Below are 57,671 nucleotides of genomic sequence, written 5' to 3'. Positions count from 1 at the left end.
CCGTCGATGAAGCGGTGACGGTGTTTGCCGAGCAGCCGGGGATTCGCCGTTCGCTGGAAGTGCTGCGCGACATTGGCCTGGGTTATCTGCGCCTTGGGCAACCGGCCACGGAACTGTCCGGCGGCGAAGCGCAGCGGATCAAACTCGCTACCGAGCTGCAGCGCAACCAGCGTGGTGCGACCTTGTATGTGCTGGACGAACCGACCACGGGATTGCATCCGCGCGATGTCGATCGGTTGCTGGAGCAACTGGATACGCTGGTGACGGCGGGGCACACGGTGATCGTGGTCGAACACGAAATGCGCGTCGTGGCGCAGAGTGACTGGGTGATCGACATCGGTCCTGGGGCGGGGGATCAGGGCGGCAGGATTGTCGTGGCGGGCACACCGCAGAAGGTTGCGGCGAGCAAGAAAAGCAAGACCGCGCCGTTTTTGGCTCGGGCTTTGAACCGATAGGTGTGTTGGCAGGGCTGACGTCTTCGTCGGAACGCCGCCCGGAGCAAGCTCGCTCCCACAGTGATTTTGTGTGTACGCCTATTCCGCGTACATCACTAAAACCTGTGGGAGCGAGCTTGCTCGCGAATGCGGTTGATCAGGCGCCGTCGAGGGTGCGGCGGACCTTGTCGAGCAGTTCGCTGATCTGGAAAGGTTTCACCAACATGTCCATGCCCGTGCCCAGAAACACCTGACGATTGATCGCCGTTTCGGCGTAACCGGTCATGAACAAAATCGGTAAACCTTCGCGCCAGCCGCGCGCAACATCCGCCAGTTCGCGCCCGCTCATGCGCGGCAGGCCGACGTCGGTCAGCAGCAGGTTGATTGACGGATCGTTCTGCAAACGCTCCAGCGCTGTTTCGATGTCCGCTGCCTGGGTGCAGCGATAACCGGCGTCTTCCAGCACTTCGGTGACGAACATCCGCACCGAGGCCATGTCCTCGACAATCAGCACATGCTCGCCAGTGCCTTGCGGATCGACCACCGGGGCGGGGATGTCGGCCCCGGTCGGGTCGGTGGTGGCCGGCAGCATGATCGTCACTTCGGTGCCGCGTCGCGCCACGCTGCGGATGTGCGCATCGCCGCCCGACTGACGGGCGAAACCATAGATCGTCGACAGGCCCAGCCCCGTGCCCTGGCCGAGCGGTTTGGTGGTGAAGAACGGGTCGAAGACCTTGTCGATGACGCTGTGCTCGATCCCCGTACCGTCATCGCGCACCGACAGCGCCACATAAGCCCCGTCAGCCAGATTCGGGTCGCCATGGGAATACGCCGCGTACGTGTTGACCCAGATATTGCCGCCAGAAGGCAGCGCATCGCGGGCGTTGATCACCAGGTTCAGCACGGCGCTTTCCAGTTGCACCGGGTCGACCAGCGCGATGGCGGGTTTGCTGGTCAGCTCAAGCTTGAGGGTGATGCGCTCGCCGATGGTGCGCATCAGCAACTCCTCCAGCGAGCGCACCTGCTCGTTGATGTCCACCGGGCGGGTGTCCAGTGGTTGCTGGCGGGCAAACGCCAGCAGGCGATGAGTGAGGGACGCCGCGCTCATCGCCGAATTCAGCGCCGCCTCGGTATAGAACTGCACTTTGTCCAGGCGCTCATCGGCGATGCGTTTTTGAATCAACTCAAGGCTGGTAATGATGCCGGTCAGCAGGTTGTTGAAGTCGTGGGCGATGCCGCCGGTGAGTTTGCCCAGTGCGTCCATTTTCTGCACCTGCAGCAACTGCGCTTCGGCGCGTACACGCTCGGCGACCTCCTTGGCCAGTTGCGTGGTGGTGTCATCGAGGCGTGCCAGATGCGAGCGCTCGCGATGACGATGCTCGGTGACGTCCTCGACGAATACCAGGCTCAACTCGGGTGTGCGGTATGGCGAAATCTGCCACTCGGTTTCGCGGATCTGGCCCTGCACGCGCATGTTCAGCGTGCCTTTCCAGCGCTCGCCATCGACCAGCCGCAGGCGCAGTTCATTGAGGATGGCGCTCTGCTCCTCGGCGAAGCATTCACGCAGGATTTGCGGGTCCTGATTGTCCAGAATCAGCTGTGCGAAGGCATGATTGCATTCATGCACCTTGAGACTCGCATCGAGCACCGCGATCGGTGCGGAAACATTGACGAAAATCTCGCGAAAGCGTGCCTCACTCTCGCGCAGGGCGTTTTCCGTGTCGCGCACCCGCAGCAACGTGCGCAGGGTCGCCAGCAGCACATCGGGGTCGACCGGGTGAATCAGATAGGCATCGGCGCCAGCGTCGAGGCCGGTGATGATGTCGCCAGTCTGGATCGACGCGGCGGACACATGGATCACCGGCAGCAGCGCGGTGCGGCTGTCGGCGCGCAAAATGCGCACGATGTCGAACCCGCTCATGTCCGGCAGATTGACGTCGAGGATCAGCGCATCGAGCGGCTCGCTCTCGATCAGCGCCAGGCCCTCGCTGCCGGTGCCGGCCTCCAGTACCTCATAACCATGGCGTTCCAGGCGTCGGCGCAGGGCATAGCGAGTGGCGACGTTGTCGTCGACGATCAACAGGCGGATGTCACGTTTCATCGACGTTCTCCAGAGCGATCGCCAGCGGAATGATCACGAAAAAGGTCGAGCCGACCCCCGGCGTGCTGTCCATTCCGACTTCACCGCCCAACAGGGCCGCAAAGCGTTTACACAGGGACAGGCCCAACCCGGTGCCGCGCAGGCGTTTCTGCAACGGCGAGTCGACCTGGGAAAAGTCTTCGAACAATGCGCCATGCAACTCGGCAGCGATACCGATACCGGTGTCGCTGACGGCAAAACGTACTTTGTCGATACCTTCGAGGCGCGCCGACACCCGCACTTCACCACGGGTGGTGAACTTCAGCGAATTGGAAATGAAGTTACGCAAGATCTGCGCGAGTTTCTTGTCATCGGTATACAGGCGCGGCAAGCCGCCGGGTTCTTCAAAGATCAGATCCACCGCGGTGGCATCGACAATCGGCCGAAACATCCCGCGCAGGGCGGAAAAGAGGTCGAACATGTCGAACCACGCCGGGGAAATGCTGATGCGTCCGGCCTCGATTTTTGCCAGATCGAGCAAGTCATCGACCATGTCGCTGAGTTCGCGGGCGGCGGTGCTGACGAATGCCACCTGCTTGTGCTGTTCCGGGCTGAGCGGGCCGTCGAGTTCGTCGGCGAGCAGGCTGTTGATGCTCAGGATCGAACCCAGTGGCGTGCGAAATTCATGGCTCATGTACGACAGAAAACGGCTTTTCAGGTCCGAAGCCTGGCGCAGCTCCTCAGCCTGTATGTCGAGTTCGGCGTACAGGGCCAGCACACCCTGATTGGTTTCATCGAGTTCTTCGCGCAGGGCTGCGGTTTCGCTCTGCAACTGTGCAATCAGCGCGGTCTGTTCGGCGCTGCTCAGAATCGGCGACTCAGCCATGGGCGGCCTCCAGGGCAACGACCAGCACCGTTACATCGTCACGCCCGCGACAGAAGTCGCGGTGCAGGACGCTGGCTATCACGGCAGGATGGCGGTGCACCAGACCGGGGTAGTCTTGAAGGTTCCAACGGGACTGCAAGCCGTCGCTGTACATGATCAATAGATGTCCGTTCACGTGAGCATAGTCAAAGGGCCGGGCTTTCCGGTATTGCACGCCCACGATACCCGGGTGCGAGGCCAGTCCGCGGGATTTTTCGGCGCTGATCAAACTGGCGCCGATGTTGCCGACGCCGGCAAAGGTCAGGCTGTCGCGCCTGCCGTCGAATTGCGTGAATGCGACGGCGCCACCACGGGTGCCGATCATGTCGCGGTGCATGTCTTCCATCAGCATCACCGGCTCGGCGAACGGCGTCAGGGCGAAGGTGTTGGCGCCAGCGCGGCCGGCGCGTTCGGCTTCTTCACCGTGGCCGAGACCGTCGATGATCAGCGCGCTGATATTGCCGTCTTCATAGGCCAGGTGCCAGACATCACCGCAAGCAGGATCGTTGTGCAATGAATGCTGACTGACACCAAAGCGCATGTCGGGCGCGCGATCGCTGCGCGGATACAGTCGCGCCAATAACACTGCGCCACGGCTATCGGCGTACACATCAAACACTTCGGTCTGGCGCGATACCGAGCCAAGGCCGATGCCTTGAGTACCGCCGGTAGAAAACCCGTCGGCGAGGCAGGCCTCCAGGTCAAAGCCCTGAGCACGGTCGATGGCGAGCATTTCAATGCCAAAACCATTGGCGCGCGGCAGCACCCGCAGGTGCATTTCACCGTGGCTGGCATGTTTGAGCACGTTACTCGCCAGCTCCGTGGCCACCAGTGCCACGCGTCCGGCATCGCGTTCATCGAAGCCGTGTTGCTCGGCCAGTTGCTGCGCGGTGCGCCGCGCGTGGCCGATCTGGCTGCTGTCTTCGATCGGCAACACTTGAGTCAGGCTTGCGCCGATATTCATGTCCATCGGGTAATCGTTATTCGAGTGCCTTTGCCAGGCTCGGTGTCCAGTTCGAACTCTTCCACCAGCCGCTTGGCGCCGGTCAGGCCCAGGCCCATGCCGCTGCCGGACGTCCAGCCGTCGGTCATCGCCAGTTTGATATCGGCAATGCCCGGGCCTTCATCGCGAAACGTCAAACGCAGCCCGACCTTGTGATCTTCATCGAGAATCTGCCAGTCCATGTCGCCGCCACCACCGTAAACCATGGTGTTGCGCGCCAGTTCGCTGACCGCCGTGACCATTTTGGTCAGGTCGATCAGACGCATGCCGCACTCCGTCGCCAACTTGCGCGCGGTCTGGCGGGCCAGCACCACGTCCTGCTCAATGTGGATGGGTTGAGTACCGCTACTGCGCACGGTCATTGTTGCAGTACTCGTTCCCGCAGCAGTTTCATCCCGCGCTCGACGTTCAGTGCGGTGCTGACGCCGGGCAGGGTCATGCCAAGTTCCACCAAGGTAATCGCCACTGCCGGTTGCATGCCCACCAGAACAGTTTCGGCGTCCATGATTTTCGACAGACCGGAAATCGTGCCGATCATCCGGCCGATGAACGAGTCGACCATGTCCAGCGCCGAAATGTCGATCAACACCCCGCGCGCCGAGGTTTTGCTGATGCGTTCGGACAAGTCGTCTTGCAGCGTGAGGGCGAGTTGGTCGTGCATGTCGACCTGAATGGTCACCAGCAGAAAGTCGCCCATTTGCAGAATCGGGATACGTTCCATGCTTAAACCGTCTTGACGAGGCTGACACCCAGACGGGTCAGGGCCAGTTTCAAAGCGTCAGCCAGATTGGCCTTGGTCACCACGCCTTGCAGGTCGAGGCCGAGGTGGACGATGGTTTGTGCGATTTGCGGGCGTACGCCGCTGATGATGCAGTCGGCGCCCATCAGGCGGATCGCGGTGACGGTTTTCAGCAAATGCTGGGCGACCAGGGTGTCGACGGTCGGCACGCCGGTGATGTCGATGATGGCGATTTCCGAACCGGTGTCGACGATGCGTTGCAGCAGCGATTCCATCACCACTTGGGTGCGTTGCGAGTCGAGGGTGCCGATCATCGGCAGCGCCAGCACGCCGTCCCACAGCTTGACCACCGGGGTCGACAGCTCCAGCAGTTCTTCTTGCTGGCGCTTGATCACCGCTTCACGGGATTTCTGGAAGGTACGGATGGTGTGCATGCCGAACGCGTCGAGCAGTTCGGAGATTTCCCAGAGCTGTTCGGCGAGCAGTGCCGGTTGTTCTTTGTAATGGTTCTGGAGCAGATTAAACAGTGGGCCTTTGAGGGCGAAAATGAAGCTGGCGGTTTGCTGCGAGTCCTGGCCAAGCAGGGCACGGCTGTGGGAGAGTTTTTCGAGGAACTGTCGGGTGCTTTCCCAGCCTGGTGCGGCAATGTTAGTGCCGTTGTCGCTCTCGATCCCGCTGACCACTAATTGCAGGAATTCTGTGGTCTGTTGCTGCAGATCGTGATCTTTCAGATTGCGCGTGGCGCCGCTGGCTTGCAGCCCATTGATCCATTCGCCCAGCAGTTGTGCCTGTTTGTTTTTCATCGCATCGAGTGTGCTGTTCTGCAGTGCTGCCATGTGCCTGTTGCTCCGTAGCGAATTGAGGGGTCAGCGTAAAAAATTGACCGGCGCGAACTCATCGACCTTGGCCGTTCAAAATAGTTGTTCGTTGTTGCGATGATATTTTTGATTTGGCGCAAGGTACGTCCCGATAACTCTAGTCGGCGGGGCCGGAAGCGGCGATGTTTTGAACGATGGCGTGGCGCAGGCTTCGAATCTTCAAGGCCCGACGGGTTTGTGTCGGGTTTGCTTTGACGAACGAGGTGGCCATGAACGAGCAGACGCAAAATCAACAGAACCCATCCGCCGAACCGATCAACCGCAACGATCCGGCCATCGACCCGCAGGTGCCGGGGCAGCCCGCGCCGACGCAACAGCAGGGCGATAAAGAGCAGGCGCAGAGTGCGGATCCGGCGGTGGACCAGAAGCAAAAACATACCGACAACGACAATGAATTCAGCCCGGGCTTTGAACCGCAGCCGGATCGGGCGGCGCCGGGCGAGGAGACGGATGCTGATATCGATACGGATGGCGGTTGATTTACGGCGGATATGATGAGGCCGCATGGATTGGATGCGGCCTTTTTTTTTCGCTTGGGTTTGGTGGTGTGGCTGAGATCGATCCCCCTCACCCCAGCCCTCTCCCCCAGGGGGGCGAGGGGGAAAGGGAGCAGATCGGGGGACGTTCAGAATTTGGGTTCGACTGAGGGGGCTCAGGTCGATGTAATTCGAACATCCACCACGGTCGGCTCCCTCTCCCTCCGGGAGAGGGCTGGGGTGAGGGTGTGGCTTTTATTTACTCGGATGCTTGGCCTGCAGCTCTTTGGCGGCAGCGAGATGTTTTTCCAGCGCCGGCAGCATTTTCTGCGCGAACGCCTTCAGCTCAGGCGCACCTTTAACCTTGTCATCCGTCACCGTATTCGCCTCTTTCTTGAACAATTCAATGGTCTCTTCGTGGGCCTTCACCTGATTATTGGCGTAAGCCGCGTCGAAAGACTCATCGCGCAAGTCGAGGATTTTTTCCTTGGCCTGTTTGACCAGTGTCGTGGTGTCCGGCACTTTGATGTCGTGGGCCTGGGCAATGCTCGCCAGTTCATCGTTGGCCTTGCCATGGTCGGTGATCATCATATTGGCGAACGCCTTGATATCAGCCGATTGGCTTTTTTCCAGGGCAAGTCGGCTGGTTTCGATTTCGGCGATGCCACCAGCAGCCGCGTTATCGACGAAATTATTATCGGTGGCCGCGAAGGCGCTGCCCATGCCTGTACTCAAAGCGACAGCCAGAAACAGATGACGCAGATTGAATCCGTCCATTGGTGTATCTCCACACAGTTTTTGTTGGGGTTAACCAATGGAGGCAACGCAGCGAAAAAAGGTTTTATCGCATTTGCGACAGGGCGACGAACGGGCACCGCTGGTCTGACAGGTGGTCGACAGAACCGTCCAACCGAGGCCATTCTGATAACTGGCCAGCGCAATCGGTCGCGTTGGCTGCCGATCAACTGACGGAGGTGTTCCATGCCGGTGACCCATGATCTGTTACAGGACTTGAAGCTTACGAAGGAAGAGATCCAGCAAAAACGCACCGCGGATCCACATCTGGACGCACTGATCAACAAGTATTCCCAGGCGGACGCCGACGTCGTCAAGGCCGAGACGGCGACCTCGGATGCGCCCAGCGATGACACGCTGAAAAAACTCAAAGAGAAGCGCTTGCAGGTCAAAGACAAGATCGTCGCGCAATTGCAGGCACAATCCTGACCGCCAGTCGCGCCACCGCCCCTCGGTGGTGAATTGACTGGAACGACAGCCACGACCGGCACCTCGAATGTTCAGAGTCTTCTTCTACCGACTCTTTGCGAGGTGCCTTATGAACGATCCCAAATTCCCCAGTGAAGAGCAGGGTGCATTCGACCCGGTTCCGACGCATCCAGAGCCCAACAGCCCTGCGCACACCACGGCCAATCCGCAAGAGCCGGATGAGGATCTGCCGGAAGACGAAGATCCGGACAAGTTCGATAAATCCAGCAACTGACAGACCGCCTTCGCGAGCAGGCTCGCTCCCACAGGGAACGCATTTCAAATGTGGGAGCGAGCCTGCTCGCGAAGACGCCAGTCCATGCAACACAAAAACATCAGGTTCATTTCAGGGCCGCCTCCAACGGCATCCGTGCCATATGCATCGCCTTCAAAGACCCGAAATACAACCACGGCCCATACTCACGCACCGTAGTAATCGGCGAGTAATTGCCACTGCTCGCATCCTGCAGATTGGCGATCACCTTGCCGTCCAGATCCAGCCCCAGGACGAAGCCGCGTTTCTCCACCGGTTTCGGCAGCACTGTCAGCGCCCGCACAATCATCTTGCGCACGAACGGATGCCCGGCAGTGCCATCGAGCAACGCGTTGCGCGGCGCGTACAACGCCACCCAGAAGCGATTGCTGCCATTGAACGCGAGGTTGTCCGGCAGCCCCGGCAAATTATCGATAAACAGATCATGCGTACCGGCCTTGGGCCCGCTCAGCCAATAGCGGCTGATGCGATAAGCGCCGGTTTCATTGACCAGCACATAGGCATCATCGGGGCCGAGCGTGACGCCATTGGCGAACTCCAGCTTGTCCAGTAGCACCACGGTTTTGCCGGTCTGGAAGTCATAGCGCAGCAAACGGCCGTCGCCGCCGTGTTCGATGATCGCCTCGCCGTCATGGCCGTAACCCCAACGGCTGGAGGCATCGCTGAAATAAGCGTAATGCCCGGACTTGTCGATCGCCACATCATCAGTGAAACCAAAGTCCAGCCCGTTGGCGGCGGTGGTCAGGGCAATCAGGCGGCCTTGCGCATCGAGCGACAGCAAGCCTTTGACACCATCGGCAATCACCAGCAAGCCGTTCGGATGGCGCGCCAGGCCCAGTGGCCGGCCGCCGGTGTCGGCCAGCACTTTGCGCTCCTTGCCGTCGAGGCTGGTGCGAATCAGGCGCCCGTCATGCAGGCCGGTGATCAGGTAATCCTGCTCCAGCAACAAGGCTTCGGGGCCTTCGATATCGCTCGGTCCGACCTGGGCCGTGGCCTTGAGTTTCTGGTTCTCGGCATAGATCCCGTCTGTCAGCGATGGCGCCGGCGGCGGCGTCCAGGCCAGCGGTTCAACCCGGGTCGGCATCAGCAACAAAAAGCCGATGACGAGGATGATCAGCAGCAGCACCACATGCCGCCGCTTCATGCGCTGGCCCTTGCCGAATTGAGGTATTGCGTGGCCATGTCGCGCAGCGCCAGCATCGACGCGGCGGATTCGCGATCAATGCGTCGTTTGAGCAGCAACTGGTTGGCGATACGCATGCCCAAACCCTCAAACCGGTAATCCAGCGTGCGCACAAATCGCGTTCCGCCACCCTCGGCCGAGCACTCGTAAGTCAGCAGCAGCGACAAGCCATGATCGCCCTGCGCCCGCGCACACCAGCGCCGGCCGGGCAGGTATTCAGTGACTTCCCAGCTCAAATGACCTTCACGGCCACCGGCGTGAATGTCCTCTTCGAAGTGCGCGCCGGCATGCAGCGGGCCTTGCGGGCCGTCGATCTTCAGCGATGACGGGTGCCACTCCGGCCAACGCTTGACGCTGGCGGCGTAGGCGAGCACGGCAACCGGCTCGCCGCTGATTTCAACGTGGTGCTGCATGCGGGTCATGGGCATTCTCGAATAGCTCAAAGGGGCGACTTCCGGTTCCCAGTAGAGGGTGCCGAACAGGTAATCCATCAGCGGCAGGACGATGTTGAAATTGCGTTCCTGCATCCGCTCGCGACGGTGATGCAGTTCGTGCAGACGGCGCATCTGACGAATCCACGGCAGGCGCGTCAGCAAGTTGTCGGGCGGCAGGTGTTCGCAGGCATGGAACACTTCATAAGTCAGGTAGCCAAGGACCATGCAGCCGCCGAACAGTCCGGCGACATTGCCGTTGAACTGCGCGACCAGCCACCACAGCGGCAGCGTGATGAGCAGCGTGTGCACGACGATCAGCCACGCTGGAAACAGGATCACCCGCCAGTCGCGGGCGCCGTCGTAGGTCATGTGGCCGGGGGTGAAAAAGCTGTGATGATCGCCGGCATGCCGGGCGTAAAACATCTTGGCGAAGGTCTTTTTGTGGTGGCCGAGATGGCGATGAACCATGTACACGCCGAAGTTGAAAAACAACAGGGTCAGCGGCACGGTCAGCCATTCCAGCCAACTGACGTGCTGAACGTTGCTCCAGAACGCGCCGATGGCCAGCACGCCGAACAACAGCACGAAGACGCCGTGCAACCACGGGTTGTAGCGTGGATGGATGGCTGCACGATAGCGGCCGCGGAATGCCTCGGTGGTTTGCCTCACTGCGTTCACCTGCGGGTATTGTTGTTATACCCGGCAGATTAGTCGATCCGGCCAGTTGTGCAGGCCGCACCTTGGTGTCACTTGCGCCATGATCCGGTGTAAAGCCGCCGGCCGTATTGAATAGGGCTAGCTCAACGGGTTCCAGCGCTGTGACCAGTCATCATCGGCCTGGATCACTTCGCGCAACAGATCGAAGGCGTGCTGCAGGGTCGCCGAGTCGCGGTCCCGCGAGTACACCAGATAGGTCGGGTAGCTGAATTCCGGGGCCTTGGTCACCGCTTCCAGCGCGCCGTTTTCCAGATAAGTGCGCACCACGCGCGTGCGGAAATAGCCACAGCCGCCGTGTTCGAGCATGTATTGCAGGGCCAGCGGACCGAGGTTGAAGCTCAGTGCGGCTTTGGCCTTTTCCGGCAGGGCAGCGTCATGCTGGCGGCGGAAGTCCGGGCCCCAGTCGATATAGACATAGGGATCCGGGCGGTCGGGGACGCGCACCAGAATCAGTTTTTCTTCCAGCACTTGCTCGACCTGCAAGCCCGGCCAATATTCCGGCTGATAGACCAATGCGGCGTCGAGCACGCCGAGTTCGAGTTGCCGCAACAGGTTTTCGCCGTCACGGATTTCCATGCGCAAGGCATGCCCGGGAATTTTCTCGCGCAACTCGGCGGCCCAACTGAGCATCAGCGGGTTGCACAGGCTGACTTCGCCACCGATGTGCAGCACGTTGTGATACCCCTCGGGCAACGGCAGGTCGCGGCGCGCGGCTTCCCAGGTCTGCACCAGTTGATTGGCGTAGACCACGAAGGCCTCGCCATTAGGAGTCAGTTTCGCCCCGGCACGGTTGCGCACGAACAGCGTACTGCCCAACTGACTTTCGAGTTTCTGCACCCGCGCGGTGATTGCCGTTTGCGTGACGAAGAGCTTCTGCGCAGCGGCGGCGAGGCTGCCGTGACGGACGATTTCGAGAAAGGTGCGAGCGAGGTCGATGTCCATGGGTGGGCCGGTGTTTGAGGTGTCGCATTGTAACGGCAAAAGCCCCTCACCCTAACCCTCTCCCAGAGGGAGAGGGGACTGACCGAGGTGTCTTGCGTCATGCATCGACCTGAAAGATCCAGTCGATTATGGATTCAGAGCAAGACCCTCAGGTCGATGTAGATCGCCAATATCCCCGGCTCGGTTCCCTCTCCTAGGGGAGAGGGCTAGGGTGAGGGGAAAGCCGTCACCGCACAATCAACCGGCCAACTCAACCGAACGCACCCGCGCCCAATCTTCGACCAACCGCGCCGGCGTGCCACACACCTTGCGCTTGTAGACAAAATGGCGGCATTTCTCGGCAAACTGACTGCGGTTGTAGAGCATGTCTTCCTGCATCTCCTGCAACTCGTTTTCGCGGCACTGCTGGATCAACACCTGATCAACCCGCGATTTGCGCTCGCGCAGCGCTGCGTAAGTCGGATCACTCAACACTGCATTGGCGCGTTGCAGCAACCACAGGGAAAATTCGTCCGGGCAGCGCGGGCCGATCTCCTGAAGCATGCCCAGTTGCCACGCCTGAATCGCACTCAGCGGCAGGCAGGCCTGAGTCAATTGCTCGGCCATGGCCGGGCCGACCGCGCGGGGCAGGCTGTACGTCCAGTATTCCGAGCCATACAAACCCATGCTCTTGTAGTGCGGATTGAGCACGACATCGGCGCGGGCGAAGACAATATCGGCGGCCAGGGCGAGCATCACGCCGCCGGCACCGGCATTGCCGGTGATGCCGCTGACCACCAGTTGCCGGGCGCTGAGCAGTTCGGCGCAGACATCGTCGATCGCCTGAATATTCGCCCAGGCTTCAGCGCCGGGATCCTGCGCCGCCTGGATCACATTCAAATGCACGCCATTGGAGAAACTGCCACGCCCGCCCTTGATCAACAGCACCTGAGTGTCGCGCGCCTTGGCCCAGCGCAACGCCTCGACCATCCGCTGGCATTGTTCGGTGCTCATCGCGCCGTTGTAGAACTCGAACGTCAACTCGCCGACCTGCCCCGACTCGCGATAGCGGAGCGGTTGATAGGCTTCGTCGCTGAACGGCTGTGTGGCGACTGACCACTCCAGCACGGGCACGTTGGCCAGTTGCCCGGCGAGCACATGCCGTGCCGGTTGCTTGAAGGTTTCTTCGCCGGGTTGCGGTTTGCGCCGCAGCGAACCGAGCCACACGCTCTGATCGCCCGCCGCCACCAGCACCGCATCGTCGTGGACCGCAAGGATCTCGCCGGGCATGCCCGAGCGTGCATCAAGGTGGGAGTCGTAAACGTAATACTGACCACCGGCCAGGCTCGCCAACACGCCGGGCTGACCATCCGCAGCATCGATGCAGCGTTTGATGAAGCGCGCGCAATCGTGCCAGGTAAAGCTGCGGTCGACCTGTTTCATGTTTGGCTGCAAGCGCCCACGCACGGCGGGGTCGGTGTAATCGAGCGCCGTCGGTACAAAGCCTTCGATGAATTTTTCCACCACTTCGCGGATGCACTGAATCGCCGCATCGCTGACGCGCCCGTTGTACAGCTCGGACTTGCGCAGGCCCGCAGGCAGGTTGAATTCGCAGGTGGCCCAAACGGGTCCGGCGTCCATTTCTTCGACGGCTTGCAGCGCGGTCACGCCCCAGCTCGGCAGTTCGTTGGTGATCGCCCAGTCAAGCGCACTGGCACCACGATCGCCGACGATGCCCGGATGAATGATCACCACCGGACGTTCGGCGTTGCTCCACAGCGCATGCGGGACGCGATCCTTGAGGAACGGGCAGATCACCAGATCTGCGCCGCTGTGTTCGATTTGTTCGCACACGGAAGCTTCGTCGGTGAACAGCACGACACTCGGTGAATGCCCGGCCTGACGCAAATCCAGCCAGGCCCGTTGGGTCAGGCCGTTGAACGCCGACGACAGCAGAATGATGTTGAGTGAACGCATGATTTTCTTCCTTGAAGGGGATCAGCCGCGGGCTCTCGGTGAGCCGTCCCTGGCTTTCGATGGAGGCGGCAGATTAATCAGTGGGCGTCGGCACACCAGTGATCAGGGTCAACGTTCTGTCAGCCAGTGTTTGCGCGGCGACGAGTCGTCTTATGCAAAATTGTTTGCTTGTGCTGATTTTTTATTCCTTCAAATGTACGCGACGCTATTGCACAGTCGCGCCTGATCAGAGCCGGACGATCCCGGCAGAACGATGGTTTTTCGCAGCGGGTGGGACCCGTTTCAGGGAGCAAGGCATGGGTGGGCATAACCCGCATTACCAGATCATTGGGCAAATGTTCCAAAAGGACTATCGCTGGCTGTGCGCCGCCGTCGGCCGCACGCTGGGTTGCCCGCACAGTGCGCAGGACATCGCTTCGGAAACATTTCTGCGGGTATTGGCCTTGCCGGACCCGACGGCCATTCGTGAGCCACGCGCGTTGTTGACCACCATCGCCCGGCGGCTGGTTTACGAAGGCTGGCGTCGCCAGGACCTGGAACGCGCCTATCTGGAAAGCCTGGCGCTGGCACCGGAACCGGTGCATCCGTCGCCGGAAGAGCGTGCGTTGGTGATTGAGGCCTTGCTGGCGGTCGATCGCTTGCTCAACGGCCTGTCGGCGAAAGCCAAGGCTGCATTTCTCTATCACCAACTCGACGGTCTGACGTACAGCGAGATTGGTGAGCGCCTCGGCGTCTCCACCAGTCGCGTGCAGCAATACATGGTCGAAGCGTTCAAGCGCTGCTATCAGGCGATGCAGGCATGAGGGCGGATGAGGCGGTGATCGACGAAGCGGCGCAATGGCTGGCGTTGCTGCAATCGGGCGAAGTCAGCCTGGCTGAACGGGCGGCGTTCGAGGCCTGGCGCGTGGCGGATCCACGCCACCAACAGATCATTGAGCAAATGGGCGGTGGTCTGAATCTGCTGCGCAATCCGACGTTGCGCGGGCTGCCGCGCAACAGTCTGCTGCACAGTTTGAATGCGCCTTCGAGCCGCCGGCGGTTTATCAGCGGCAGTTTGAGTGTGCTCGGTATCGCGCTGCTGGCGGGACTGCTCGGACGGCGTTTTGGCTGGTTGCCAGAGGCGGGAGAGTTGGCCACCGGCACCGGCGAGCGGCGTGATTTTGTGCTGGCCGATGGCAGTGCGCTGACACTGAATGCGCGCAGTCGCGTGGTGCCTTTCTTCGACAGCGATCAGCGGCTGCTGGCATTGCGCAGCGGCGAGTTGCTGGTGGACGTGGCCAAGGATCCGTCGCGGCCGTTTGTGGTCGAGACTGCGCACGGGCGCATGCGTGCGCTCGGCACGCGGTTTCTGGTGCGGCAAGGCGACGAGACTACGCGCCTGGTCATGCTTCATTCGCAGGTCGAAGTGGTCACCGCGAGCGGTGCGCGGCAAGTGGTGACGGCGGGGCAGAGCGCGCTGTTCAACGGCGCGGGCATGCTCTCGGTGGAGCGCAGCAAGGGCCACGAAAGTGCCTGGCTGCAAGGGCGGCTTGAGGTGCGTGACCGGCCGCTCAGCGAGGTCATCGACAGCCTGCGCACTTACCGCCGTGGCGTCTTGCACCTGAGCCCGGAGGTCGCCGGCTTACGCCTCAGCGGCCTCTATCCACTCGACGACAGTGACCGCACGTTGCAGTTGCTGGAACGCTCACTGCCAATCCGCGTCATCTGGCACAACCCCTACTGGGTCAGCGTCGAACCACGGCCAGTCCTGTAACGGCGGGTGTGTTGGTTATAGCGATATGACTTCTTGGACTAATCGTCGCCCTATAAAAAGCGCCGGCCCGCTGCTCATTCCCTGCAGACGCCTTCAACAGGGAAGCCCCCCGATGTTCTTACTCAAACAACAATTGCCTCGATTGACCCTCGCCGCTGCCTTGGTGACGGGCATTGCCCCCGCGACCGTTTTTGCCCAGGAACCTGCGGCGGTGGTGTTTACGTTCGATATCGCCAGTGGCGCGCTCGACGAGGTACTGCTGGACATCTCGCGGCAGACCGGTGTGCCGATTTCGTTCAGTCAGCAACTGGTGCAAGGCAAGCGCAGTACGGCCGTGCGCGGCGCGTTGGGCGGGCGTCAGGCGGTGGAGAAAGCGCTACTCGGCAGTGGGCTGCAAGTCGAGCAAAGTGCGCAGGGCTTGAGCGTTCGCGAGGCTGATGCGGTGGTGCCGACGCCCGCCAAAGTCAGCGCCGTGGCACCCGCCACCAGCGCCGATTACCGCATGGAAAAAGTCACCGTCACTGGCTCGCGCATTGCTCGCGCACAGAGCGATGGCGCCACGCCGGTCAACGTCATCACCCATGAGGAAATGGAAGCGCGTGGCTACAAGAACGTCTATGACGCCTTGGCCACGCAGACACAAAACACCGGCATGACCCAGGGCGAAGACTACGGCAACACCTGGCAGCCGGCGGCCAGTGCGCTCAACTTGCGCGGCCTCGGCCCCAACCACACGCTGGTGTTGATCAACGGCCGGCGCGTTGCCGATTACCCGACGCCGTACGACGGCAAAGTCAATTTCACCAACCTGGCGAACATTCCTTCGGCGGTCATCGAACGCATCGAAATCCTCAGCAGCGGCGCTTCGGCGATTTACGGTTCGGACGCGATTGCCGGGGTGGTCAACATCATCCTCAAGAAGCAGATCAATGGCATCGACGTCAACTTGAAGGGCGGCACGACGGAACGCGGCGGCGGCGACAATCAGCGCCTGCAGCTCAGCGGCGGCGGCAGTTGGGGTGACTTCGACGGATTGTTCGGCCTTGAGCTGACTCAGCGCGATCCGATCTGGGCGGATGACCGTGGCTTCATGCAAAGCGGCCCGCTGGCCGATGTCGGTTACCGGCGTGACCTGAGCAACAGCCGTTATCTGGGCCCGGGCTGCGGCGCTTATCAAGGCACCTTCGATAACAAACTGTTCAACAGTGGTGGACGTTGCCGCACCGATCAGATGTACAACGATTACTGGACCATTCAGACCCAGAAAGAAAACTACGACGGCTACACCCGTGGCACCTGGCATTTCAGCGACAGCGGGCAGGTCTTTGCCGACTTGATGTACGGCCTCGATCACATCCAGAACAACACGCGTGGCCCGACCTTCACCTCGCCGGATTTCATCAATCAGAACAGCGGTAATCTGGAGCGTTGGTATCGGCGTTTCGGTGAGGAAGAAATCGGTGGGCGCACCAGCAACAACAGCAAGTGGCGCGACACCTCGTGGACCGGCACCCTGGGCTTGTCGGACAAGATTGCCGACACCGGCTGGAGTTATGATCTGGCGGCCAATCGCTCGGAATATCGCAGCGTCAGGACCACGCGCTATACGCCACTGTCGTCGATTCAGGACTTCTACCTCGGCCCGCAACTGGGCGTCAGCGGCGGCTATCCGGTATTCGCCCCGGATGCCTCGCGTCTCGATCGGCCGCTGACACCGCAGGAGTGGCAGCAGTTTCGCGGCAACCTGACCCAGAGCAGCAAATCGGTGTCGACCAGTTACAACGCCTCGGTCAATGGTGATCTGTTTGACCTGCCGGCCGGTCCTGTGGGCTTCGCCGGGGTGCTGGAGGCGGGCAAGCAGGAATACCGCGTTGACCCGGATGACGGCCTCAACGATGGCACCTTCTATGGCGTCAGCCCGGCGCAAAGCTCCGGCGGTTCGCGCAAGCGTTATGCGGCCGGTGGCGAGCTCAGCATTCCGGTCACCGACACCGTGCTGGCGACGGCGGCGGGGCGTTGGGATCAATACAAATTCAGTGGCCGCACCGAGCAGCAAAAAACCTACAACCTCGGCCTGGAATGGCGGCCGGTGACCAGCCTGTTGTTGCGCGGCAGTTACGGCACCAGTTTCCGCGCGCCGGACCTGAACTACATCTATCAATCCGACAGCAACGGCTACTACCCGGCGCAGATCGACTACTACGGTTGCAGCCAGGGCGTCGAGGGCGCGTGTGATCGTGGACGGGTCGATTACACCCAGAGCGGCACGGCGGATCTGGAGTCCGAACGCGGCAAATCGTGGACGTACGGGTTTGTCTGGTCGCCGTCGCGCAACTTCGATTTCTCCACGGATTTCTGGCGTGTCGAGATCGACGACTTGCTGACCACCGTCGATGAAAACCGCTTGCTGCAGCAGGAAAACGAATGCCGCAATGGCACGCAGGACATCAACTCGGCCAATTGCCAGTCGACCCTGGCGCGCATTGATCGCAACGCTGGCAATGCTGCGGTTGATCCCAACCAATTGAATCGCGTGCGGGTCAACGCAATCAACGCTGCCAGCGAACGGGTCAGCGGCCTCGATTTCAAGAGCAATATCCGCTGGGGCGCCGGGCAGTACGGCGCATTCAGTTCGGCACTGGGTTACACCCTGGTGCTTTCGCATTACTACAAGGAGTCGGAGGAGGCGCCGACCCAGGACTTGCGCACCTCGCGTACCAACTACGACTGGCGCAGCAAGGTCAACGCCAGCCTGACCTGGGACTATCAGCAAGCCACGGCGACGCTGATGGGCATTCGCTACGGCTCGGTCACCAACGGCGCGGGTGACGGGCGCCTGTCACCGTGGACGGTGTTCAACGCCAGTGCGCGTTACAAATTGAATGACCGCGCGAGCGTCGGTTTGACGGTGAACAACGTCCTCAATCAGATCAAACACGATGACTCGGCCGGCTGGCCGTATTACCCGACCGGCAACTATGACCCGTACGGGCGCCAGTGGTGGCTGGATGTGAGTTATCACTTCGGCAGTTAAACGGCGCCAGTACTGCGTTTACGTCCTACGGAAACCGGAGTTGTTTGGGCAATGTGGGGGATATTTCCGACGACTTTTTCAGGTTGGTCGTCGGAAGCGCGATCTATAGCATCGGCCATGACATTGAAGTCGCTGAGCGGCTTGAACGCCCAGAGCCCAGAAAAAGGATGAAAGATGCGAATCCCACACCACGAGCATGAAACCTCTGTTTATTCCCTGCGCAATTTCTGGATCGACGATCGCGCCAGATGCCCCATGGAGGATGTCCCGATGCCCACACCCAAAGTGCCCCGGCTGACGGGACTGAAGAAGGTCGCGGGCAAGCCTGTCGATCTGCTCGTGAACGGCCAGGACCTCGGTGACGACGCCATGCTGATTGTCCGCCTGACGGACGAGGGCTTTGCGCTGAACGACGTCGTCAACATGCTTTCGACTTCCGAGATGTACCTGCGCGAAGACATGGTCAAACGCATCACCGGCAAGTCTGTCAGAACCGTGCGGCGGCTGTTGAGGGAAGGAAAATCGGTACGGCTGGACCCCCAACAGAGTGTCGTCGCCTACCAATACGCGCTGGTGTTGGAGATGGCCACCCGGGCGTTCGGCGGACTGACTCAGGCAGAGCTGTGGATGCAGAAGCCCACCCCTTACCTCAACGGCTACGTGCCGTTGGAATTGACCCGCCATCCACTGGGTTTCCAGATGGTGGAGCAATACTTGTGTCAAATCATGTACGGGGGTTACCCATGAATCCCTTGCCCTGGGAAGGGCACTGGTATGGCTGGCGCCTGGGTCAGGAGGCCTATGGCGATACGTGGGACCGCGGGATGGGGTCAAAACTGAAGGGCGGTCGATGGAATGCGCCTGGTCGGCGCGTCGTCTATGCATCTGTTGACCCGTCCTCGGCCATTCTGGAGGTGGCAGCCAATAACAGTTTTGATGCACTGGACAGAGAACCTTATGTACTGACGTGCTTTGAAGTCATCCGCGATGCACGGGTCAAAGTCGTTCAGCCCGAAGAGGTACCGAATCCTTACTGGTTGAGCCCCGCGTGGCCGTCGCCCAATCAGCAGCGGTTTGCCGACGCTTTACTGGATGAGCATCCGTTTATCCTGATCCCCTCGGCAGCAACCCGCCACTCGTGGAATCTGCTGGTGAGCTGCGAGCTGGCAGAGGGGCAATTCAAGATGGTCTCTCAAGAACGTTTTGGTCTGGATACCCGGTTGCTGAGAGAGATGGCATTGGCTTGATAGGCAGGCATGGCATTTATTGCATAACCTCATCACCCAACGGTCTAAACCGCGCCCTATAAATCCTCCTGCGTCATCGCACATCCCTGCATAAACCAAAACGCAGGGATGGCTGTTCATGATTCAGTTTTCACCGGTTAAATCGCCTTTGAGCCTGGCCTTGCTGCTGGCAATCAACACCCTGCCGGCGTTCGCTGCCGACAGCACCGCAACCGAACCGACCACGCAACTGCAACGGGTCGAAGTCACCGGCACGGCAATCCGCCGGGTCGATGCAGAAACCGCAGTGCCGGTGACCATCCTGCGCGTCGAAGAGCTGCGCGAGCAGGGCGTGTCCACCACCGAGGAACTGGTCAGCCGCATCTCCGCCAACCAGTCTTCCGTTGGCTCCGGTCGCTCGGTAGGGTCGAGCAGTGGCGGCGCGTCGTATGCAGATTTGCGTGGCATCGGTGCGAACAAGACGCTGGTGCTGCTCAACGGTCGTCGTCTGAGCAACAACGCGACCAACGCGATCAACGGTTCCGGGGTTGATCTCAACACCATCCCGTTCGCTGCCATTGACCGGGTCGAGGTGCTGCGTGATGGCGCATCGGCGCTGTATGGCACCGATGCGATTGGCGGGGTGATCAACTTCATCACCAAAACCAGCCTGACTGATGGCCAGATCAGTACCAACTACGACACACCGACGCATGCCGGTGGCGGTGAGAGCCGTAACTTCAGCGGCAGTTGGGGCTTCGGTGATTTGCAGGATGATCGCTTCAACGTGTTCGCCGTGGTCAGTTACGACAAACAGCAACGGCTGGCCGCCGAAGATCGCGGTTACACCTACAACTATCAGCCCAACCGCGGGCTCGATTACACCTCCGGCACCGCATCGCCGGCCAACTGGAGTCAGGGCAGCAACGCCACCAACCCATTGGCCGGCTCCGGCTGCAACGCGCCGGGTTTGCTCGCGCGCAACGGCATCTGCCGGCAAAGCCTGTGGAACTACCTCGATCTGGTCCCGGAAACCGAGAAGACGTCGGCCTTCGCCAAAGCCACCGGCAAGCTTTCGGACGATCACAACGTCAGCCTCGAATATTTCTGGGCGCGCAACGAAAACCGCACACAGATCGGCCCGGGCACGTTGATGGGTAATCAGGTCAACCCGGGCACTGCGTTCTATCCCGGTAACGGCATCACTCCGGGGCCCAACGGCTTTGCCCTCGACCCGACGCAACCGGTGGATGTGAACTGGCGAGAAACCGCAGTCGGCGCGCGTCAGCATGAGGACGACAACACCGGCCAGCGCTTGCTGCTGAGTTTCGATGGCACTCTGGTCGGTTGGGATTACAACGTTGGCGCTTCGTACAACCAGAACAAGGTCATCAACAGTATCGAGTCCGGCTACGTCAACGACCGCGCCGTCAGTGCCGGCATTGCCAACGGTGTGATCAATCCGTTCGGGCCACAGACGGCCGCCGGTTCAGCGCTGTTGGCCGCCAACGCGGTGGATGGCGATTACGCCACGGCGGTCGGGCGTGTCAAAGCCATCGACGGGCGCGTCAGCCGCGAGATTGGCGACTGGTTCGGTGCCGGCCCTTCGGCACTGGCGCTGGGCGGCGAGTATCGCAAGGAAGATTTTCATCAGGATTTCGCGGCGTTTGCCGGTGATGTGCAGAGCCTGGGCGTTGACCCGAATGGCAGCGTGGCCGGTGATCGCAGCGTCTCGGCGCAATACGCTGAGGTCAACGTGCCGGTGCTCGACAGCCTGGAGTTGTCCGCCGCTGTGCGTCACGACAAATACAGCGACTTCGGCAGCACCACCAATCCGAAATACTCGTTCCGCTTCCAGCCATTCAAGGAACTGGTGGTGCGCGGTGCCTACAGTGAAGGCTTCCGCGCGCCGTCGTTGTATGAGCTGTACAACCCGACCTTCACCAGTTTCACCATCGCCAACTACAACGATCCGCGTCTTTGCCCCGGGGGGAATCCGAGCAACGGCGGGATCGCCAACCGTGACTGTGCGCAACAGTTCAACCGCACCAGCGGCGGCAACACCGACCTGAGTCCGGAAACTGCACGCAACGTCACCCTCGGGTTTGTCTATCAGCCATTCGAGCGCCTGACGGCCGGGCTGGATTTCTGGTGGATCGACATCGCCAACCAGATTGCCGAGTTCCCTGAATCGGCGGTGTTCGAGGACCCCGGTTTGTACCCGGATCATTTGGTGCGCAAGGCTGATGGCTCGATCGACCATGTCGTCACCGGGCTGGCCAACCTCGGCAAGATCAAAACCAATGGCGTCGATGTCAGCTTCGATTACCGTTTGCCGAGCACGCCGTACGGTAATTTCGGCATCGGTCTGCAAGGCACCTACGTCACCCGTTATGACTACCAGCAACAGCTCAAGGGCGATTACATCGACAAACTGGGCGACTTTCGTGGTGGTGATTTCGCTTCGGCCGGTGCCGTCGCGCGCTGGCGCCACAGCCTGACCGGCAGCTGGAATTACGGCCCGTTCGGCGCGAGCCTGACCAACCGCTACACCAGCGGCTATCACGACTCCGATCGCGAGACGCACGACTACGTCGGTTCTTACAACGTCTGGGATCTGGCCGGCACGTACACCTGGCGCAAAACCCTCAGCGTGACCCTCGGCGCGAAAAACCTGTTCGACCGCGAGCCGCCGTTCAGCAACCAGACCTACACCTTCCAAAGCGGTTACGACCCGAAATACGGCGATCCGTTTGGCCGGACGCTGTACACGCGGGTCAGTTACAAGTTTTGAAAATGATCAGAGTGGGCGGGTTTTAGTCTCCTATTGATCTAACGCCTGCTCTATAAAAATTGCCGGCCTGTTGCACATCACAGGTAGGCAGAGGGTGTGTTGATTGCTCTGACGCTTTCGCGAGCAAGCTCGCTCCCACAGGGACTTGAGTTCACAGAAGATCCATGTGGGAGCGAGCTTGCTCGCGAAGAGGCCGTTAGCGACACCGTGTAAAAGGATCTGCCAATGTTCTCCAGACTCACTTTATTCAGCATGTGCATGCTGTTGATTCCATGCGGTTGGGCTGCCCCGCAAACTTTTCTGACGGTCTACGGCGAAGCCCCCAAATACGCCCCCGACTTCCAGCACCTGGCCTACGCCAACCCCGACGCCCCGAAGGGCGGCAGCCTGCGCCGCTCCTCGCTGGAAAGCGGTCCGTTCGACCACCTGATTCCCTACACCGACAAAGGCACCGGCGTGGCCGATGTCGACGGTTGGCTGTACGCGCCGCTGGCCTATCGCAGCAAAGACGAGCCCTACAGCGTTTACGGGCTGGTCGCGCAGCAGATGGAGCTGGATCCGGATCGCCGCTGGCTGCGCTTCTATTTGAACCCGAAGGCGCATTTCGACGACGGTCAGCCGATCACCGCCGCAGACGTGCGTTACACCTTTGAACTGCTCACCACTCAGGGCAGCCTCAAATACCGCCAGCAGTTTCGCGATGTCGCCGAAGTCGTGGTGGAGTCACCGACTCAGGTGCGGTTCCTGTTCAAGAACAACGACAGCCGCACCTTGCCGCTGGATCTGGGGACGCTGCCGGTGCTGCCCGAACATTGGTGGCGCACGCGCAACTTCGCTGACGGCGGCGGTTTCGAGATCCCGCCGGGCAGCGGTCCGTATCGGATCAGCGCAGTGGATGCCGGGCGCAGCGTGAAATTCCAGCGGGTGCAGGACTGGTGGGCGAAGGACTTGCCGATTACTCGCGGGCTGTACAACTTCGATCACCTGAGTGTGGAGTTCTTCGCCGACACCGACGTATCGCGGCAGGTGCTCAAGGCCGGTGGCTTCGATTACAACCGTGAGTTCTCGGCCACCAGCTTCACCATCGGTTACGCCGGCGCGGCACTGGAGCAAGGCAAATTGCTTCGTGAACATCTTGCACCCGGTGCCGCGCAAGGTGCGCAGGGTTTTGTGTTCAACCTGCAAAAGCCGTTGTTTCAGGATCGCCGCGTGCGTCAGGCCATTGCCATGCTCTGGGATTTTGAATGGAGCAACCGGCAGATGATGCGCAGCATGTACCTGCGCCAGCGCAGCTATTTCTCTCACAGCGCATTGTCGGCCGACGCATTGCCGGACGCCGAAGAACTGAAAATCCTTGAGCCGTGGCGCGGGCAGATTCCCGATGAAGTCTTCACGCAGGTCTTTCAACCGCCGAAAACCGACGGCAGCGGCAATGTCCGCGCCGAGCAATTACAGGCTTTGAAATTGCTCGAAGCCGCTGGCTGGAAACCCCGTGGCGATCAATTGGTGAACGCCAATGGCGAGCCGCTGCACTTCACTTTCCTCAACGGTCAGAAGGGTTTCGAACGGCTGTTGCTGCCGTTCAAACGCAACCTCGCGCAGATCGGCATCGGCTTCGATATCCGCCAGGTCGACACCGCGCAATACACCAACCGCGTGCGTAATCGTGACTACGACATGATTGTTGCCGGCTACCCGGTGAGTCAGGCGCCGGGGCGCGAGATGTTCAACTATTTCGGCTCTGACGGTGCCGATGACCCGGGGTCGAACAACTACATGGTGCTGCGCGATCCGGCCGTCGATGCGCTGCTCGAAGGGCTGGCCCAGGCCGACAATCGCGAGAGTCTGCTGCGCCATGCTCATGCGCTGGATCGGGTGTTGCAGTGGGGCTACTACTGGGTGCCCAACTATTACCCGCCGGGAATTTCCACGGTGTGGTGGAACCGCTTCGGCCGGCCGGCAATTGCGCCGCTGTACGACGCTGGCCTCGACACCTGGTGGGAAATCAGCCCGACGGCACTGACGTCAGCCCAGATGCACAAGGAGTCCAGCCATGTGGGGTTATAGCCTGCGGCGTCTGCTGCTGATCGTGCCGACCTTGTTCGCGATCCTGCTGGTCAATTTCGTCATCGTGCAAGCCGCGCCCGGTGGCCCGGTAGAGCAGGCCATCGCGCGCTTGCAAGGCATTGGCGTCGGCGCGGCAGTGGGCGCCAGCCATGTCGAAACCATCGGCGGCGAGTCACGCGCCACCCGAGGTCTGGACCCCAAGCTGGTGGCCGACATCGAGCGTCAGTACGGCTTCGACAAACCCGCCAGCGAGCGTTTGTGGCTGATGCTCAAAAGCTATGCGCAACTGGATTTCGGCCAGAGCTTTTTTCGCGGCGCGAGCGTCACTGAACTGATCTGGCAGAAACTGCCGGTGACCTTGTCGCTGGGCCTATGGGCGACGCTGATCACCTATCTGGTGTCGATTCCGCTGGGCATTCGCAAAGCGCTGCACAACGGCTCGGCATTCGATGTCTGGAGCAGTGCGGCGATCATCATCGGTTATGCGATGCCGGGGTTTCTCTTCGCATTGTTGCTGATCGTGGTGTTTGCCGGCGGCACGGCGCTGGACTGGTTTCCGGTGCGTGGACTGGTATCCGATAACTTCGCCGAACTGTCGCTGTGGGGCAAGGTCGCTGATTATTTCTGGCATCTGGTGTTGCCGGTGACAGCACTGGTCATCGGCGGTTTTGCGACGCTGACGATCCTCACCAAGAACAGTTTTCTCAATGAGATTTCGCGGCTGTACGTGCTGACGGCGCGGGCCAAAGGCCTCAGCGAACGCCAGGTGTTGTACGGCCATGTGTTTCGCAACGCGATGCTGCTGGTCGTCGCCGGATTGCCTCAGGCGCTGGTCACGGTGTTCTTCGGCGGCTCGCTGCTGATCGAAGTGATCTTCTCCCTCGATGGCCTCGGACGCCTGAGCTACGAAGCCGCCGTGTCGCGGGATTACCCGGTGGTGTTCGGCTCGCTGTTCATCTTCACCTTGTTCGGTCTGCTGATAAAACTGCTCGGCGATCTCTGTTACACGCTGGTCGATCCGCGCATCGACTTCACCACGAGGGCAGCCTGATGCTGACGTTATCGCCAATCGGCCAGCGGCGCTGGGCACGATTCAAGGCACACCGGCGCGGCTGGTGGTCGCTGTGGCTGTTTCTGGGATTGTTCGGTCTGAGCCTCGGTGGCGAATTGATTGCCAATGACAAACCGCTGTTGGTGGCGTTTCAGGGCCAGTGGTACTTCCCGGCGTTCAAGCGCTACACCGAGCAGGACTTTGGCGGTGAACTGCCGTTTCAACCGGACTATCGCAGCGCTCAAGTGCACCAACTGATCGAAGGACAGGGCGGGCGCTTGTGGTTTGCGCCGATCGCGTTCGGTTTTGACACGGTCAATTACGACCTGAGCGAACCCGCGCCGAGCGCACCGAGCGGCGAGAACTGGCTGGGCACCGACGATCAGGCGCGGGATGTCCTCGCGCGGGTGATTTTCGGCACGCGGGTGTCGCTGCTGTTTGCCCTGGCGCTGACGGCAATCAGCGCCGTGATCGGCATCGCCGCCGGTGCATTGCAGGGCTACTACGGTGGCTGGGTCGATTTGCTCGGGCAGCGTTTGCTGGAGGTGTGGTCGGGGCTGCCGGTCCTGTATCTGCTGATCATTCTGTCCGGGTTCGTCGAGCCGAATTTCTGGTGGTTGCTGGGGATCATGGCGTTGTTCGCGTGGCTGAGCCTGGTCGATTTGGTGCGCGCCGAGTTCTTGCGCAGCCGTGGTCTTGAGTATGTAAAAGCGGCGCGGGCACTGGGCGTGGGGGATACGCAGGTGATCGTGCGGCACATCTTGCCCAACGCCATGAGCGCAACGCTGACCTATCTGCCGTTCATTCTCACCGGAGCCATCGCGACCCTGTCGGCCCTGGATTTTCTCGGTTTTGGCATGCCGGCCGGCAGCGCTTCGCTGGGTGAATTGATCGGCCAAGGCAAAAACAATCTGCAAGCGCCGTGGTTGGGTTTGACGGCGTTCTGTGCGCTGGCGGTGATCCTTTCACTGCTGGTATTCATCGGTGAGGCCTGCCGCGATGCGTTTGATCCGAGGACTTGAAATGCCTGAACATCTGATCGAAATACGGGACCTGCGCATAGCATTCAATGGCCAACCGGTGGTGCAGGGCATCGACCTCGACATCCGCCCCGGCGAGTGCGTGGCGCTGGTCGGCGAGTCCGGGTCGGGCAAATCGGTGACCGCCCACAGCATCCTGCAACTGCTTGACCCGAACATCACCAAGGTCGGTGGCAGCATTCGTTATGCCGGCGAGGAATTGCTGGGTGTGCACGAGCGCTATCTGCGGCAATTGCGCGGTAACCGCATCGCGATGATTTTTCAGGAGCCGATGAGTTCGCTGAACCCGCTGCACACCGTCGAACGCCAACTCGGTGAAAGCCTCGCCTTGCACAAGGGATTGGCCGGCGCGGCAGCACGCGAGCGTATTTTGCAGTTGCTGGAACTGGTCGGCATTCAGCGTCCGCGCGAACGGCTCAAAGCCTATCCGCACCAGCTCTCCGGCGGTCAGCGACAACGGGTGATGATCGCCATGGCGTTGGCCTGCGAGCCGCAGTTGCTGATTGCCGATGAACCGACCACGGCGCTGGACGTGACCGTACAACGCAAGATTCTGCTGTTGCTAAAAGAGTTGCAGGAGCGGCTGGGCATGGCGCTGCTGATCATCAGTCATGACCTGAATCTGGTACGCCATATCGCTCAACGAGTCGCGGTTATGCGTGGCGGATTGATCGTCGAGCAAGGCACCTGTGAGCAATTATTCAACGCGCCGCAGCACCCTTACAGCATCGAGTTGCTCAACGCCGAGCCGGCTGGCGAGGCGTTATGCCGGGAGCCGGCCGAGGATTTGCTGGTGGTGCGTGATCTCAATGTGCGCTTCCGGTTGGGAGGCGGTTGGCTGCGTGCGAAGTCTTGGTTGCACGCGGTCAACGGCATTGATTTGAATCTTCAGCGCGGCAAAACCCTGGGGATCGTCGGCGAATCCGGTTCAGGCAAGTCGACACTGGGCCAGGCCATTCTGCGTTTGCTGGATGCTCAGGGCAGCATTCGCTTTCAGGGCGAGGCGCTGGAGCACTTGAGCGGCAAGCAGCTCAGGCCGCTGCGCAAACGCCTGCAAGTGGTGTTTCAGGATCCGTTCGGCAGTCTCAGTCCGCGCCTGTGCGTGGAGCAGATCATCGCCGAAGGTTTGCAGGTGCACAGTGATTTGAATGCGCGCGAGCGCGAGGCGGCGGTGATTGATGTGCTGCGCGAAGTCGGCCTCGATCCGGCAACCCGCCATCGCTATCCCCACGAGTTTTCCGGTGGTCAGCGGCAACGCATCGCCATTGCCCGGGCACTGGTGCTCAAGCCGGATCTGATTCTGCTGGATGAGCCGACTTCGGCACTCGATCGCACGGTGCAAAAGCAGATCGTGGCGTTGTTGCGGCGATTGCAGGCGGAACATGGCCTGACATATTTGTTCATCAGTCATGATCTGGCGGTGGTGCGGGCGCTGGCCCACGATTTGATCGTGATGCAGGACGGTGAGGTGGTGGAACGCGGGGAAACACAGGCGCTGTTCCAATCGGCGCAGCATCCGTATACCCGCGAGTTGCTGGCCGCGTCGTTCGCCTGAAACGCAAAATCCCGCCACAGGGGCGGGATTTTGCTGTCACTGCACAGCCGTCTTACGAAGGGAACAGCTCGGACAGTTTCATCGACAGCATCATGTCGCCTTCAACGCGCAGCTTGCCGCCCATGAACGCCTGCATGCCGTCGGTTTCGCCGCTGACGATACCTTTCAGGGTTTCGCTGTCCAGTACCAGCGTGCAGTTGGCGTCCGGGTTTTCGCCTTCCTGGATATCGCAGGTGCCATCTTTGACGATCAGCGAGTATTGCTTGTCTTCGTCGGTGATGTTGAAACCGAAGACCAGATCCAGACCGGCAGCAGCGGCTGGGTTGAACTTGGCTTGCATTGCTTTTACGGCATCAGCTACGGAGGTCATGGTTCGATCCTTATGAGGTTGATTACAGCAAGGTTCACAGTTATCCGGACTCAGCGAAAAGTGATGAGTTCCGGAGCCTTCAGCAGTTGCAGGTGTGCGTGACTGTTGAAGGAAGCCAGAGCCACCTCGCGACCGCGGAACTTCAGCTGGTTGAGCGAGGTGTTGACGATTTGCCAGTTCAATTCAAAGGCCTGTTTTGCAGGCATTTGCGTAATGAGGTGGAGCAGGGCGGTGATGGTCCCGCCGGAGGTGAACACGGCGATTTTCTGATTTTTATCGGCCAGATCAAGAATCCGCTGCAGCCCGGCCTGAACCCGTTCGACGAAACCCAGCCAGCTTTCCAGCCCCGGCGTGTCGTAGGTGCCGGCCAGCCAGCGCTCGATGATCAGGGCAAAAATACGCTGGAACTCACCACGGTTCTGCGCGGCGTTGCGCAGGATGTCGAGCGCTTCCGGCTCGTCTGCCAGCATGTCCGGGAGCAGGGCACGGATCACCGCGTCGGCATCGAACTCGTTGAACGCGGAGTCGGTTTCCAGCGTCGGTACCGGCAGCCCTTTGGCGGCGAATTGCGCCAGTGCGCTGGTGGCCGTGTGCTGCTGACGACGCAGGTCACCGGCGAGGCAGCGATCGAAGCTGATCCCCAGTTCAGCGAGGTGCTGACCGAGGATTTCTGCCTGGCGCACACCGATGGGTGACAGGACGTCATAGTCGTCTGCACCAAAGGAGGCCTGGCCATGTCGAATCAAGTAGATGCTGCCCACGTCCGCGTCATCCCGGTACGTTGAAGGTTTGGCGAGGTTATGAGGATGGCGGAGAGCTGTCAATGAAAAAACATACGCTTGTTTGAAATGCCCGTTACAGGGGTGTTGCCAGAGGTTTCACGGCTGGCCGACGAGCCGGCGCATGGGTATGCTGGAACCATCCCGCGTGTGTTTCACATCCACGCACTGTTCTAAGGAGTCTCTGTGGAGTTTTTCACCGAATACGCCAGTTTCCTGGCCAAGACCGTTACCCTGGTGATCGCCATTCTGGTGGTGCTCGCCAGTTTTGCCGCGCTGCGCAGCAAGGGCCGGCGCAAGTCGGCCGGTCAGTTGCAGGTCAGCAAGCTCAATGATTTCTACAAGGGCCTGCGTGAGCGGCTCGAACAGACCCTGCTCGACAAGGATCAGCTCAAGGCGTTGCGCAAGGGCGAAGCCAAGTCCGAGAAAAGCGCGAAAAAGCAGAAGAAAAAACCTGCTGAAGCCAAATCCCGCGTATTCGTCCTCGATTTCGACGGTGACATCAAAGCCTCGGCCACCGAGAGCCTGCGCCATGAAATCACCGCGCTGTTGACCCTCGCCACGCCCAAAGACGAAGTGGTCCTGCGCCTGGAAAGCGGTGGCGGCATGGTCCACAGCTACGGTCTGGCGTCGTCGCAACTGGCGCGGATCCGCGAGGCCGGCGTGCCGCTGACCGTGTGCATCGACAAGGTCGCGGCCAGCGGCGGCTACATGATGGCGTGCATTGGCGAGAAGATTATCAGCGCACCCTTCGCGATTCTCGGCTCGATCGGTGTGGTCGCGCAGTTACCCAACGTCAACCGCCTGCTGAAGAAGCACGACATCGACTTTGAAGTACTGACCGCCGGCGAGTACAAACGCACCCTGACCGTGTTTGGCGAAAACACCGAGAAGGGCCGCGAGAAGTTCCAGGAAGACCTGGACATCACCCATCAACTGTTCAAGAACTTCGTCGCCCGTTATCGCCCGCAGCTGGCGATCGATGAAGTGGCAACCGGTGAAGTCTGGCTGGGCGTCGCCGCACTGGACATGCAACTGGTCGATGAGCTCAAGACCAGCGATGAATACCTGGCGCAGAAGGCCAAACAGGCCGAGGTCTACCACCTGCACTACGCCGAGCGTAAAAGCTTGCAGGAGCGCATCGGCATGGCGGCCAGCGGTTCGGTCGACCGTGTACTGCTGAGCTGGTGGAGCCGCCTGACCCAGCAACGCTTCTGGTAAACCTGTCGGCGCTCGTGTGACGGCCGTCACGCGAGCGTGCTTCAGTGTCTGCAACAACTCGTGCGTTACTTATCTATTTTTATCTTTTTGATTGTTGATCAATTCGGCTTGAGTTGATCAACTAAACGCGCTGTATCCGATTTTATTTCAACTTTATTCTGATGGCTCAAATCAGATTAAGGTTTTTGTACATGGACGTTAAAAGTGAAGCATTGAAACGTGTTGAAATGACACCCGCGCAACAGGGCGTCTTTTATGAATTGTTCAAAGAGCAAATCCCCGTCTGGTTGCTTGATTCGTCGAGCGAGTTGCGCGACGAACTCTATAAAAGCCTCAAGCTCAGCTACCAATCCCGGCATGTCGCCCGCGAACAGGCCAAGGCGTTGAGTTCTCCGCAGAGCTTCTGTACACCTCTGCTGGCCAGCGCGGTCTCGAAAAAGCTGGGCGAACCGTTCGAGGTCCCAGGCGCGCTTTTCCAGCATATTCGCTCGACTTCCAGCCTGCTCGGGTTGCGCAAGAAACTGGTACTGCCCATTCAGCGTGATCTGTTAACAGCTGCCTGCGAGAACTTTGAATTATCAGAAACCCAATCGAACAACTACAGCGAGCACTCACTTATTTATATTCCGGAACGTGTTACCGGAAAACAAAGTCGGGTGCTGCCACTCAAGCCCCATGAGTTCGCCAAACTGTGCCGTGATCTCGACTTGGGCGCGCAATACCAAAAACATGTTGAAGTATTGTTTGGCACTGATACTCAAGCGGGAAGTTTGCAGGCCGTTGCCGTGACGTGCTCCAGGGATCAATTCGAGGTCGACCGGCATATCGCGTTTATGCGCGGACAGATCAGTGCTGATGTTTATGCGATGCTCAAATCGGTCAAGGATTGCGCCGCTACGATCAAACTGAATCAAACCACCCTGCGTTACCAGCAGTTGGAGATGCTCGGGGTGATATTGAGAGGGCCGATGCTGATCGGGCCGGTCGGCGCGCGTGCTGGAGATGACCAGCGCTGCGTGGTTTACATACCCGGTGATCCGGAGCACCCGCTGAAGGAATACACGTCGTTCTCGGTGTTCGAGCGCCAGTTGAGCATGCGTTTGCGTGACGCCCAATGGCGCAACTTTTTCATGCGTTTCATCCTCCTCGGGCAGCGCTCGACATTCATGGCCGGGTTGGCGGTCAGGCTGTTGGACGCAACGTCGACGCAATTTCCATTTGCCACGTTCTATTTGCCTGTGACGACGGTTTCGCCTGAGGGGCCCGCCAAGGGCAACCTGTTTGTGGCGTTGTTTCAACATCATTCGAACAAGGTCCGCGCGGAGTCCCGCTTGCTGGTGGTGCCGACCGGCGATGAAGATGAGAAGACGCGTCTGGCGAGGTTGGAAACCTATAAAACCATCGGCTTGAACACGCTGACGTTCTTTGCGTCTTTTGTCCCCGTCATCGGCGAAATAATGTTTGCGGTGGCTGGTGTGCAATTGCTCAACGAGATTTACGAAGGCGTGGAAAGCTGGGCCGTCGGTGATCAGGAGCACGCGACGGATTGTCTGTTCGACACGCTGGAAAACGTGATCCTCATGACAGCCTTCGCCGCCGGTGGAGCCACCGCAGGCAAGGCATACAAAACCGTACGTTCGTCGAACTTCGTGCAAGGTTTGCGACGGCTGTCCATCTCAGGTTACGTCAATCGATTGTGGAGCCCGAACATGGCGGCCTATCGTCAATGGGAGCCCACCGCGCATCACCTTTCCACGGATAAACAAGGATTGATCTGGCGGGAAAACGAGCGTTATTTACCGCTGGGACCGGATGCCTATGCAGTACGCCCAGTCACCGGCACGGGACTCTGGGAGGTGTGTGGCACAGCGTTGTCGACGCGCTATAACCCGTTGCTCGAAACCAATGGTGCTGGGGCCTGGCGCCACGACTCGGAACTGGCGCAGGGCTGGAGCCAGCTCACTTTGTTGCGCCGTCTCGGTTACCGCGAAGAGGGGCTGCCCGATGCCCGGGCGCTACAGGCCATCGCCTGCACCGGTATCGATGAGACACAGATGCGCCAGTTGTTCGTCCAGCGGGATGGGCCGATGGCGTTACTGACCGATGCCGTCAGGCGCTTTCGTGCGGATGCGCAGGTGTCACAGTTTCTGCTTGAAACAGGCTCGCCATCGACGGCGGCATTGGCCGACGCCGATCTGCAGTTGTATCTACTGACCACGACGTCGCGCTGGCCGGCAGATTTGGCGGTAATTGTGAAGGACGCAGGGGCAGGGGACGTGGCGCGTTATGGGGCTGAAAGCGCTACTCGACGTCTCGAACTGAGCAAGGATGCGCTGCACAAAGGCCAGTTTCACACGGCATTGCTGGCGGGGCTCAAAGTCGCTGAGAAGTCGCATCTGCTGGAGGAGACGGCGGCTTCCGCCTCCGAACAGCTAACCTTGCTCAACAACGTTGTCAGTGAACTCGCGACGCGCCAGCGCGGTGCCCTGATGAATCGGCTGTATGCACGTGCTGACGTCTGCGAAACCGTTCGTGGGGAACCCCTTCGCAAGGCATTCACGCAGTTGTCCGCGAGCATCGCCGATGAACTGGAGCGACACGCCGATGTACGTGAATGGGCGCAACTCGAATCCGCCGATGTACCGCTGCGACTCGCTGAGGAGGCGCGGCGTTATGAACAGATTCAGCGCGTGAGCCGGGCGTATGAGGGGTTGTATCTGGATGCAGTCAGCGGGCGCGACGGCGATTGGCTAGTGCTCGATACCTTGACGCATTTGCCCGGTTGGCCCGGCGATGTCTCGGTCGAAATAGTCGAGGCGCCAGCAGCGGCCACAGAAGCCATTCGGCTGGGGCCAAGGGGGGCCGCCTACAACGTCGTGATTCAGGCCCACGCGGATCATTATCAGGGCCTGGACACGCAGGGAACCGTCGTCTCGACGCAGCCCACACGCACCCGTGCAGACTTCTTTCGCACGTTAGGGGAAAGCCTTCCGCTGCACGCCCGCAAGGCGCTGGGCGTTGAAACGGACTTGGACGGCAGCGCACTGCGCCAGAAAATCACCGCACTGGCGTTGCAACGACGCGAGGCCTTTTCCCGCGTGCTGGCTGTCGGCGCGGTACACGTAGACTATCGTTCGCCCATGGGGCTGGCGGACCGGCGGATAGAACATTCCATCGGGCTTTTGGCGCCGGATCCGCGTCCCTTGATGTCCAGATCGGCAGCGATCATGCAGCGCGCGCGTGAACTTTATCCTTCCCACTCGACCGAGCAGATCGAAAGGTTTGTGGCATCACTGGATGCTGACGACGTCCTCGCCGTGCGAAAACTTGAGGACATCCGAGTGCAGTACGCCACTATGGTCGAAGCGCTGGAGCGTTGGGTCCATCGCGACACCTGGTATCACACCCCTGGCGGTGTGCGCCAAAAGGTGCCACCGCACAGCAAGTCGCGGGCCGCCCAGGCGATCCGGCGCGCCTGGCGCCGGGAGACGCGCATCACGCATGAATCGGGTCACAGCTTGCACAGTCTGACGCTGGATTCGGTGCCGCTGGGTGACCTGCCAGTGATCGTTGCCGATTTCAGTCACATCGTGGTTCTGCAACTCAAAGGCGTGGGCGCCAGTGCCGGCCTGAACACTTTCCTGCGCAACTTCCCCCGGCTCGGCACTCTGGACTTGTCGGGCAACGAGCTGACGCGCATTCCGCAGGCAATCGAAGACATGCCCGGTTTACGTCATCTGGACCTGAGCGAAAATCGAATCGAGTTCGCCGAGCGGTCGACGCCCGAGTTCGCTGGCAACGAGGGCCTGGTCTCGCTGGATCTGAGTTTAAACCCGACATTGGGCCGTGCACCCCGGGTTGCAGCGCTGCGTCGATTGCGGCGTCTGGCGCTACGTGCCTCAGGGATTACCGAATGGCCATCGGACATCGGTGCGCTGACTCGGCTGCAGGCGTTTGATTTGCGCAACAACAAAATCGCCGAAGTGCCGGCAGCGGTCTTCACCTACCCGCCAGGCCTGAATCGTGGCACCAATATCGACGGCAACCCGCTGTCTGCGTCGAGCCTCAAGGCGATTGCGCAATACCAGAAGACCCAGGGTATCGATCTGGGCGTGATGACCCCTGATTACCAAGGCAAGCCGTGGCAGGCTGTCGACAAGCAGGGCAGTGGTTGGGTGAATGGCCTGGCGCAGGTATCGGTAGCTCGCGCGCAGCAGGTGTTGACGGCGTTGTTGGCAGATCCGCAGTCGCGGGATTTTTTCGAGGTGCTGGAGCAGTTGCGTGGAACGGCCGATTTCGCCCGCACCCGCAATCAACTGGCTCAGCGCCTGTGGAACGTCCTTGAAGCAAGCTGCGCAGACGCCAGACTGCGTCGCACGCTGTTTCGGCTGGCCAGTACAGGCCGGGCCAGCGCCGTTAATGTTGCTGTGCTATTCAGCGACCTGGAGGTGAGGTTTTTGTGTCATCGGGCAGCGGCGGCGGGGTCGGGCAGCGGCACGCAGACCCTCGAAGGCGAGCTGATCGGCTTGTTGCGCGGACAGTTTCGCTTGCATGAGGTGCAACGGCGCGCATTGATGGATGTCGCGGAGCGCGCGCAGTCAGCTTCACTGACTTCATCACAAGCCTTGGACATCAGCCTGATCTATAGGGTGCGACTGGCCCAGCGACTGGAATTGCCCGGCCAACCCAGGCAGTTGAATGCAGCGCTGGACGTTGAGGTGACCACCGCACAAATCGAGCAGGTCTTTGCCGAGGTCATCAAGGCTGAGCAAAGCGCTCAGTTGATGGAGTCGATCAGTCAGGAGGAGTTCTGGTCGGAGTACTTGCTGACGACCCATCGCAATGCCTTTGAGGGTAACCTGCAGCGCAGTGCGCGATCACTGGCGCAACTGGAAAGACAAACCGGACTTTCGCGCCTGGCGGCTTCGCAGCAGATGGCGACCATTCTCGATAACTTCAGGAACGAAGGCACGCAGTTGCGCAGGCAACTGACGACGGAGGCGTTGAAGCGACACCCCGGGTTGACCTTGCCAGCGGCGGTGCCGGGCAGATTTGGACAGTCAAAGGGTTAAGCGAGAACCCCGAGTCCGCAGGCGCGGGCTCGAGGTTTGCGGTCAGCGGCGACGGAACAGCGGCAGCGGTTCGTCAGTGGCAGCCTGATAGGTCACCGAGAAGTCCTTGAGACCTTCAAGGGCTTCGTAAGGGTCTTTGTCGGGGCGCACGGCAAAGGCATCGAAGCCGCAGCGGTGCATGTAGAACAGTTGGTCGCGCAGCACGTCACCAATTGCCCGCAGTTCGCCTTTGAAACCATAGCGGTCGCGCAGCAGGCGGGCGTTGGAGTAGTTGCGGCCGTCGGTGAACGCCGGGAAATTCAGCGCAATCACTTGAAACTCGGCGACGTCTTCACCGATTTCTTCGGCTTCTTCGTCGGCGTCCAGCCAGATACCCAGGCCCCCGTCGCGGGCCTTGAGCATGCGGCTGTGTTCGCGCCACAGCTGCAGTGGCACGATCAGGTCGTCGCAATTGCTGATCTCGTCGATGTTGAAATCCTTGGGCAGCAAGTGCCAGGTTTCGTCGACGACCTCGTTGTTCTTAATGATTCGCTGCATAGACGCGTTCCTTGAAGAGGTCGATGCCAATACGCTGGTAGGTGTCGATGAAGCGCTCGTCTTCGGTACGTTGTTCAACGTACACGTCGATCAGCTTCGAAATCACGTCAGGCATGGCTTCCTGGGCGAAGGACGGGCCGAGGATCTTGCCCAGGCTCGCGTCACGGCTGGCGCTGCCGCCGAGGGACACCTGATAGAACTCTTCGCCTTTTTTGTCCACCCCGAGAATGCCGATGTGGCCGACGTGGTGGTGACCACAGGCGTTCATGCACCCGGAGATGTTCAGGTCCAGCTCACCGATGTCGAACAGGTAATCGAGGTCGTCGAAACGGCGCTGGATCGATTCGGCGATCGGGATCGACTTGGCGTTGGCCAGCGAGCAGAAATCACCGCCAGGGCAGCAGATGATGTCGGTCAGCAGGCCGATGTTCGGCGTGGCGAAACCGCCTTCACGCAGTTCGCCCCAGAGGGTGAACAATTGGCTTTGCTCGACGTCGGCGAGAATGATGTTCTGTTCGTGCGAGGTGCGCAGCTGACCGAAGCTGTAGCGGTCGGCCAGATCGGCGACGGCGTCGAGCTGCTTGTCGGTGATGTCGCCCGGGGCAACGCCGGTCGGTTTCAGCGACAGGGTCACGGCGACATACCCCGGCTTCTTGTGCGCCAGGGTGTTGCGGGTGCGCCAGCGGGCGAAACCCGGGTGTTCTTTGTCGAGATCGGCCAACTGAGCGGTCTGGTTGTCCAGCGCCTTGTAGTCCGGATCGACGAAGTGCTTGGCCACGCGCTGCAGCTCGGCGTCGGTCAATGTGGTCTGGCCACCGCGCAGGTGTTCCATTTCCGCGTCGACTTTCTGCGCGAACACTTCCGGCGTGAGGGCCTTGACGAGGATCTTGATCCGCGCCTTGTATTTGTTGTCGCGACGGCCGTAGCGGTTGTAGACCCGCAGGATAGCGTCGAGGTAGCTCAACAGGTCCTGCCACGGCAGGAACTCGTTGATGAATGCACCGACAACCGGCGTACGGCCGAGGCCACCGCCGACCAGTACACGGAAACCCAGTTCGCCCGCGGCGTTGTGCACCGGCTCCAGGCCAATGTCGTGGACTTCAATGGCGGCGCGGTCAGCGGTCGAACCGTTGACGGCGATTTTGAATTTGCGCGGCAGGTAGGCGAATTCCGGGTGGAACGTGGTCCACTGGCGGACGATCTCGCACCATGGGCGCGGGTCGATCACTTCGTCGGCGGCGACACCGGCGAACTGGTCGGTGGTGACGTTGCGCAGGCAGTTGCCGCTGGTCTGGATCGCGTGCATCTGCACGGTGGCCAGTTCAGCGAGGATGTCCGGGATGTCTTCCACCGCCGGCCAGTTGAACTGCACGTTCTGCCGCGTACTGATGTGGGCGTAGCCCTTGTCGTAGTCGCGGGCAATCTTGGCCATCATGCGCGTCTGACGCGAAGTCAGCTGGCCGTAAGGCACCGCCACACGCAACATCGGCGCGAAGCGCTGGATGTACAGGCCATTTTGCAGGCGCAGGGGGCGGAATTCTTCTTCGCTCAGCTCACCTGCCAGATAGCGTCGGGTCTGATCACGGAACTGCTTGACGCGGTCCTCGATGATCCGCTGATCGTACTCGTCGTATACGTACATATAAGTCCTGTTCTCAGGCTTTGGGCTACTCGGAAAACGCTGCGTTTTCGCTTGCTGAAGTCCGATGGTGCCTCTGCAATTCTGCGCGCACGGCCGCGCGCTCCCTAAGGGAGCCGGGGCAATATACCTGTTTGCAGTTATGCGCAAAAGTGATGTTTGAGTATATGGAAAGAACCAAATCGCCTAACGAGAATGGCTGTCAACTAACCCACATTTGTCGTGCGGACAATCATCGTCTTAACTGTGGTCGAGTCTTTCTGCAATCACCGATAAAACCGACAAGAGGCGATGCAATGAGCAATCCGACCAAGGCAAGAAAAAGCGACAGCAGTGTCGATGCGTGGGCCATTTTGTTCCTGATCATTCTGGTAGTAGGGACAGCGGTATTCTGGGTCAGCCATCAGTAAACGACCCATCCGGGCCCGCTGCCGACAGATTGTCGGACAAAAAACGGGATCAGGCATCAATAGCCGGTGGAACGAGGGCTATAATGCGCGGCCATTTTTCCTTGGGCCCGGATGCTTCATGTTCAAGTTTTTCCACCTCAGTCTTCTGTTGTTCGGCGCGCTGTTCCAGACCGGCGCGCGGGCCGAGTCTGTGCTGTTTTTGAATCCGGGCTCGACGCAGGAAGCGTTCTGGGTCAGCTATTCGCAATTCATGCAGGCGGCCGCCGATGATCTGGGCATCGATCTGCAGATTCTCTACTCCCAACGCCAGCCCGAACTGACGCTGGCTCAGGCGCGCGTTGCGTTGCAGGGGCCGAATCGCCCCGAGTACCTGGTGTTCGTCAACGAACAATATGTCGCCCCGCAAATCCTGCGCCTGGCCGAGAACAGCGGCGTGAAGCTGTTTATGGTCAATGCCGCACTGACGCCTGACCAGTTGACGCTGCTTGGCCGGCGTGACGATCGTATCGGCAGCCTGGTGCCGAACGACGAGGAGGGCGGTTACCTGATGATGAAGGAACTGATCCGCCTGCATCCGCCGACGCCCGCCGCTGAGCCGATTGAAGTGTTGGCGTTCTCCGGGCTGAAGGTCACCCCTTCGGCGCAACTGCGCGAGCGCGGCATGCAGCGGGCGCTGGCCGAACACCCACAGATGCGCCTGCGACAACTGGTGTACAGCGGCTGGACGCAAGAACGCGCCTATGAGCAGGCCAGACAGCTGTTCGCCCGCTACCCGAAGGTATCGCTGGTGTGGTCGGCCAATGATGAAATGGCCTTCGGCGCGATGCGCGCGTACGCCGAAACCGGCAAAGTCCCGGGCAAAGACGCCTTGTTCAGCGCGGTCAATACCTCACCAGCGGCCTTGCAGGCGTTGGTTGACGGGCGCCTGAGCGCGCTGGTCGGCGGGCATTTCACCTTGGGTGGCTGGGCGCTGGTCGAGTTGCATGATGTCGAGCAAGGCGTCGAGTTGAATCACTACGGCGGCCGTGACCGGCAGATCTCTTTGTTGCAATTGATCGACAAACCGCACGCCCGGCAAATGCTGGCCATGGGCGATGCGCCCAGCTACGGGGTGAGCTTTCGCAAACTCTCGGCCAAGGGTCGGCCGTCGTCGTACCGTTATCCGTTCAACCTGCAAACGTTGATGCACTGAATCGCGTCAGACCCCGGCGAACAGCAGCACCAGTTTGACGATGGCAAACAGTGTCAGCGCGAACACCGCCGTGAACAGAATCCCCAGCACCACGAAATGGCTGGGCTTGCCATGAGTGAAGTCCCTTGCGCGGTTTTTCCCGCTCTGCACCCCGAACGCTGCCGCCATGACGCTGTGCAGCATCTGCCAGAAGGTCGGCGGTTTGTTGTCGACTGGATCGTCCATAAATCCCTCGCTGTGCAAGTCATCCTTCAGAGCATAGACAACTTGCAGCGGCGAGACCCGAGACATCACTGGAAACCAACTGTCGCGCGACCAATAACTATGTACCGCAGACGCGCTGCCGGGCGATGTTCAGCTGTCACTCCATTGCACAGGAGTGATTTATGTTGGCTGAATCAAACGTTCCATCGGCGTCAGAGCCGGCGAATGCGCCGAGCCAGGACGCTTCGCACCACCGTTCGGCAACCGACAGCCTGCACGGCGAGTTCCTCGAAAAGTCCATTCCGGCATGGTTGATCGATGCCACGCCACAACGGCGCGCGGCCTTGAAGGACGCGGCCACGGCCATGCCAGCGTGGTACCGGAATGCCTCTGCCGAACAGCGCGCGACCGTGAACGCCAGCGTAATGGCCAGTGCCAGCGCGCAGGCGCGTTTAGACCAGACCTTTTCCACGTTCGAGGATCTGGACACGTTCACCGGGGCATTGCTGAAAAAAGCCCTGAAGGCGCAATTCAATGTCGAAGTCGATCTCGAGAAAACCTTTCTGAGCCTGCGCCGACCACTGAACATCAGCGTTCTGGAAATTGAGCTGTCCTCGTTCGAGTTCATCAAGCTCTCGCTGTTGCAGGCGGCACAACACAACTTTGAAGCCTATGAATGCAAGGCCGGGGCCTATCACCAGAGTTCCGGGTTCGTGCGGGAAACCGCCACGCCCGGAACATTTGAAGCGCTGACGGTCAATTTCACCGTCAGTCAGTTCATGAGCCTGTGCCGGGCTCTGGATGTCGGCGCCCACTATCAAACGTATCTGCAGGGCTTTTTTCACCCCGCGCAAGCTACGGCCGAGACGGCACTGCGCGAGCAGTTCAATGCCGCGCAAAAAGCCACGATGCGCGCCGCCGCCGATCAGGCGTTATTGAGCAACGACATCGAGGCCGCGGATCACGCGATGATCCTGTCGGTCATCGCCGGGGAAGTGCACCCGTGGATGGGCAAGAAGCAGGTGTGGTTTGCCGACCTGGGCCTGATGAAACAGCGCCTGATCGGTTGCGTGGCCTTTGTCATCTGCGAAAAGTATCGCTACACCGATGAGTTGATTGTCTACATCCCGCATGACCCCGAACATCCGTTCAAACGCTATAGCTACGCGCAGATGAAAGCGCAGTTCAAACGCCGGCTGACTGCCCGAGACACTACGGCAACCGCTGCAGCGGGGCCAACGTCCTATCAGCGTTTTCTCAGTCAATTCCTTCCTTACGACAAGCGTCCTCATTACTTCAGCCAGTTCACCCGCAAAGCCGCCGACTCACCAGGCGATCTCTGGCATTCGCCGTGGCGCACTATTCTCGACTACGGCCCTGCCGCGCCTTTCACGCGCTTTCGCGAATTGCCGCCCGAGCGTCCGGGCAAGAGGGAGCCGGAACCCGACCCTTACATTGCGCCATCGACGGTCGGGCGTGCGGGCAAAGGCGTCTGGGCAGCCAACACGGACCTGTGGGCGTATCTCTATGAGCAGAACCGCGACAAGGTGTTCGCCGACGCCCGCAGCCATGCCGTGCCCACCGCGCAGGTCGACGCCAGGGCGCGAGACGCCAAACTGGCGCACTTGCTCGAAGTTGGCCTGTTGGGATTGAACGTGGTGTCGATGTTTATACCGGTGCTGGGCGAAGTGATGATGGTGGTGATGGCCGGGCAGCTGCTTTACGAAACCTTCGAAGGAGCCATCGAGTGGAGCGAAGGTGACCGCCGCGCGGCCAAGGCGCACCTGGTCGATGTGGCCGAGAATCTGGCCCAGATTGCGTTGATGGCCGGTGTCGGTGCGGCGGCGGCCAGGTTCAAGGCGGCCAAGGCTGAGCCGGTGATTGAAAATCTGCGCCCGGTGACCCTGCCCAATGGTCAAACCCGACTCTGGCAACCCGACCTGCGCGGTTACCAAAGCACGGTGGCACTGAGTGCCGAGGCTCGCCCGAATGCGTTGGGACAACACGTGCTCGACGGTAAAACCTACATTCGACAGGACGCCAAGGTCTACGAAAAAGTCTATGACGAGGTGATCAGGCAATGGCGCATCAACCACCCGAACGATGCGCAGGCCTATCAGCCAATCCTCGAAAGCAACGGCCAGGGTGCCTGGCGTCACACCCTCGAGTGTCCACTTGAATGGGATCGCCGGACGTTACTGCGGCGCATGGGGCACGTGACGGAGGGGTTGAGTGATGCCGAACTGCTGAAGGCGGCCGACATCAGCGGCGTCAATGACAACACGCTACGCAAGATGCACATGGACAACGCGGCGCCGCCCCCTGAACTGACCGACGCGATCGGCCTGCTCAAGGCTGATGCGAATGTGCTGCAGGTCGTTGAACAACTGCAGGGGCGCCAACCGATCGATGAACGTTATCTGGCGGTTCTGCCGCTGGTTGTCGATATGCCGCGTTGGCCGGCCGGCCGCGCGCTGGAGGTATTCGACGGCGCTGAACTGGCGGGTGAGTCAATCAGATATGGCGATCAACCTCGCACCCGCAGTAGCCGGGAACCGATACAACTGAGCCGTGAGGACGTCCTGCACGGGCGATTGCCTGAGCGAATTCTGGCCGCGCTGGATGAATCGCAGGTGAGTCATTTGCTCGGTGCCGAGGGCGCACGCACGCGCGACTCACGCATTGCCATGCTCAAGCAGCAGATCGCCGATTATGCGCGGTCGCAGCCCTCGGCGATGTTCGACAGCCTGTACACCGGCACCGCCGGGGTGGATCGGCGGGTCAGCCTGTTGCAGCGAGTGTGCCCCGGCCTCAGCGAGGCGGCGGCGCAAGAAGTGCTGGCGCATGCACCTGCGGATGACCTTGCGCGGCTGGACACCACGCGCCGCGCGTCGTTGAGCATGCTGGAAGAGGCGCGCTGGTATGCCCGGCAAGGGCGGCTGACCCGCTCTTATGCCGGGCTGCGCAGCGAAAATGTTGCATCTGCGGACAGCCGCCGACTGGCGCTGCACACCCTCGGGCAATTACCGGGCTGGGCGGATTCGGTACGCCTGGAGATTCGCGAGCACAGTGCAGCCGGAGACTTGCTCGACAGCATTGGTGACGAAGCTGCGGCCGAGAAAAAATACCTGATCAAACAGGGGCCGGTGTATCAGGCTTTCAATGAGCGTGGAGAGGCGCTCAATAGCCTGCCGAAAACCGGGGACAACTTTTACGCCTCGATCATGCACGCCTTGCCTGATCGTACCCGCGCCGATCTGGGCGTGCCGCAGGTGGCGCAAAGTGCCAGGTTGCAGGCGAAGATCATCGCCCATGCCGATACCGATCGCGTGGCCGCGGTGCGCCTGCTGGAGCCGTCAACGCAACGCTTCAAAGCGCCCGTGCGCATCAACGAAAAGCTGCTCGGTTATTACGCCAGTGGCCGAGGCGCCGATCTTGGCTCAAGCCTGCCGGTGAATGTGCGCAGGCTTTATCCGCAACTGAGCGAGGCGCAGTGCGACGAATTTGTCCTGCGCCTGCAAGCGGCGGGCAACAGCAACCAGCGTATTTTCACCTTGCTGATCAACCGCGAGCGGGTCTGGAATGAATTGAACGCGGACCTTGAGCGCTGGATGACCGACACGGCAGGTCACGTGCAGCAGGATCGCCGGTCAGTCGCGCAAGTGCTCAAGGACAGTTGGAGAAACCAGCCGTTGGCCAACGGCGAAGTGACTGACGGGCTGGTCTCCGTTGCTGAGGGATTCAGCCGGTCGCGCAGTGATGCGGCTTGCCTGCGCATCAACAGCGACCAGCCCTTGCCAGTGTTGACCGTGGACTTCTCCCATGTTCAGGAGTTGAGCCTCTCCGGGGTATGTGCCAACGAAGCCAAGTCCGGACTCAACGGGTTTCTGACGAATTTTTCCGCAGTGAAAAAACTGGCCCTGAACCCCAAGGCTGAATTCAGCCCGCCGGTGTTTGTATTCGACGGGGCGGCGAATACCGGGCGGCCTTTCAATCGTCCTGGCCACGCGCCTTACTTCGTGCAAACGCCAACCCCGCCGATCGACTTGCCTGCGGCACTCGCCGACATGCCGGGGCTGGAGAGCCTGAGTTTCGTGCCGCAGGGGCTGAAACTGTCCGATAGCTTTGCCCAACGTCTGCCGACACTGACCAGCCTCGAACACCTGAACATCCTGTTCGCCGAGTCTGACGCTGCGCTGCTCAACGCGCTTGATCTGGCGCCATTGCAGCGTCTCAAGAGCCTGACGCTTTCAGCGCCCAATACTACGTGGCAATGGCCTGCCTGGCTGCTCGAATTACCGCGGCTTGAACGCCTGGATCTTTCCCGCACCGCCGTGCCGACGCTGCCCGACGCATTGTTTGTCGGCCACGAAAAACTCTGGTCCGGCCTGTCGTTAAGTTGGGCGAAGATGTCCCGCCAGTCGTTCCGGCGCGCTTATACGTACGTCAAAGGTTACGCGGTCGAGCAGGGGCATTTGATGGACGCGGGGCTCATGGTCGACGATTACTGCCGCGCGCAATTGATCAAACTGGGCTCTATTCCGTTCGGTCCATCGACACTGGCCGAACGCATCAAAACCGTAAATCCCGACCTCGACACACGCCTGGCGGTGGTCGACGCTTTGTCCGACGAATACAGCGCGTTGTTTGATCAGTACCACAGGACGGAACGCTGGACAGGGGGGACGCCATCGCCGTCTTCGCCGCCAATGACCGGGGCCAACGCGCAAGTGATTCATGTGCTGCAAAAGAGTTGGCTGGAAGCCGTCAGGCAAAGATTTGGCCTCAGTGCACAGGCCTCGGTGTTCGAGTTGCCGGAAGTGGCGCTGCGCCTGTTCGAGCATTTTATGCGCGACCCGATCACCGCGCTGCCGTCATTGCCTGCGGGCAGTTTCGCTCATGTCAAAACCTTGCGGTTAACGTTGCCGGATGTCCCGCTTGCGCAAGTGCGCGACTTCGTCAAAGCCTTCAGCGGGGCCAGCACGCTCGAGTTCAAGTCGAGTGGTCTGACCGAATTGCCGTTTGCAGCGGCTGATTTGCCGGCGTTGACCCAACTGGATCTTGGCGATAACCGGATTGCGCTGACGCCAGCCATTCAGGCGCAGTTCAACGGCTTGCAACATCTCGAAGAATTGAACCTGCGCAATAACCCGCTGGAGCAACTGGACCTCAGCGAGATGCCACGGCTGCAGTCGTTGAACCTGCGAGCGAGCCAACTGCAAAGCGTTCCGGCGGGCGTTGAAAAGCTGCGTTCACTGAGCTTTCTCGACCTGCGCGATAACCAGTTGACCACGTTACCCGCCGCGCTCGTCGCTGACGACGAGGCATTGATGAAAACCAACCTCAGCGGCAACCCGCTCAGTGAGGTCGCCAAGGGGGATTTGCAGCGCGCACAGGCACGCATCGAAACGGCCAAAGGCATGGCCGAAGGCACGTTGAGTCGATTTGCCGGGCAAGCGTTGCAGAACGACTTTCCGCCGGCAGAACCACCTGCGCTGTTGACCCGGCATTTTCTGCCATTGCCGGATGCAGCGGCAGACATCGTCGGTGTCGACGGCTATGCCGGGCGCCTGCAACGGCTCAATCCGTCAATGACGCAAGAACAGGCACTGACGAAACTTGAGCAAATGCGCGCCGGTGGGCTGAGCGATACGCTGATCGATGCGCAGCTTGAAACCTGGCACCAGAGCGCCGACCGGCTGACACGGCAATTGAATGGCTGGATGTTTATCCGTGAAACCCGCCAAACCGGCGTGATCATCTCGGCGCAAACCCGGCGCCTGGCTGCGGTGCGGATTCTCGACTGCTGGCGGCAGGCGATGCAGTTGGAATCGGGCGTTACCGAGCACGCATTGAGCCTCAATGGCTTGCAGATCGGCGACCTGCCCACGCTGGACGCAACGTTTGCCCACGTGCACAGCCTGGACCTGAGCGGCGTGCGAATGTCCGCGCAGGGCTCGAATGGTTTTCTCGGCGCATTCCCGCACCTGAAGAGATTACTGTTGAACAGCAATGACCTGGCCACATTGCCCGAGCCAGTGCAGCACATGGCCCGGCTTGAGGAATTGGGGCTCGGTTACAACGGCCTGGATGACCCGCAGCCTTTGTACGAGCGGCTGTCCCATCTGCAGCTGACAAGCCTTGATTTGCAAGGCAATGGGCTGACGACCTTCAATGTCGAGGCCTTTGCGCGACTGCAATCGCTCAATCTGCACAACAACATGCTCGAGCGCTTTCCTGAGGGCATATTGCAGGCTCCCCAGTTGCGCTCGCTGGACCTGAGCGCTAACAGCATTGAAGAGATTCCGGACGGGTTACTCGTCGACGCTCACCAAACCCTGGTGAGCGGCATAGACCTTGCCGACAACGATCTGCTGTCGTTTGAAAGTACCTTGAACATGCGCGACTACGCCCGCCAGCATGGTCTTGAGAGCGTACTGGGGTTTCAGGTCAGCGCACTGCAGGAAGACATCGATTACGCGGCGCGCGGGCGACGTCCCTCCGAGGATGGGTTTAGCGAGAACTCTGCAGACTCCGGCGCCGCTTACGAGCCGCTGGAAGAAATCCTCGACCCGGCGGCTGATGTCGCAGAATCCGCGCTGACCCCGTGGATAGAAAACCTTGCGCCCGAAGAACTGGCTGCCCGGCGCGAAGTCTGGACGCAGCTGGCGCAAGAGCCGAGCCACGAGCCTTTTTTCCGCTTGCTCAAGCTGTTGCGTGACACCGCCGAGTTCACAAAAATGCGCGCCGACCTGACCCGGCGCGTCTGGACGGTGATGGACGCGGCGGCCAGCGACACGCAGATGCGCGCGGTGTTGTTCACCTCTGCCGAGAGCCACGGAACCTGCCTGGACGGGCGCCTCCTCACGTTCAGCTCCATGGAGGTGGCGGTGTATGAACATCAGGTGCTGCTGGATGTGCCGGTCGGCGATCTGCCGTTAAAGGGCCAGCGCCTGTTGCGCCTGTGTCGGCAACTGTTTCGCCTTGATCAGGTGGATCAGGCGGCCGAAATCGCCGCGATTCACCGCGACCGGGCCGAGGTGCGTTTGCAATATCGCATCGGCATGACCCACGGCTGGCCCGATGGCTTGGAGCTGCCGGGGCAACCGGCGAACATGATGTTCGACCGGCCCATCCGCGGCTCGGAAACCGCCAGTGATCTGAGGATCAAGATTCTTGAAAAGGAGCAGGGCGATGGTTTTCTGAATTCACTGATCTTGCGTGACTACTGGCGGCAGTATCTGCGTGAGCGCTATCCGCAAGCGATTGCCGAGGTCGAACAGGCCAATCAGCAAGCGCACCAGGACCTTGAAACTCAGCATGAAGGCAGAGGGCAGGGTGAGGAGGCGTACTTAAAAGCTCTGGAGGAGGAGTTGTATGAGCGCGGAGTCCGGCTCAATCGCAAACTGCTCGATTTGTCGCGTACGGTCATCGCAGAATCGGCGTCGACCGCCGTCGCTGAACCGCAACCCGGGCCATCGCGTGGGGCAGGCAATTGAGGGGCTGATCAAGGTTTGCTGAACAGGCCCGAAGCACCAACACAGGTGTTGCTGCTTCGGGTTTTGGTGCAGGGCTGCGGCTTAGTTGTCGTAACCCAGGTTCGGCGCGAGCCAGCGTTCGGTCACGCTCAATTCCTGACCTTTGCGCGAGGTGTAGCTGGCGACCTGATCCTTGTCGACCTTGCCGACGGCGAAGTACTGCGCCTGCGGGTGGGCGAAGTACCAACCGCTGACGGCGGCCGCCGGGAACATTGCGTAGTGCTCGGTCAGGAACACGCCGCTGCGGCCGGCACGCATCTCTTCGGCCTCCGGGTCGAGCAGAGCGAACAGCGCCGCTTTCTCGGTGTGATCCGGGCACGCCGGATAACCTGGAGCCGGGCGGATGCCGCTGTATTGCTCTTTGATCAGCGCTTCGTTGTCGAGGACTTCGTCCTTGGCATAACCCCAGTGTTCTTTACGCACTTGCTGGTGCAACCATTCGGCGCAGGCTTCGGCCAAACGGTCGGCCAGGGCTTTGACCATGATCGAGTTGTAGTCGTCGCCAGCGTCCTGATAAGCCTTGGCGACTTCTTCGGCACCGATGCCGGCGGTGGTGATGAACCCACCAACGTAGTCAGTCACTTCGCTATCCTTGGGTGCCACGAAGTCGGCCAGCGAGAAGTTTGGCTTGCCGTCGGTCTTAATGATCTGCTGGCGCAGGTGATGCAGTTTGGCCAATGGCTGGCCGTCATCGCCGTACAGTTCGATGTCGTCGTCATGCACTTGATTGGCCGGCCAGAAGCCGAACACTGCGCGCGCGCTGATCAACTTCTCGTCGATCAGTTTGGCGAGCATTTCCTGCGCGTCCTTGTACAGCGAAGTCGCGGCTTCACCGACCACTTCGTCTTCGAGGATGCGCGGGAACTTGCCGGCCAGGTCCCAGGAGATGAAGAACGGCGTCCAGTCGATGTATTCGGCCAGAACCTTGAGGTCGATGTTGTCCAGCACTTTGCTGCCGGTGAAGCTCGGTTTGACTGGCTGGTAGTTCGCCCAGTCGAACTGTGGCTTCTTGGCGATCGCGGCGGCGTAGCTCAGGCGCTCGGTGCGGGCGCTGCGGTTGGCCGTGCGTTCGCGCACATCGATGTATTCCAGACGGGTCTTCTCGACGAAACCGGCCTTCAATTCTTTCGACAGCAGCTGCGTGGCCACGCCGACCGCACGCGAGGCGTCGGTCACGTAGACCACGGCATCGTTGCTGTACTTCGGTTCGATCTTCACCGCGGTGTGCGCTTTGGAGGTGGTCGCGCCACCGATCATCAGCGGCAGGTGGAAGTCCTGACGCTGCATTTCGCGAGCGACGTGGACCATTTCATCCAGCGACGGGGTGATCAGGCCAGAGAGGCCGATGATGTCGCACTTCTGCTCTTTGGCGACTTGCAGAATCTTCTCTGCCGGGACCATCACGCCGAGGTCGACGATGTCATAGCCGTTGCAACCGAGCACTACGCCAACAATGTTTTTGCCGATGTCGTGCACATCACCTTTTACGGTGGCCATGAGGATCTTGCCCTTGGCTTCCGGTTTGTCGCCCTTTTCCAGTTCGATGAACGGGATCAAGTGCGCAACCGCCTGCTTCATCACGCGGGCGGATTTGACCACTTGCGGCAGGAACATTTTGCCGGCGCCGAACAGGTCGCCGACGATGTTCATACCCGACATCAGCGGACCTTCGATCACTTCGATCGGACGGGCGAACGACTGGCGCGACTCTTCGGTGTCTTCAACGATGTGCGTGGTGATGCCCTTGACCAGCGCATGCTCCAGACGCTTGTTGACCTCCCAGCTGCGCCACTCTTCGGTCTCGGCTTCCTTGACGCTGCCGTCGCCCTTGTATTTGTCGGCGATGGCGAGGAGGGCGTCGGTACCGTTTGGCGTGCGGTTGAGCACGACGTCTTCAACGGCGTCGCGCAGCTCTTGCGGGATCTGGTCGTAGATTTCCAGTTGCCCGGCGTTGACGATGCCCATGGTCAGGCCGGCGCGGATCGCGTACAGCAGGAACACCGAGTGAATTGCCTCGCGCACCGGGTTGTTGCCACGGAACGAGAACGACACGTTGGACACGCCACCCGAGCTCAGCGCGTACGGCAGTTCGTCGCGGATGTAGGCGCAGGCGTTGATGAAGTCGACCGCATAGTTGTTGTGTTCTTCGATACCGGTGGCGACGGCGAAGATGTTCGGGTCGAAGATGATGTCTTCCGGCGGGAAGCCGACTTCGTTGACCAGAATGTCGTAGGAGCGTTTGCAGATCTCTTTCTTGCGCGCTTCGGTGTCGGCCTGGCCGGCTTCGTCGAACGCCATCACCACTACCGCGGCGCCGTAGCGCTTGCACAGTTTGGCGTGATGGATGAACTGCTCGACGCCTTCTTTCATGCTGATCGAGTTGACGATGCCCTTGCCCTGAATGCATTTCAGGCCGGCTTCGATGACTTCCCATTTCGACGAGTCGATCATGATCGGCACGCGCGAGATGTCCGGCTCACCGGCGATCAGATTGAGGAAGGTCACCATGGCCTTCTTCGAATCGAGCATGCCTTCGTCCATGTTGATGTCGATCACCTGCGCGCCGGCCTCGACCTGTTGCAGGGCGACTTCCAGGGCTTCGGTGTAGTTATCTTCACGGATCAGGCGGGCAAATTTGGCAGAACCGGTGATGTTGGTGCGCTCGCCGACGTTGACGAACAACGAGCTGCGATCGATGGTGAACGGCTCCAGACCCGAGAGGCGGCAGGCCTTGGGGATGTCCGGGATTTCACGCGGCGCATAACCGGCGACGGCTTTGGCGATGGCTTCGATGTGGCCCGGTGTGGTGCCGCAGCAACCGCCGACGATGTTGAGGAAACCGCTCTGGGCGAATTCTTCGATGACCTTGGCGGTTTGCGACGGCAGTTCGTCGTACTCGCCGAATTCGTTCGGCAGGCCGGCGTTCGGGTGCGCGGATACGTGGGTGCTGGCCTTGTTCGACAGCTCTTCCAGGTACGGACGCAATTCACTGGCGCCGAGCGCGCAGTTGAGGCCGACGGAAATCGGCTTGGCGTGCGCCACCGAGTTCCAGAACGCTTCGGTGGTCTGGCCCGACAGGGTGCGGCCGGAGGCATCGGTGATGGTCCCGGAAATCATGATCGGCAGTTCGATGTGCAGCTCTTCGAACACGCCTTGCACAGCGAAGATCGCCGCTTTGGCGTTGAGGGTGTCGAAAATGGTTTCGATCAGAATCAGGTCGGCGCCGCCCTCGATCAGGCCTTTGGTGGCTTCGGTGTAGTTCTCCACCAGTTCATCAAAGGTGACGTTGCGGTAGCCCGGGTTGTTGACATCCGGTGACAGCGAACAAGTACGGCTGGTCGGGCCGAGCACGCCGGCGACGAAACGCGGCTTGGCCGGGTTCTCGGCGGTCTTGGCGTCGGCGACCTTGCGGGCCAGGCGTGCGCCTTCTACGTTTAACTCGTAGGCCAGTTCTTCCATGCCGTAGTCGGCCATGGAAATGCGCGTGGCGTTGAAGGTGTTGGTTTCGAGAATGTCGGCGCCGGCATCCAGATAGGCTTTCTCGATGCCGCCGATCACGTCCGGACGGGTGATGACCAGCAGGTCGTTGTTGCCCTTGACGTCACTCGGCCAGTCCGCGAAGCGTTTGCCGCGATAATCCTGCTCTTCGAGCTTGTAGCTCTGGATCATCGTGCCCATGCCGCCGTCGAGTATCAGGATGCGCTCTTTGAGAGCTTGCTTGAGAGCTTGAAGGCGGACGCTGCGATCGGACATTTGGACTACTCGGAAAGACCATTACGAAGGAGCGGGATCATAGCAAACCTGTGCGCTTTTGGAGCATGCGGGGCTTTTGCATGAATATCGTTCATGTTGGTGCGAGCGTCATACTGTAGACTCGCGGCGTTTTTTTCAGGATCGGGATCACGGGCATGTCGTACCGCGTCATCAGCATTGTTTTGCTGTTTTTAAGCTGGGGCGCCGCTGCGCAAGAGCCCTCGATCTCGTATACCCGTGATATCCAACCGATCTTCACCGAGAAGTGCGTGGCCTGCCATGCCTGTTACGACTCGGCGTGTCAGCTCAATCTGGGCAGTGGCGAGGGCGCGGCCCGGGGCGCGAGCAAGATGCCGGTCTACGATGGCGAGCGCACCCAGGCGGCGCCGACCACTCGATTGTTCTACGACGCCTTTGGCAAACGTGCCTGGCAGCAAAAAGATTTCTATTCGGTGCTTGATGCGCAGGGCAGTCAGGCGGCGTTGATGGCGCGCATGCTGGAGTTGGGCCACAAAACGCCGCTGACGCCCAACGCCAAACTTCCGGAAGACATCGTGCTGGGCCTCAACCGCGAGAACATGTGCGCGCTGCCGGCCGAGTTTGAGGGTTATGCCGGCGCCCATCCGAAAGAAGGCATGCCGCTGGCGGTGACCGGACTGACCGATCAGCAATATCAGACCTTGCAGCGCTGGCTGGCCTCGGGGGCGCCGATTGACGAACAAGGTCTGGCACCGAGCGCCAAAGAGGCGCTGCAAATCGTCCAGTGGGAAAACCTGCTCAACACCCCCGGTGCGCGACAAAGTCTGGTCGGGCGCTGGCTGTACGAGCACTGGTTCCTCGCGCACATCTACTTCAAGGACGGTGAGCCGGGGCATTACTTCCAGTGGGTGCGTTCGCGCACGCCGAGCGGTCAGCCGATCGACCTGATCGCCACCCGTCGTCCCAACGACGATCCGGGCACTCAGGTGTATTACCGCTTGTGGCCGGTGCAAGGGGTGATCGTGCACAAAACCCACATCACCTATCCGCTGAGTGCGGCGAAGATGGCGCGGGTCAAAAGCCTGTTTTACAGCGGCAACTGGCAGGCCAATGCCTTGCCGGGTTACGGCCCGCAGAGCCGCGCCAATCCGTTTGCCACGTTTGAGGCGATTCCGGCGCAGGCGCGTTATCAATTCATGCTCGATAACGCCGAATATTTCGTCCGCACCTTTATTCGCGGCCCGGTGTGCCGTGGGCAGATCGCCACCGACGTAATCCGCGACAACTTCTGGGCACTGTTCCAGGCACCGGAACACGACCTGTATATCACCGACCCGAACTATCGCGGCCAGGCCACGCCGTTGTTGGCGATGCCGGGGCAGAACGACGATGTCGGCAGTGTGCTCAGCCTGTGGCATAACTACCGCAACAAGCGTAACGAATACGAGGCTTTGCGCCGTGACAGCTATGCCGAAGTGCCCGCGCCGAGCTGGTCGACCCTGTGGGCCGGCAACGACAACGCGCTGCTGAGCATTTTTCGCCACTTCGACAGTGCTTCGGTGACCAAAGGCCTGATCGGCGAGGTGCCGCAGACAATGTGGCTGTTCGACTATCCCTTGCTCGAGCGCACCTATTACCAGTTGGCGGTCAATTTCGATGTGTTCGGCAACGTCTCCCATCAGGCGCAAACCCGCCTGTATTTCGACCTGATCCGCAACGGCGCCGAGCAGAACTTTCTGCGCCTGATGCCCGCCGATTCGCGCGAAGACTATCTCGACGATTGGTACCAGAGCAGTGGCCAGTTCAAGATGTGGCTCGATTACGAGGCCATTGATGACGACAAACCGACCGCGCTGAAACTCGATGAGAAAGACCCGAAATACGACTTCGCCATGCAATTGCTGGCGCGTTACGGCGACCTCAATGCCCGGCCGGATCCGATCAACCGTTGCGAGGGCGCTTATTGCTCACGGCCGAACATCGAACCGGCACTGCAAAATGCTGAACAGGCATTGAGCCGCCTGACTTCGCGTCCGGCGGCCGGTTTGAAGGTGATTGATCAGCTCCCTGAAGCGACGATGCTGCGCATTGAAACCGCCAGCGGTAAGCGCGAGGTCTACAGCCTGATGCGCAACCGCGCGCACAGCAACGTGGCGTTCCTTCTCGGTGAATCGCTGCGCTATCAGCCGGGGCTCGACACGCTGACCATTTACCCGGGCGTGCTCAGCAGCTACCCGAACTTCATCTTCAACATTCCGGCCGACCAAGTGCCCGCGTTTGTCGACGCGATGGAAAACGCCAAGGACGCCCACCGTTTCGAGAAAATCGTCGAACGGTGGGGAATTCGGCGCAGTCACCCGCAATTCTGGTTCTATTTCCACGACCTGAGCCAGTACCTGCACGAAACCGATCCGGTGGAAGAGGGCGTGCTGGACATGAACCGCTACGAGAATCTTTGATCATTTGAAACAGGCCGACTGTCACAGCTTCAGGTAACACACAAATCCCCTGTGGGAGCGAGCCTGCTCGCGAAGGCGGAGTGTCAGGCACCGAATACATTGAATGTGCCGTCGCTTTCGCGAGCAGCCTCGCTCCCACAAGGTGAAGTGTGTTTTTGCAATTGTGAGCGGGAGCGGTCGATGTTGATTTCAGTGCAAGCCCTGCGTGCGCTGGCCGCGTGGACGGTGGTCTGCCACCACTTCATGCAGATTTTTTTCGACTTCAAGGCGCGCGGGCCGGTCGGTCAGTTTTTCATCGACAAAGGCGCAGTGGGCGTCGATATCTTCTTTGTCATCAGCGGGCTGGTGATCTTCCTGTCTACCGAGAGCAAGCCGCTGCCACCGGCGCGGTTTCTGCTGTATCGGCTGTTTCGCATCGTCCCGGCGTACTGGCTGTACACGCTGCTGATGGCGCTGCTGGTGGTATTTGCCCAGCCGTTGCTGCCGGATCAAACGGTGGACTGGCCGCATCTGCTGCTGTCGTTGTTGTTCATTCCCACAGAGAACCCCGGCGGTTACGGCATCTATCCGACGCTGAATGTCGGCTGGACGCTCAATTACGAAATGCTCTTCTACCTGCTGTTTGCCTGGGCGCTGCTGTTTCGCTTGCAAGTGCGCCTGCTGGTGGTGGCGGCGCTGTTGTTTGCCGTGTGTCAGACCTGGACCGGGTTTGGCTGGATCAGTCAGTTCTATCGCTCGGACATCGTCTACGAGTTTTTATTGGGGATTGGCATCGGCATGCTCTATCGCCGGGGCTGGATCGGCGCCGGCCTGTGGCTGCCGCTGCTGGCGATCGGCGCGGCATTGTTGACGATCTACCACTTGGCACCCGCGCCAAGGCTGCTGAACTGGGGCGTGCCGAGCGCAGTGCTGGTGATGGCGTGTATCTCGCTTGAGCGGTATGTCGAGCGCAGCCGTGTGCTCAAACTGCTCGGTGATTGCTCGTATTCGGTGTACCTGATGCACGTTCTGGTGCTGTCGGCGGGGGGATTTGTCGCGCAGCGCTACGCAATCAACCCGTATTTGATGTTTGCCGTGTGTGCGCTGGCGATCGGCGTCGGCTCGTGGTTGAGCTACGAATGGGTGGAAAAGCGCAGTTACCATTGGCTCAAGGCGCAGGTCGACGAGGAGCCCGACGAGAATCTTTCCCGACAAAAATACTAGGACTTTGTCCGGCGCAATGATTGGCGTAAACTGCGCCCAAGCCTGCGAGGAGTTTCCATGACCGCTATTACCATTACCGACGCCGCCCACGATTACCTGGCTGATCTGCTCTCCAAGCAGAACACCCCGGGCATCGGCATCCGCGTCTTCATCACCCAGCCTGGCACCCAGTACGCCGAAACCTGCATTGCCTACTGCAAGCCGGGCGAAGAAAAACCTGAAGACACCGCGCTGGGGCTGAAAAGCTTCACCGCGTATATCGATTCGTTCAGTGAAGCGTTTCTCGATGACGCCGTTGTTGACTACGCCACCGACCGCATGGGCGGCCAGCTGACCATCAAGGCGCCAAACGCCAAAGTACCGATGGTCAACGCCGACAGCCCGGTCAACGAGCGCATCAACTATTACCTGCAAACCGAAATCAACCCGGGGCTGGCCAGCCACGGCGGTCAGGTCAGCCTGATCGATGTGGTTGAAGACGGCATCGCCGTTCTGCAATTCGGTGGCGGTTGCCAGGGCTGCGGCCAGGCAGACGTGACTTTGAAGGAAGGCATCGAGCGCACACTGCTCGAACGCATCCCGGAGCTCAAGGGCGTTCGCGACGTGACCGACCACACGCAGAAAGAAAACGCCTACTACTAAGGTGTTCGCTGCGGACAAGAAAAACGGCGCCCCGTGAGCGCCGTTTTTTTATGCGTAACTTTTACCGACGCCTTCGCGAGCTAGCTCGCTCCCACATTTGATCGCATGCCAAATGTGGGAACGAGCTTGCTCGCGAAGGTGGCTTCATGGGCGATAGAGATGCGCATGCCCGGCGCGATACAGCGATGACTCGCTGAACACTTCACTGCCCAGCACGCGCCCAACCAGAATCAACGCCGTACGCCGAAACCCTTTGGCCTCGACCTTCCCGGCAATATCCGCCAGCGTCCCCACCACCCAATCCTGATCCGGCCATGTCGCCCGGTGAATCACCGCAATCGGGCAATCCGCGCCGTAATGCGGCAACAGCTCGGCCAGAATCTTATCCAGATGATTAACCCCCAGATGAATCGCCATGGTCGCGCCATGTTGCGCCAGACTGCCGAGTTCTTCGCCGGCCGGCATGGCGGTCTTGTCGGCGTAGCGGGTCAGAATCACGCTTTGCGACACGTCCGGCAGAGTCAGCTCTGCGCCCAGCAGCGCGGCACAGGCTGCCGTTGCCGTCACACCGGGAATGATCTCGAACGGGATATTCAACTCGCGCAGATAACGGATCTGCTCACCGATCGCACCATAGAGGCTCGGATCCCCCGAGTGCACCCGCGCCACATCCTGGCCTTGGGCATGCGCGGTTCTGATCAATTCGATGATCTGTTCCAAGTGCAATTCAGCGCTGTTGACCACCGTTTCAGCCTGATGGCCGTCGAGTACCGCCGCCGGCACCAGCGAACCTGCGTAGATAATCACCGGGCAACTGCGGATCAGCCTCTGGCCTTTGACAGTGATCAATTCCGGGTCGCCGGGGCCGGCGCCGATGAAGTAGACGGTCATCGTTGAATCCTGAGTAAAAGAGGGCACGACCGCGTTGCAGATGAACAACGCTCATGATCAATGGCGGGGATTATCGGGATTTTACGCAGCGCCGGCCAATGCCAGGGTTGCCTGCGCGTATTTTTGCCGGGAAATCAGCAGTTTTGCCGGGGCCTGAATCAGCTGTTCGGCGAGTGCCAACGCTGCACTTTCCGCTACGCCGTAGCAACCGGTGCGCTCGTAGGCAATTTGCGAATGGTGGCTGAGTCGTTGCTGATAACTGGCCAGTTCTGCACTGCTGAAGTACAGCAGAGGCAGGGCTAGTTGGGCCGCCAGTTCCTGCAAACCGGGTTCATCGCGTTTCAAGTCAATGCTGGCCAACGCCTTGACCGCTTCAAGTTCAATGCGATGGGCCTGTAACGCCTGATCGAGCAATGCGCGCAGCGTGCTGGCCGGGCAGCCGCGCTGGCAACCCAGGCCGACCACGAAGGTCGGCGCTGCGCTGTCATCGGTCATGCGTGGTATTGGCCATCGCTTTTGCGGCGGAACAACCAGGCGCTGATCAGCCCGAGGGCCAGCCAGAACGCCACGTTGGTCAGCTGCGAAGCGATTTTGAACTGCGCTTCCAATGCTTGCGGTGCGAGCATTGAATGCACTTCCGGTTGCGGTGCGCCGATCACGTGCGGCACAGCAAGGATCGCCACACCGAGGACTTTCATCAGCCAGTGACGGCTGAACACGATCAGTGCCAGGCCGACCGCGGTCGACGCGGCAGTACCGATCCACCACATCTGTCGCGAGGCCAGATCAGCCGCCGCGGTGCCCGGCAGTTCCGGCGGCAAGCCCAACGTCGGCGCGAGGACGAACGTCGCATAACCGGCCAGACCCCAGAGCAGGCCTTGCGAGGTTTTGGTCGGTGCGCGCAGGGTGTAGAGGCCGGCGAGCATCAGGGCAAAACCAACCGCCACCACCAGATTACCGCCGGTGGTCGAGACCACGCGCTGCCAGCCGTCTTCCGGCTCCCAGGCTTCGGCGTCGTGGCTGTGACCGGCCATGGCGCCTTCGGCGTGTTCATGAGCGGCGACGGGCTCGGCTTTCTCGAAGGTTTCTGCCTGCAGAATCAGCGGCGAAACCCAGAAGCTTTGCAGCAGAGTGAGGAGCAGGGCGGCCAGCAGACCGGTGAAACCTGCGGTTTGCGCAATACGCTTGATCATGTCGACAGGTCTCAGTGGCACGGGAACGCGGCGCTGTGGCGGGTATCGTGAGCGGCGTTGTGCACCGCTTCGATGTGCGAGAAACCGGCGAAGTAAACCAGGCTGGCGCCGAGGATCGACGCGAAGATCGCGGCGCTCAGGCGTTGGCTCAGTGTCGCGGTGCTGGAAATTTTGTCGGTGTTGCTGCCGGTGCTGCTGATGATCGACATGGCGCTTCCCTCTGGAGTGTCAGCGGGTGAATAGAGCGCATGAAAACCCCTGCGGGTCAGGCTCGCAGAGGTTCGAACAGCGCCCGCCCACCGCGGGTTTGTTATGTTCAGCGACGCACAAAATGCGCGCTGTGTGTTGCGGGCCGGTCTCCGGGCTCACGAGGGGTTGGCGTCAGGCCGACCTGCAAGCGTCACCTTCCCATGCCTTGCAGACACAGTGGCTTTGACGCTTCGCTCGCTTACCGTTGCGGGGGCAGCACCGGACTGACATGGGCTTGAGTAAAGCACATGATTCACCGGTTTCCCGTTTCACCCTGTGAAGGGCACCCGTAACAAGGTGTGTAGGAGAGCATGGGGGTGGGGTTTTGGTCAATTTTTGGGTGTATATCCGTTGCTGCGGGTGTTGCTGATTAGGGTTCCGCCCTTACGGCGGGTCACCTTTTCCAAACGCCGAAAAAGTAACGCAAAAGGCTTGCTCCTACGTGCGGCCCGCTCGCTGGGGCTCGGGGTTCCTTCGCTGCGGGATCGATCCGGGCGCAGCGCCTACGGTTTGATT

The 57,671-nt window shown here is 60.4% G+C and carries 42 protein-coding genes and 1 riboswitch (1 of these 43 running past the window's edge); of the genes, 21 read left to right on the top strand and 21 right to left on the bottom strand.

The window, feature by feature from the left end; all coding sequences use genetic code 11:
• Positions 1-455, top strand: the final stretch of a protein-coding gene (locus tag A8O26_RS26765; protein WP_064120639.1) for an excinuclease ABC subunit UvrA. 2,179 nt of this gene lie to the left of the window's left edge; only the last 455 of its 2,634 coding nucleotides appear in the window; its start codon lies off the left edge, out of view; it ends in the stop codon at positions 453-455.
• Between the two features lie 136 nt (positions 456-591).
• On the opposite strand, the gene A8O26_RS26760 is transcribed toward A8O26_RS26765, so the two are convergent.
• Genes A8O26_RS26760 through A8O26_RS26735 form a run of 6 tightly spaced genes read right to left on the bottom strand, consistent with a single transcriptional unit; the run spans position 592 to position 6,017 of the window.
• On the bottom strand, positions 592-2,535 hold the full coding sequence (locus A8O26_RS26760; RefSeq protein ID WP_064120638.1) for a response regulator: 1,944 nt from the start codon (positions 2,533-2,535) through the stop codon (positions 592-594).
• Positions 2,525-3,400, bottom strand: a complete 876-nt coding sequence (locus tag A8O26_RS26755; RefSeq protein ID WP_064120637.1) for a sensor histidine kinase — start codon at positions 3,398-3,400, stop codon at positions 2,525-2,527. Before A8O26_RS26755 ends, A8O26_RS26760 begins: the two co-directional genes overlap by 11 nt.
• Entirely contained in the window at positions 3,393-4,403 is a 1,011-nt protein-coding gene (locus tag A8O26_RS26750) for an ATP-binding protein (protein ID WP_064120675.1), read from the bottom strand. Before A8O26_RS26750 ends, A8O26_RS26755 begins: the two co-directional genes overlap by 8 nt.
• Positions 4,400-4,804 (bottom strand): anti-sigma regulatory factor, encoded by a 405-nt coding sequence (locus A8O26_RS26745; RefSeq protein WP_003225570.1) that lies wholly within the window; start codon positions 4,802-4,804, stop codon positions 4,400-4,402. Before A8O26_RS26745 ends, A8O26_RS26750 begins: the two co-directional genes overlap by 4 nt.
• Entirely contained in the window at positions 4,801-5,163 is a 363-nt protein-coding gene (locus tag A8O26_RS26740) for an STAS domain-containing protein (RefSeq protein WP_034155679.1), read from the bottom strand. Before A8O26_RS26740 ends, A8O26_RS26745 begins: the two co-directional genes overlap by 4 nt.
• A 2-nt stretch (positions 5,164-5,165) precedes the next feature.
• The gene (locus A8O26_RS26735; RefSeq protein ID WP_064120636.1) at positions 5,166-6,017 is read right to left on the bottom strand and encodes an STAS domain-containing protein; all 852 of its coding nucleotides are present in this window, start codon (positions 6,015-6,017) and stop codon (positions 5,166-5,168) included.
• Positions 6,018-6,268: 251 nt separating this feature from the next.
• Here A8O26_RS26735 and A8O26_RS26730 point away from each other — a divergent pair, with 251 nt between their 5' ends.
• Positions 6,269-6,538: a hypothetical protein gene (locus tag A8O26_RS26730; protein WP_064120635.1), complete on the top strand. Its 270-nt coding sequence runs from the start codon at positions 6,269-6,271 to the stop codon at positions 6,536-6,538.
• Positions 6,539-6,790: 252 nt separating this feature from the next.
• Here A8O26_RS26730 and A8O26_RS26725 read toward each other — a convergent pair whose 3' ends face one another.
• Complete coding sequence (locus tag A8O26_RS26725; protein WP_064120634.1) at positions 6,791-7,312, bottom strand: DUF4142 domain-containing protein; 522 nt, start codon at positions 7,310-7,312, stop codon at positions 6,791-6,793.
• 204 nt (positions 7,313-7,516) lie between these two features.
• On the opposite strand from A8O26_RS26725, the gene A8O26_RS26720 reads away from it, so the two are divergent.
• Positions 7,517-7,759, top strand: a complete 243-nt coding sequence (locus A8O26_RS26720; RefSeq protein ID WP_064120633.1) for a YdcH family protein — start codon at positions 7,517-7,519, stop codon at positions 7,757-7,759.
• Positions 7,760-7,868: 109 nt separating this feature from the next.
• Entirely contained in the window at positions 7,869-8,033 is a 165-nt protein-coding gene (locus tag A8O26_RS30005; RefSeq protein WP_172828216.1) for a hypothetical protein, read from the top strand.
• Positions 8,034-8,139: 106 nt separating this feature from the next.
• Here the strand turns inward: A8O26_RS30005 and A8O26_RS26715 are convergent, their stop codons facing one another.
• The 4 genes from A8O26_RS26715 to A8O26_RS26700 form a co-directional block, all read right to left on the bottom strand.
• Entirely contained in the window at positions 8,140-9,216 is a 1,077-nt protein-coding gene (locus tag A8O26_RS26715) for an SMP-30/gluconolactonase/LRE family protein (RefSeq protein ID WP_064120632.1), read from the bottom strand.
• A complete protein-coding gene (locus A8O26_RS26710; protein ID WP_064120631.1) occupies positions 9,213-10,358 on the bottom strand; it encodes a sterol desaturase/SRPBCC family protein in 1,146 nt (381 codons plus the stop codon). Before A8O26_RS26710 ends, A8O26_RS26715 begins: the two co-directional genes overlap by 4 nt.
• A 126-nt stretch (positions 10,359-10,484) precedes the next feature.
• Complete coding sequence (locus tag A8O26_RS26705) at positions 10,485-11,348, bottom strand: LysR family transcriptional regulator (protein WP_064120630.1); 864 nt, start codon at positions 11,346-11,348, stop codon at positions 10,485-10,487.
• A 237-nt stretch (positions 11,349-11,585) separates the two neighbouring features.
• The gene (locus tag A8O26_RS26700; protein ID WP_064120629.1) at positions 11,586-13,304 is read right to left on the bottom strand and encodes a hydrogenase maturation protein; all 1,719 of its coding nucleotides are present in this window, start codon (positions 13,302-13,304) and stop codon (positions 11,586-11,588) included.
• Positions 13,305-13,600: 296 nt separating this feature from the next.
• Between A8O26_RS26700 and A8O26_RS26695 the strand changes: the two genes are divergently transcribed.
• The 10 genes from A8O26_RS26695 to A8O26_RS26650 all read left to right on the top strand — a co-directional run bounded on the left by A8O26_RS26695 (position 13,601) and on the right by A8O26_RS26650 (position 27,824).
• The gene (locus A8O26_RS26695; RefSeq protein WP_064120628.1) at positions 13,601-14,107 is read left to right on the top strand and encodes a sigma-70 family RNA polymerase sigma factor; all 507 of its coding nucleotides are present in this window, start codon (positions 13,601-13,603) and stop codon (positions 14,105-14,107) included.
• Positions 14,104-15,057: a FecR domain-containing protein gene (locus tag A8O26_RS26690; protein WP_064120627.1), complete on the top strand. Its 954-nt coding sequence runs from the start codon at positions 14,104-14,106 to the stop codon at positions 15,055-15,057. The genes A8O26_RS26695 and A8O26_RS26690 overlap by 4 nt, the downstream gene beginning before the upstream one ends.
• 112 nt (positions 15,058-15,169) lie before the next feature.
• Positions 15,170-18,091 (top strand): TonB-dependent receptor, encoded by a 2,922-nt coding sequence (locus tag A8O26_RS26685; RefSeq protein ID WP_064120626.1) that lies wholly within the window; start codon positions 15,170-15,172, stop codon positions 18,089-18,091.
• A 270-nt stretch (positions 18,092-18,361) separates the two neighbouring features.
• Positions 18,362-18,838: an antitoxin Xre/MbcA/ParS toxin-binding domain-containing protein gene (locus A8O26_RS26680; protein ID WP_172828217.1), complete on the top strand. Its 477-nt coding sequence runs from the start codon at positions 18,362-18,364 to the stop codon at positions 18,836-18,838.
• Positions 18,835-19,338 carry an RES family NAD+ phosphorylase gene (locus A8O26_RS26675; RefSeq protein ID WP_064120625.1) on the top strand — a complete coding sequence of 168 codons (504 nt, stop codon included), beginning with the start codon at positions 18,835-18,837 and terminating at the stop codon, positions 19,336-19,338. Before A8O26_RS26680 ends, A8O26_RS26675 begins: the two co-directional genes overlap by 4 nt.
• 118 nt (positions 19,339-19,456) lie before the next feature.
• Positions 19,457-22,111 carry a TonB-dependent receptor gene (locus A8O26_RS26670; RefSeq protein WP_064120624.1) on the top strand — a complete coding sequence of 885 codons (2,655 nt, stop codon included), beginning with the start codon at positions 19,457-19,459 and terminating at the stop codon, positions 22,109-22,111.
• Between the two features lie 225 nt (positions 22,112-22,336).
• Positions 22,337-24,178 carry an extracellular solute-binding protein gene (locus tag A8O26_RS26665; RefSeq protein ID WP_064120623.1) on the top strand — a complete coding sequence of 614 codons (1,842 nt, stop codon included), beginning with the start codon at positions 22,337-22,339 and terminating at the stop codon, positions 24,176-24,178.
• The gene (locus A8O26_RS26660; protein ID WP_064120622.1) at positions 24,165-25,229 is read left to right on the top strand and encodes a microcin C ABC transporter permease YejB; all 1,065 of its coding nucleotides are present in this window, start codon (positions 24,165-24,167) and stop codon (positions 25,227-25,229) included. The genes A8O26_RS26665 and A8O26_RS26660 overlap by 14 nt, the downstream gene beginning before the upstream one ends.
• Positions 25,229-26,251: an ABC transporter permease gene (locus A8O26_RS26655; protein ID WP_064120621.1), complete on the top strand. Its 1,023-nt coding sequence runs from the start codon at positions 25,229-25,231 to the stop codon at positions 26,249-26,251. The genes A8O26_RS26660 and A8O26_RS26655 overlap by 1 nt, the downstream gene beginning before the upstream one ends.
• 1 nt (position 26,252) lies before the next feature.
• Positions 26,253-27,824 (top strand): ABC transporter ATP-binding protein, encoded by a 1,572-nt coding sequence (locus A8O26_RS26650; RefSeq protein WP_064120620.1) that lies wholly within the window; start codon positions 26,253-26,255, stop codon positions 27,822-27,824.
• 52 nt (positions 27,825-27,876) lie between these two features.
• On the opposite strand, the gene A8O26_RS26645 is transcribed toward A8O26_RS26650, so the two are convergent.
• Together A8O26_RS26645 and A8O26_RS26640 are read right to left on the bottom strand one after the other, a co-directional pair.
• Entirely contained in the window at positions 27,877-28,194 is a 318-nt protein-coding gene (locus A8O26_RS26645) for an SCP2 sterol-binding domain-containing protein (protein WP_007912567.1), read from the bottom strand.
• A 50-nt stretch (positions 28,195-28,244) separates the two neighbouring features.
• Positions 28,245-28,955 carry a histidine phosphatase family protein gene (locus A8O26_RS26640; RefSeq protein ID WP_064120619.1) on the bottom strand — a complete coding sequence of 237 codons (711 nt, stop codon included), beginning with the start codon at positions 28,953-28,955 and terminating at the stop codon, positions 28,245-28,247.
• Between the two features lie 204 nt (positions 28,956-29,159).
• Here A8O26_RS26640 and sohB point away from each other — a divergent pair, with 204 nt between their 5' ends.
• Both sohB and A8O26_RS26630 read left to right on the top strand, forming a co-directional pair.
• Positions 29,160-30,194 (top strand): protease SohB, encoded by a 1,035-nt coding sequence (gene sohB, locus A8O26_RS26635; protein ID WP_064120618.1) that lies wholly within the window; start codon positions 29,160-29,162, stop codon positions 30,192-30,194.
• Between the two features lie 191 nt (positions 30,195-30,385).
• Complete coding sequence (locus tag A8O26_RS26630; protein WP_064120617.1) at positions 30,386-35,266, top strand: dermonecrotic toxin domain-containing protein; 4,881 nt, start codon at positions 30,386-30,388, stop codon at positions 35,264-35,266.
• 42 nt (positions 35,267-35,308) lie between these two features.
• Here the strand turns inward: A8O26_RS26630 and A8O26_RS26625 are convergent, their stop codons facing one another.
• Both A8O26_RS26625 and A8O26_RS26620 read right to left on the bottom strand, forming a co-directional pair.
• Positions 35,309-35,803, bottom strand: a complete 495-nt coding sequence (locus A8O26_RS26625; RefSeq protein WP_064120616.1) for a DUF934 domain-containing protein — start codon at positions 35,801-35,803, stop codon at positions 35,309-35,311.
• A complete protein-coding gene (locus A8O26_RS26620) occupies positions 35,787-37,445 on the bottom strand; it encodes a nitrite/sulfite reductase (protein ID WP_034152311.1) in 1,659 nt (552 codons plus the stop codon). The genes A8O26_RS26625 and A8O26_RS26620 overlap by 17 nt, the downstream gene beginning before the upstream one ends.
• A 525-nt stretch (positions 37,446-37,970) precedes the next feature.
• Here A8O26_RS26620 and A8O26_RS26615 point away from each other — a divergent pair.
• Entirely contained in the window at positions 37,971-39,044 is a 1,074-nt protein-coding gene (locus A8O26_RS26615; protein ID WP_064120615.1) for an ABC transporter substrate-binding protein, read from the top strand.
• A 6-nt stretch (positions 39,045-39,050) separates the two neighbouring features.
• Here A8O26_RS26615 and A8O26_RS26610 read toward each other — a convergent pair whose 3' ends face one another.
• Complete coding sequence (locus A8O26_RS26610) at positions 39,051-39,269, bottom strand: DUF2970 domain-containing protein (RefSeq protein ID WP_064120614.1); 219 nt, start codon at positions 39,267-39,269, stop codon at positions 39,051-39,053.
• 161 nt (positions 39,270-39,430) lie between these two features.
• On the opposite strand from A8O26_RS26610, the gene A8O26_RS26605 reads away from it, so the two are divergent.
• On the top strand, positions 39,431-46,747 hold the full coding sequence (locus A8O26_RS26605; RefSeq protein WP_064120613.1) for an NEL-type E3 ubiquitin ligase domain-containing protein: 7,317 nt from the start codon (positions 39,431-39,433) through the stop codon (positions 46,745-46,747).
• An 81-nt stretch (positions 46,748-46,828) separates the two neighbouring features.
• Here A8O26_RS26605 and metH read toward each other — a convergent pair whose 3' ends face one another.
• On the bottom strand, positions 46,829-50,539 hold the full coding sequence (gene metH / locus A8O26_RS26600) for a methionine synthase (RefSeq protein ID WP_064120612.1): 3,711 nt from the start codon (positions 50,537-50,539) through the stop codon (positions 46,829-46,831).
• A 155-nt stretch (positions 50,540-50,694) separates the two neighbouring features.
• On the opposite strand from metH, the gene A8O26_RS26595 reads away from it, so the two are divergent.
• From A8O26_RS26595 to nfuA, 3 genes are all read left to right on the top strand, one after another.
• Positions 50,695-52,977 carry a fatty acid cis/trans isomerase gene (locus A8O26_RS26595; protein ID WP_064120611.1) on the top strand — a complete coding sequence of 761 codons (2,283 nt, stop codon included), beginning with the start codon at positions 50,695-50,697 and terminating at the stop codon, positions 52,975-52,977.
• Positions 52,978-53,157: 180 nt separating this feature from the next.
• Positions 53,158-54,180, top strand: coding sequence for an acyltransferase family protein (locus A8O26_RS26590; protein WP_064120610.1), 1,023 nt, complete (start codon positions 53,158-53,160; stop codon positions 54,178-54,180).
• A 57-nt stretch (positions 54,181-54,237) separates the two neighbouring features.
• The gene (gene nfuA, locus A8O26_RS26585; RefSeq protein WP_003225494.1) at positions 54,238-54,822 is read left to right on the top strand and encodes a Fe-S biogenesis protein NfuA; all 585 of its coding nucleotides are present in this window, start codon (positions 54,238-54,240) and stop codon (positions 54,820-54,822) included.
• 144 nt (positions 54,823-54,966) lie between these two features.
• Here nfuA and cobM read toward each other — a convergent pair whose 3' ends face one another.
• The 4 genes from cobM to A8O26_RS26565 all read right to left on the bottom strand — a co-directional run bounded on the left by cobM (position 54,967) and on the right by A8O26_RS26565 (position 57,115).
• On the bottom strand, positions 54,967-55,713 hold the full coding sequence (gene cobM / locus A8O26_RS26580) for a precorrin-4 C(11)-methyltransferase (RefSeq protein WP_064120609.1): 747 nt from the start codon (positions 55,711-55,713) through the stop codon (positions 54,967-54,969).
• 81 nt (positions 55,714-55,794) lie between these two features.
• Positions 55,795-56,208 (bottom strand): cobalamin biosynthesis protein, encoded by a 414-nt coding sequence (locus A8O26_RS26575; protein WP_064120608.1) that lies wholly within the window; start codon positions 56,206-56,208, stop codon positions 55,795-55,797.
• A complete protein-coding gene (locus tag A8O26_RS26570) occupies positions 56,205-56,906 on the bottom strand; it encodes a CbtA family protein (RefSeq protein WP_064120607.1) in 702 nt (233 codons plus the stop codon). Before A8O26_RS26570 ends, A8O26_RS26575 begins: the two co-directional genes overlap by 4 nt.
• 11 nt (positions 56,907-56,917) lie before the next feature.
• Positions 56,918-57,115, bottom strand: coding sequence for a CbtB domain-containing protein (locus A8O26_RS26565; protein ID WP_034152302.1), 198 nt, complete (start codon positions 57,113-57,115; stop codon positions 56,918-56,920).
• A 124-nt stretch (positions 57,116-57,239) separates the two neighbouring features.
• Positions 57,240-57,461: riboswitch (cobalamin riboswitch) on the bottom strand.
• Positions 57,462-57,671 lie beyond the last annotated feature (210 nt).

The sequence above is a fragment of the Pseudomonas fluorescens genome, from assembly GCF_001648775.1.
In the GTDB taxonomy this organism is placed as follows: Bacteria; Pseudomonadota; Gammaproteobacteria; order Pseudomonadales; family Pseudomonadaceae; genus Aquipseudomonas; species Aquipseudomonas fluorescens_M.
This window is presented reverse-complemented; position numbering and strand designations above follow the sequence as displayed.

Coding starts and splice junctions, on each gene's coding strand:
- A8O26_RS26650 (WP_064120620.1), top strand. CDS start 26,253: ATGCCTGAACATCTGATCGAAATACGGGACCTGCGCATAGCATTCAAT.
- A8O26_RS26705 (WP_064120630.1), bottom strand. CDS start 11,348: ATGGACATCGACCTCGCTCGCACCTTTCTCGAAATCGTCCGTCACGGC.
- A8O26_RS26595 (WP_064120611.1), top strand. CDS start 50,695: ATGTCGTACCGCGTCATCAGCATTGTTTTGCTGTTTTTAAGCTGGGGC.
- A8O26_RS26615 (WP_064120615.1), top strand. CDS start 37,971: ATGTTCAAGTTTTTCCACCTCAGTCTTCTGTTGTTCGGCGCGCTGTTC.
- A8O26_RS26645 (WP_007912567.1), bottom strand. CDS start 28,194: ATGACCTCCGTAGCTGATGCCGTAAAAGCAATGCAAGCCAAGTTCAAC.
- A8O26_RS26745 (WP_003225570.1), bottom strand. CDS start 4,804: ATGACCGTGCGCAGTAGCGGTACTCAACCCATCCACATTGAGCAGGAC.
- A8O26_RS26610 (WP_064120614.1), bottom strand. CDS start 39,269: ATGGACGATCCAGTCGACAACAAACCGCCGACCTTCTGGCAGATGCTG.
- A8O26_RS26565 (WP_034152302.1), bottom strand. CDS start 57,115: ATGTCGATCATCAGCAGCACCGGCAGCAACACCGACAAAATTTCCAGC.
- A8O26_RS26700 (WP_064120629.1), bottom strand. CDS start 13,304: ATGCGTTCACTCAACATCATTCTGCTGTCGTCGGCGTTCAACGGCCTG.
- A8O26_RS26750 (WP_064120675.1), bottom strand. CDS start 4,403: ATGAATATCGGCGCAAGCCTGACTCAAGTGTTGCCGATCGAAGACAGC.
- A8O26_RS26685 (WP_064120626.1), top strand. CDS start 15,170: ATGTTCTTACTCAAACAACAATTGCCTCGATTGACCCTCGCCGCTGCC.
- A8O26_RS26660 (WP_064120622.1), top strand. CDS start 24,165: ATGTGGGGTTATAGCCTGCGGCGTCTGCTGCTGATCGTGCCGACCTTG.
- A8O26_RS26575 (WP_064120608.1), bottom strand. CDS start 56,208: ATGACCGATGACAGCGCAGCGCCGACCTTCGTGGTCGGCCTGGGTTGC.
- A8O26_RS26665 (WP_064120623.1), top strand. CDS start 22,337: ATGTTCTCCAGACTCACTTTATTCAGCATGTGCATGCTGTTGATTCCA.
- A8O26_RS26680 (WP_172828217.1), top strand. CDS start 18,362: ATGCCCACACCCAAAGTGCCCCGGCTGACGGGACTGAAGAAGGTCGCG.
- A8O26_RS26690 (WP_064120627.1), top strand. CDS start 14,104: ATGAGGGCGGATGAGGCGGTGATCGACGAAGCGGCGCAATGGCTGGCG.
- A8O26_RS26725 (WP_064120634.1), bottom strand. CDS start 7,312: ATGGACGGATTCAATCTGCGTCATCTGTTTCTGGCTGTCGCTTTGAGT.
- A8O26_RS26605 (WP_064120613.1), top strand. CDS start 39,431: ATGTTGGCTGAATCAAACGTTCCATCGGCGTCAGAGCCGGCGAATGCG.
- nfuA (WP_003225494.1), top strand. CDS start 54,238: ATGACCGCTATTACCATTACCGACGCCGCCCACGATTACCTGGCTGAT.
- A8O26_RS26735 (WP_064120636.1), bottom strand. CDS start 6,017: ATGGCAGCACTGCAGAACAGCACACTCGATGCGATGAAAAACAAACAG.
- A8O26_RS26675 (WP_064120625.1), top strand. CDS start 18,835: ATGAATCCCTTGCCCTGGGAAGGGCACTGGTATGGCTGGCGCCTGGGT.
- A8O26_RS26720 (WP_064120633.1), top strand. CDS start 7,517: ATGCCGGTGACCCATGATCTGTTACAGGACTTGAAGCTTACGAAGGAA.
- A8O26_RS26670 (WP_064120624.1), top strand. CDS start 19,457: ATGATTCAGTTTTCACCGGTTAAATCGCCTTTGAGCCTGGCCTTGCTG.
- A8O26_RS26730 (WP_064120635.1), top strand. CDS start 6,269: ATGAACGAGCAGACGCAAAATCAACAGAACCCATCCGCCGAACCGATC.
- A8O26_RS26695 (WP_064120628.1), top strand. CDS start 13,601: ATGGGTGGGCATAACCCGCATTACCAGATCATTGGGCAAATGTTCCAA.
- A8O26_RS26740 (WP_034155679.1), bottom strand. CDS start 5,163: ATGGAACGTATCCCGATTCTGCAAATGGGCGACTTTCTGCTGGTGACC.
- A8O26_RS26655 (WP_064120621.1), top strand. CDS start 25,229: ATGCTGACGTTATCGCCAATCGGCCAGCGGCGCTGGGCACGATTCAAG.
- A8O26_RS26755 (WP_064120637.1), bottom strand. CDS start 3,400: ATGGCTGAGTCGCCGATTCTGAGCAGCGCCGAACAGACCGCGCTGATT.
- A8O26_RS26590 (WP_064120610.1), top strand. CDS start 53,158: ATGTTGATTTCAGTGCAAGCCCTGCGTGCGCTGGCCGCGTGGACGGTG.
- A8O26_RS26625 (WP_064120616.1), bottom strand. CDS start 35,803: ATGCAGCGAATCATTAAGAACAACGAGGTCGTCGACGAAACCTGGCAC.
- cobM (WP_064120609.1), bottom strand. CDS start 55,713: ATGACCGTCTACTTCATCGGCGCCGGCCCCGGCGACCCGGAATTGATC.
- A8O26_RS26630 (WP_064120617.1), top strand. CDS start 30,386: ATGGACGTTAAAAGTGAAGCATTGAAACGTGTTGAAATGACACCCGCG.
- A8O26_RS26715 (WP_064120632.1), bottom strand. CDS start 9,216: ATGAAGCGGCGGCATGTGGTGCTGCTGCTGATCATCCTCGTCATCGGC.
- A8O26_RS26620 (WP_034152311.1), bottom strand. CDS start 37,445: ATGTACGTATACGACGAGTACGATCAGCGGATCATCGAGGACCGCGTC.
- A8O26_RS26570 (WP_064120607.1), bottom strand. CDS start 56,906: ATGATCAAGCGTATTGCGCAAACCGCAGGTTTCACCGGTCTGCTGGCC.
- A8O26_RS30005 (WP_172828216.1), top strand. CDS start 7,869: ATGAACGATCCCAAATTCCCCAGTGAAGAGCAGGGTGCATTCGACCCG.
- metH (WP_064120612.1), bottom strand. CDS start 50,539: ATGTCCGATCGCAGCGTCCGCCTTCAAGCTCTCAAGCAAGCTCTCAAA.
- A8O26_RS26760 (WP_064120638.1), bottom strand. CDS start 2,535: ATGAAACGTGACATCCGCCTGTTGATCGTCGACGACAACGTCGCCACT.